General features: G+C 47.9%; 58 protein-coding genes and 7 tRNA genes (1 of these 65 running past the window's edge). 44 read left to right on the top strand and 21 right to left on the bottom strand.

Annotation, left to right across the window (positions count from 1 at the left end; translation table 11 throughout):
• Positions 1-424, bottom strand: partial view of a DNA polymerase III subunit beta gene (gene dnaN / locus LRP50_RS20980; protein WP_274166386.1) — the start only. The gene continues 677 nt to the left of window position 1, outside the view; 424 of the gene's 1,101 nt are visible here — the first part of the coding sequence; its start codon is at positions 422-424; its stop codon lies beyond the left edge, outside the window.
• A 1-nt stretch (position 425) separates the two neighbouring features.
• Entirely contained in the window at positions 426-1,814 is a 1,389-nt protein-coding gene (dnaA, locus tag LRP50_RS20975; protein ID WP_274166385.1) for a chromosomal replication initiator protein DnaA, read from the bottom strand.
• Between the two features lie 556 nt (positions 1,815-2,370).
• Between dnaA and rpmH the strand changes: the two genes are divergently transcribed.
• The 32 genes from rpmH to LRP50_RS20815 all read left to right on the top strand — a co-directional run bounded on the left by rpmH (position 2,371) and on the right by LRP50_RS20815 (position 26,294).
• Positions 2,371-2,505 carry a 50S ribosomal protein L34 gene (gene rpmH, locus LRP50_RS20970; RefSeq protein ID WP_002540783.1) on the top strand — a complete coding sequence of 45 codons (135 nt, stop codon included), beginning with the start codon at positions 2,371-2,373 and terminating at the stop codon, positions 2,503-2,505.
• 16 nt (positions 2,506-2,521) lie between these two features.
• Positions 2,522-2,881 (top strand): ribonuclease P protein component, encoded by a 360-nt coding sequence (gene rnpA, locus LRP50_RS20965; RefSeq protein WP_028024442.1) that lies wholly within the window; start codon positions 2,522-2,524, stop codon positions 2,879-2,881.
• Positions 2,845-3,105, top strand: a complete 261-nt coding sequence (gene yidD, locus LRP50_RS20960; protein WP_274166384.1) for a membrane protein insertion efficiency factor YidD — start codon at positions 2,845-2,847, stop codon at positions 3,103-3,105. Before rnpA ends, yidD begins: the two co-directional genes overlap by 37 nt.
• Positions 3,106-3,107: 2 nt before the next feature.
• Positions 3,108-4,727 carry a membrane protein insertase YidC gene (yidC, locus tag LRP50_RS20955; protein ID WP_274166383.1) on the top strand — a complete coding sequence of 540 codons (1,620 nt, stop codon included), beginning with the start codon at positions 3,108-3,110 and terminating at the stop codon, positions 4,725-4,727.
• Between the two features lie 117 nt (positions 4,728-4,844).
• Positions 4,845-6,209, top strand: a complete 1,365-nt coding sequence (mnmE, locus tag LRP50_RS20950) for a tRNA uridine-5-carboxymethylaminomethyl(34) synthesis GTPase MnmE (protein WP_274166382.1) — start codon at positions 4,845-4,847, stop codon at positions 6,207-6,209.
• Positions 6,210-6,309: 100 nt separating this feature from the next.
• Positions 6,310-7,437, top strand: a complete 1,128-nt coding sequence (locus LRP50_RS20945) for a GGDEF domain-containing protein (protein ID WP_274166381.1) — start codon at positions 6,310-6,312, stop codon at positions 7,435-7,437.
• 67 nt (positions 7,438-7,504) lie between these two features.
• Positions 7,505-7,951 (top strand): FMN-binding protein MioC, encoded by a 447-nt coding sequence (mioC, locus tag LRP50_RS20940; protein ID WP_274166380.1) that lies wholly within the window; start codon positions 7,505-7,507, stop codon positions 7,949-7,951.
• Between the two features lie 416 nt (positions 7,952-8,367).
• A complete protein-coding gene (gene mnmG / locus LRP50_RS20935; protein WP_274166379.1) occupies positions 8,368-10,257 on the top strand; it encodes a tRNA uridine-5-carboxymethylaminomethyl(34) synthesis enzyme MnmG in 1,890 nt (629 codons plus the stop codon).
• A 6-nt stretch (positions 10,258-10,263) separates the two neighbouring features.
• The gene (gene rsmG / locus LRP50_RS20930) at positions 10,264-10,878 is read left to right on the top strand and encodes a 16S rRNA (guanine(527)-N(7))-methyltransferase RsmG (RefSeq protein WP_274166378.1); all 615 of its coding nucleotides are present in this window, start codon (positions 10,264-10,266) and stop codon (positions 10,876-10,878) included.
• Between the two features lie 22 nt (positions 10,879-10,900).
• The gene (locus LRP50_RS20925; protein WP_274166377.1) at positions 10,901-11,701 is read left to right on the top strand and encodes a ParA family protein; all 801 of its coding nucleotides are present in this window, start codon (positions 10,901-10,903) and stop codon (positions 11,699-11,701) included.
• A gap of 9 nt (positions 11,702-11,710) precedes the next feature.
• On the top strand, positions 11,711-12,604 hold the full coding sequence (locus tag LRP50_RS20920; RefSeq protein WP_274166376.1) for a ParB/RepB/Spo0J family partition protein: 894 nt from the start codon (positions 11,711-11,713) through the stop codon (positions 12,602-12,604).
• 180 nt (positions 12,605-12,784) lie between these two features.
• Entirely contained in the window at positions 12,785-13,174 is a 390-nt protein-coding gene (locus tag LRP50_RS20915) for a F0F1 ATP synthase subunit I (protein ID WP_017010589.1), read from the top strand.
• A gap of 8 nt (positions 13,175-13,182) precedes the next feature.
• Positions 13,183-13,986 (top strand): F0F1 ATP synthase subunit A, encoded by an 804-nt coding sequence (gene atpB / locus LRP50_RS20910; protein ID WP_028024433.1) that lies wholly within the window; start codon positions 13,183-13,185, stop codon positions 13,984-13,986.
• 69 nt (positions 13,987-14,055) lie between these two features.
• Positions 14,056-14,313: a F0F1 ATP synthase subunit C gene (gene atpE / locus LRP50_RS20905; protein WP_005372317.1), complete on the top strand. Its 258-nt coding sequence runs from the start codon at positions 14,056-14,058 to the stop codon at positions 14,311-14,313.
• A gap of 47 nt (positions 14,314-14,360) precedes the next feature.
• Positions 14,361-14,831, top strand: coding sequence for a F0F1 ATP synthase subunit B (atpF, locus tag LRP50_RS20900; RefSeq protein WP_028024432.1), 471 nt, complete (start codon positions 14,361-14,363; stop codon positions 14,829-14,831).
• Positions 14,832-14,846: 15 nt separating this feature from the next.
• Positions 14,847-15,380 (top strand): F0F1 ATP synthase subunit delta, encoded by a 534-nt coding sequence (gene atpH / locus LRP50_RS20895; protein ID WP_274166375.1) that lies wholly within the window; start codon positions 14,847-14,849, stop codon positions 15,378-15,380.
• A 16-nt stretch (positions 15,381-15,396) separates the two neighbouring features.
• Positions 15,397-16,938, top strand: a complete 1,542-nt coding sequence (gene atpA / locus LRP50_RS20890; protein WP_274166374.1) for a F0F1 ATP synthase subunit alpha — start codon at positions 15,397-15,399, stop codon at positions 16,936-16,938.
• 46 nt (positions 16,939-16,984) lie between these two features.
• Positions 16,985-17,851, top strand: coding sequence for a F0F1 ATP synthase subunit gamma (atpG, locus tag LRP50_RS20885; RefSeq protein WP_274166373.1), 867 nt, complete (start codon positions 16,985-16,987; stop codon positions 17,849-17,851).
• Positions 17,852-17,887: 36 nt separating this feature from the next.
• The gene (atpD, locus tag LRP50_RS20880; protein WP_274166372.1) at positions 17,888-19,291 is read left to right on the top strand and encodes a F0F1 ATP synthase subunit beta; all 1,404 of its coding nucleotides are present in this window, start codon (positions 17,888-17,890) and stop codon (positions 19,289-19,291) included.
• Between the two features lie 18 nt (positions 19,292-19,309).
• Complete coding sequence (locus LRP50_RS20875) at positions 19,310-19,732, top strand: F0F1 ATP synthase subunit epsilon (protein ID WP_028024427.1); 423 nt, start codon at positions 19,310-19,312, stop codon at positions 19,730-19,732.
• Between the two features lie 203 nt (positions 19,733-19,935).
• The gene (gene glmU, locus LRP50_RS20870) at positions 19,936-21,297 is read left to right on the top strand and encodes a bifunctional UDP-N-acetylglucosamine diphosphorylase/glucosamine-1-phosphate N-acetyltransferase GlmU (protein WP_274166371.1); all 1,362 of its coding nucleotides are present in this window, start codon (positions 19,936-19,938) and stop codon (positions 21,295-21,297) included.
• Between the two features lie 124 nt (positions 21,298-21,421).
• A tRNA-Gln gene (locus LRP50_RS20865) sits at positions 21,422-21,496 on the top strand.
• 3 nt (positions 21,497-21,499) lie between these two features.
• A tRNA-Arg gene (locus LRP50_RS20860) sits at positions 21,500-21,576 on the top strand.
• A 35-nt stretch (positions 21,577-21,611) separates the two neighbouring features.
• Positions 21,612-21,696, top strand: a tRNA-Leu gene (locus tag LRP50_RS20855).
• Between the two features lie 36 nt (positions 21,697-21,732).
• Positions 21,733-21,807, top strand: a tRNA-Gln gene (locus tag LRP50_RS20850).
• Between the two features lie 11 nt (positions 21,808-21,818).
• Positions 21,819-21,895, top strand: a tRNA-Met gene (locus tag LRP50_RS20845).
• Positions 21,896-21,978: 83 nt separating this feature from the next.
• Positions 21,979-22,065: transfer RNA gene (locus tag LRP50_RS20840), tRNA-Leu, on the top strand.
• A gap of 43 nt (positions 22,066-22,108) precedes the next feature.
• Positions 22,109-22,193, top strand: a tRNA-Leu gene (locus LRP50_RS20835).
• Between the two features lie 202 nt (positions 22,194-22,395).
• Positions 22,396-23,160 carry a DeoR/GlpR family DNA-binding transcription regulator gene (locus LRP50_RS20830; protein ID WP_274166370.1) on the top strand — a complete coding sequence of 255 codons (765 nt, stop codon included), beginning with the start codon at positions 22,396-22,398 and terminating at the stop codon, positions 23,158-23,160.
• A 14-nt stretch (positions 23,161-23,174) separates the two neighbouring features.
• Positions 23,175-25,010 carry a glutamine--fructose-6-phosphate transaminase (isomerizing) gene (glmS, locus tag LRP50_RS20825; protein ID WP_274166369.1) on the top strand — a complete coding sequence of 612 codons (1,836 nt, stop codon included), beginning with the start codon at positions 23,175-23,177 and terminating at the stop codon, positions 25,008-25,010.
• A 313-nt stretch (positions 25,011-25,323) separates the two neighbouring features.
• The gene (locus LRP50_RS20820) at positions 25,324-25,695 is read left to right on the top strand and encodes a helix-turn-helix transcriptional regulator (RefSeq protein WP_016960921.1); all 372 of its coding nucleotides are present in this window, start codon (positions 25,324-25,326) and stop codon (positions 25,693-25,695) included.
• 227 nt (positions 25,696-25,922) lie between these two features.
• Positions 25,923-26,294 carry a helix-turn-helix domain-containing protein gene (locus LRP50_RS20815; protein ID WP_274166368.1) on the top strand — a complete coding sequence of 124 codons (372 nt, stop codon included), beginning with the start codon at positions 25,923-25,925 and terminating at the stop codon, positions 26,292-26,294.
• Positions 26,295-26,348: 54 nt separating this feature from the next.
• Here LRP50_RS20815 and ilvA read toward each other — a convergent pair whose 3' ends face one another.
• Genes ilvA through ilvG form a run of 5 tightly spaced genes read right to left on the bottom strand, consistent with a single transcriptional unit; the run spans position 26,349 to position 32,625 of the window.
• Positions 26,349-27,908, bottom strand: a complete 1,560-nt coding sequence (gene ilvA / locus LRP50_RS20810; protein WP_274166367.1) for a threonine ammonia-lyase, biosynthetic — start codon at positions 27,906-27,908, stop codon at positions 26,349-26,351.
• A 2-nt stretch (positions 27,909-27,910) separates the two neighbouring features.
• The gene (gene ilvD / locus LRP50_RS20805) at positions 27,911-29,752 is read right to left on the bottom strand and encodes a dihydroxy-acid dehydratase (RefSeq protein WP_274166366.1); all 1,842 of its coding nucleotides are present in this window, start codon (positions 29,750-29,752) and stop codon (positions 27,911-27,913) included.
• 21 nt (positions 29,753-29,773) lie between these two features.
• Positions 29,774-30,709 carry a branched-chain amino acid transaminase gene (locus LRP50_RS20800; RefSeq protein WP_274166365.1) on the bottom strand — a complete coding sequence of 312 codons (936 nt, stop codon included), beginning with the start codon at positions 30,707-30,709 and terminating at the stop codon, positions 29,774-29,776.
• A gap of 30 nt (positions 30,710-30,739) precedes the next feature.
• Complete coding sequence (gene ilvM, locus LRP50_RS20795; protein WP_274166364.1) at positions 30,740-30,982, bottom strand: acetolactate synthase 2 small subunit; 243 nt, start codon at positions 30,980-30,982, stop codon at positions 30,740-30,742.
• Complete coding sequence (ilvG, locus tag LRP50_RS20790; protein ID WP_274166363.1) at positions 30,979-32,625, bottom strand: acetolactate synthase 2 catalytic subunit; 1,647 nt, start codon at positions 32,623-32,625, stop codon at positions 30,979-30,981. The genes ilvM and ilvG overlap by 4 nt, the downstream gene beginning before the upstream one ends.
• 457 nt (positions 32,626-33,082) lie before the next feature.
• On the opposite strand from ilvG, the gene LRP50_RS20785 reads away from it, so the two are divergent.
• The gene (locus LRP50_RS20785) at positions 33,083-34,609 is read left to right on the top strand and encodes a YifB family Mg chelatase-like AAA ATPase (protein ID WP_274166362.1); all 1,527 of its coding nucleotides are present in this window, start codon (positions 33,083-33,085) and stop codon (positions 34,607-34,609) included.
• Between the two features lie 133 nt (positions 34,610-34,742).
• Positions 34,743-35,657: an acyltransferase gene (locus LRP50_RS20780; RefSeq protein ID WP_274166361.1), complete on the top strand. Its 915-nt coding sequence runs from the start codon at positions 34,743-34,745 to the stop codon at positions 35,655-35,657.
• A 56-nt stretch (positions 35,658-35,713) separates the two neighbouring features.
• On the opposite strand, the gene LRP50_RS20775 is transcribed toward LRP50_RS20780, so the two are convergent.
• From LRP50_RS20775 to LRP50_RS20750, 6 genes are all read right to left on the bottom strand, one after another.
• Positions 35,714-36,316, bottom strand: coding sequence for a thiol:disulfide interchange protein DsbA/DsbL (locus LRP50_RS20775; protein WP_274166360.1), 603 nt, complete (start codon positions 36,314-36,316; stop codon positions 35,714-35,716).
• Between the two features lie 36 nt (positions 36,317-36,352).
• A complete protein-coding gene (locus LRP50_RS20770; protein ID WP_274166359.1) occupies positions 36,353-37,339 on the bottom strand; it encodes a serine/threonine protein kinase in 987 nt (328 codons plus the stop codon).
• Positions 37,340-37,466: 127 nt separating this feature from the next.
• The gene (gene ccoG / locus LRP50_RS20765; RefSeq protein WP_274166358.1) at positions 37,467-38,894 is read right to left on the bottom strand and encodes a cytochrome c oxidase accessory protein CcoG; all 1,428 of its coding nucleotides are present in this window, start codon (positions 38,892-38,894) and stop codon (positions 37,467-37,469) included.
• Between the two features lie 250 nt (positions 38,895-39,144).
• Positions 39,145-39,411 (bottom strand): YihD family protein, encoded by a 267-nt coding sequence (locus LRP50_RS20760; protein ID WP_274166357.1) that lies wholly within the window; start codon positions 39,409-39,411, stop codon positions 39,145-39,147.
• A 105-nt stretch (positions 39,412-39,516) separates the two neighbouring features.
• Positions 39,517-39,690, bottom strand: coding sequence for a hypothetical protein (locus tag LRP50_RS20755; RefSeq protein WP_274166356.1), 174 nt, complete (start codon positions 39,688-39,690; stop codon positions 39,517-39,519).
• 204 nt (positions 39,691-39,894) lie between these two features.
• Positions 39,895-40,920, bottom strand: coding sequence for a GGDEF domain-containing protein (locus LRP50_RS20750; RefSeq protein WP_274166355.1), 1,026 nt, complete (start codon positions 40,918-40,920; stop codon positions 39,895-39,897).
• 169 nt (positions 40,921-41,089) lie between these two features.
• Here LRP50_RS20750 and LRP50_RS20745 point away from each other — a divergent pair, with 169 nt between their 5' ends.
• Positions 41,090-41,884 (top strand): sporulation protein, encoded by a 795-nt coding sequence (locus LRP50_RS20745; RefSeq protein WP_274166354.1) that lies wholly within the window; start codon positions 41,090-41,092, stop codon positions 41,882-41,884.
• A 97-nt stretch (positions 41,885-41,981) separates the two neighbouring features.
• Positions 41,982-42,632, top strand: coding sequence for a PAQR family membrane homeostasis protein TrhA (gene trhA / locus LRP50_RS20740; RefSeq protein WP_274166353.1), 651 nt, complete (start codon positions 41,982-41,984; stop codon positions 42,630-42,632).
• A 90-nt stretch (positions 42,633-42,722) separates the two neighbouring features.
• Here trhA and LRP50_RS20735 read toward each other — a convergent pair whose 3' ends face one another.
• The 5 genes from LRP50_RS20735 to def all read right to left on the bottom strand — a co-directional run bounded on the left by LRP50_RS20735 (position 42,723) and on the right by def (position 48,491).
• Positions 42,723-44,168 carry a TrkH family potassium uptake protein gene (locus LRP50_RS20735; RefSeq protein WP_274166352.1) on the bottom strand — a complete coding sequence of 482 codons (1,446 nt, stop codon included), beginning with the start codon at positions 44,166-44,168 and terminating at the stop codon, positions 42,723-42,725.
• Between the two features lie 15 nt (positions 44,169-44,183).
• Entirely contained in the window at positions 44,184-45,560 is a 1,377-nt protein-coding gene (gene trkA, locus LRP50_RS20730; protein WP_274166351.1) for a Trk system potassium transporter TrkA, read from the bottom strand.
• 77 nt (positions 45,561-45,637) lie between these two features.
• Positions 45,638-46,915: a 16S rRNA (cytosine(967)-C(5))-methyltransferase RsmB gene (gene rsmB / locus LRP50_RS20725; protein ID WP_274166350.1), complete on the bottom strand. Its 1,278-nt coding sequence runs from the start codon at positions 46,913-46,915 to the stop codon at positions 45,638-45,640.
• Between the two features lie 99 nt (positions 46,916-47,014).
• Positions 47,015-47,971 (bottom strand): methionyl-tRNA formyltransferase, encoded by a 957-nt coding sequence (gene fmt, locus LRP50_RS20720; protein WP_274166349.1) that lies wholly within the window; start codon positions 47,969-47,971, stop codon positions 47,015-47,017.
• 7 nt (positions 47,972-47,978) lie between these two features.
• Positions 47,979-48,491 (bottom strand): peptide deformylase, encoded by a 513-nt coding sequence (def, locus tag LRP50_RS20715; protein ID WP_274166348.1) that lies wholly within the window; start codon positions 48,489-48,491, stop codon positions 47,979-47,981.
• A 119-nt stretch (positions 48,492-48,610) separates the two neighbouring features.
• On the opposite strand from def, the gene LRP50_RS20710 reads away from it, so the two are divergent.
• Genes LRP50_RS20710 through LRP50_RS20695 form a run of 4 tightly spaced genes read left to right on the top strand, consistent with a single transcriptional unit; the run spans position 48,611 to position 51,820 of the window.
• On the top strand, positions 48,611-49,642 hold the full coding sequence (locus tag LRP50_RS20710; RefSeq protein ID WP_274166347.1) for a LysM peptidoglycan-binding domain-containing protein: 1,032 nt from the start codon (positions 48,611-48,613) through the stop codon (positions 49,640-49,642).
• 2 nt (positions 49,643-49,644) lie between these two features.
• A complete protein-coding gene (gene dprA / locus LRP50_RS20705) occupies positions 49,645-50,742 on the top strand; it encodes a DNA-processing protein DprA (protein ID WP_274166403.1) in 1,098 nt (365 codons plus the stop codon).
• A gap of 2 nt (positions 50,743-50,744) precedes the next feature.
• Positions 50,745-51,221 carry a DUF494 family protein gene (locus LRP50_RS20700; protein ID WP_274166346.1) on the top strand — a complete coding sequence of 159 codons (477 nt, stop codon included), beginning with the start codon at positions 50,745-50,747 and terminating at the stop codon, positions 51,219-51,221.
• A gap of 35 nt (positions 51,222-51,256) precedes the next feature.
• Complete coding sequence (locus LRP50_RS20695; RefSeq protein WP_274166345.1) at positions 51,257-51,820, top strand: DNA topoisomerase family protein; 564 nt, start codon at positions 51,257-51,259, stop codon at positions 51,818-51,820.
• A gap of 71 nt (positions 51,821-51,891) precedes the next feature.
• Here LRP50_RS20695 and LRP50_RS20690 read toward each other — a convergent pair whose 3' ends face one another.
• A complete protein-coding gene (locus LRP50_RS20690) occupies positions 51,892-53,037 on the bottom strand; it encodes a 5-(carboxyamino)imidazole ribonucleotide synthase (protein WP_274166344.1) in 1,146 nt (381 codons plus the stop codon).
• A gap of 2 nt (positions 53,038-53,039) precedes the next feature.
• On the bottom strand, positions 53,040-53,525 hold the full coding sequence (gene purE / locus LRP50_RS20685) for a 5-(carboxyamino)imidazole ribonucleotide mutase (RefSeq protein WP_274166343.1): 486 nt from the start codon (positions 53,523-53,525) through the stop codon (positions 53,040-53,042).
• A 242-nt stretch (positions 53,526-53,767) separates the two neighbouring features.
• On the opposite strand from purE, the gene tsaC reads away from it, so the two are divergent.
• Genes tsaC through LRP50_RS20665 form a run of 4 tightly spaced genes read left to right on the top strand, consistent with a single transcriptional unit; the run spans position 53,768 to position 56,375 of the window.
• Positions 53,768-54,325, top strand: a complete 558-nt coding sequence (gene tsaC, locus LRP50_RS20680; protein WP_274166402.1) for an L-threonylcarbamoyladenylate synthase type 1 TsaC — start codon at positions 53,768-53,770, stop codon at positions 54,323-54,325.
• Positions 54,326-54,355: 30 nt separating this feature from the next.
• The gene (gene hemF / locus LRP50_RS20675; RefSeq protein WP_274166342.1) at positions 54,356-55,273 is read left to right on the top strand and encodes an oxygen-dependent coproporphyrinogen oxidase; all 918 of its coding nucleotides are present in this window, start codon (positions 54,356-54,358) and stop codon (positions 55,271-55,273) included.
• A gap of 14 nt (positions 55,274-55,287) precedes the next feature.
• A complete protein-coding gene (gene aroE, locus LRP50_RS20670) occupies positions 55,288-56,109 on the top strand; it encodes a shikimate dehydrogenase (protein ID WP_274166341.1) in 822 nt (273 codons plus the stop codon).
• Between the two features lie 2 nt (positions 56,110-56,111).
• On the top strand, positions 56,112-56,375 hold the full coding sequence (locus LRP50_RS20665) for a DUF1488 family protein (protein WP_274166340.1): 264 nt from the start codon (positions 56,112-56,114) through the stop codon (positions 56,373-56,375).
• Here the strand turns inward: LRP50_RS20665 and LRP50_RS20660 are convergent.
• Entirely contained in the window at positions 56,372-56,911 is a 540-nt protein-coding gene (locus tag LRP50_RS20660) for a gamma carbonic anhydrase family protein (RefSeq protein WP_274166339.1), read from the bottom strand. The genes LRP50_RS20665 and LRP50_RS20660 overlap by 4 nt on opposite strands.
• Positions 56,912-57,146: the final 235 nt, after the last annotated feature.

The raw sequence follows: 57,146 nt of genomic DNA, 5'->3' as shown, positions 1-57,146 counted from the left end.
TGCTCTCAATCAAAGCGCGCAAATTACCTTGAGCCAAGGTGAATTCGACAGTGCTCTGCCAATCTTCAATGTTTGGGAAATCATCAGCAGGCAAAGTCGATAACGTAAATCGACTACGCCCGGATCGAATCACCGCACGATCGCCTTCTGCAGCGAAGTTGATCGGCGCGCTATCAGGCAAACCACGACAAATATCGAGGAATTTGCGTGATGGTACAGTGACAGCGCCATCTTCCGACTCGCCATCTAATGCTATCGATGCAATCAACTCAACTTCAAGATCGGTACAAGTCATCGAAAGCTGACCAGACTGAACCTTCAAAAGAATATTACCGAGAATCGGTAACGTTGGTCGTCCCCCTAGCGCACCAGATACCTGTTGCAGGGGCTTTAAAAATAGGTCACGTGTAAGAGTAAATTTCATATTAAGACGACAGAGTCCGGATCAAGTTGGAATAATCTTCTTTTATATCGTGGCTTTCTTCGCGCAGCTGTTCAATCTTTCGGCACGCATGAAGTACCGTAGTATGATCTCGACCACCAAATGCGTCGCCAATTTCTGGAAGACTGTGGTTAGTGAGCTCTTTTGACAGGGCCATCGCCACTTGGCGAGGACGCGCTACTGAGCGACTGCGTCGTTTCGACAACAAGTCAGCCATCTTAATTTTATAGTACTCAGCGACAGTCTTCTGAATATTATCGATCGTCACGAGTTTTTCTTGCAATGCGAGCAAGTCACGCAGGGCTTCACGAACGAAATCAATGGTAATCGCTCGGCCAGTGAAGTTAGCATTTGCTATCACTCGGTTAAGCGCACCTTCTAGCTCTCGTACATTCGAACGCAGACGTTTTGCGATGAAAAATGCCACTTCATCAGGCAGGCGAATATTATGTCCTTCCGCCTTTTTCATCAAAATCGCGACGCGAGTTTCAAGCTCTGGTGGCTCAATGGCAACCGTTAGGCCCCAGCCAAAGCGAGATTTCAACCTATCTTCTACACCACTGATCTCTTTTGGATAGCGATCAGAGGTCAAAATGATTTGCTGGTTACCTTCCAACAACGCATTAAAGGTATGAAAAAACTCTTCTTGAGAACGCTCTTTATTTGCGAAGAATTGGATATCATCGATCAGCAATGCATCAACACTTCTATAGTAGCGTTTAAATTCTTCAATCTGGTTATTCTGAAGCGCTTTTACCATGTCTTGAACGAAACGTTCAGAGTGCATATACACCACACGCGCATCGACTTTACGATCGCTAATGGCATTACCCACGGCATGAAGCAAGTGAGTTTTACCTAAACCCGTTCCGCCATAAAGAAATAGCGGGTTGTAAGCAGCGCCTGGGTTATCTGCAACCTGTCGGGCAGCGGCAAGCGCCAATTGGTTCGATTTACCCTCAACAAAGTTAGTGAACTTATGTTTAGGGTTAACATTCGATCGGTGATTAACATCAGATTGAACCGGTGATGGTGCTGGCTCCCAAGTGCGGCCCACATTAGGTCTTGCCACAGGCGCTGCCGGTACCGGCGCAACTGGCTGACTTGGCGGTGCGACAGCAGCAACAGGTTTACTGCCGACCTCAAAGCGCAACATCGGCAAATCATTACCACAAAATTCGTTCAATAACTGATTAATACTATTCAGGTATTTATCGCGAACCCAATCCAAAACGAAACGGTTAGGCGCGAACAAAGTCAAAGTATTGTCATTTAACTCCGCCTGAAGCGGTCGAACCCACATGCTGAATTCTGTTGCAGGAAGATCTTCCTGAAGGCGCTGAAGGCACTGCAACCAAAGCGAAGATGACACGTCTGACTCCACACTTGATAAAGAAAAGGGAAGCAATTTTATACTTCTACGACAAGGATCGCTAGCGTGAAGATCTCTTTTGCAGTGAATAAGATCGAAGTTATACACACAGATCGCACATTTAACTGGCCGATCAACACAGTATTCCCCCTACTTACTCACAGAATCATGCGAAAAAAATGCAAATCAACGAAGATCCGATCCTTATCTATTGGCCGTTCTTCCTTTAGTTCTTCCTTTAGTAGACTGGCTTGATCGCCCCTCATTTTGATCTCAAAAAATAAGTTATGCATGTGTTATACCCTAGCTACCCTTATGTCCCACACAACTAACACACAGAATAAAGTGGATAAGATCGGTAAAGGATCCTTGCGATTGCCATTTGACCACGTATAATTGCGCGCCCTGAGGGTGGTATAAAACCATTCGTGGTTTTAACATTGACTATAAGTCAGTCAGTGATTACAATCCGCCCTCTTTGTTGAGAGGCGTCGGACTTTGTCCCACGTCGGGTTAACAAACCTAAAAACTGATCAGTAATTTTAAGGTAGAAACCATGAAACGCACTTTTCAACCTTCAGTTCTAAAGCGTAAGCGCACTCACGGTTTCCGTGCGCGCATGGCAACTAAGAACGGTCGTAAGGTTATCGCCGCTCGCCGTGCGAAAGGCCGTAGCAAGCTTTCAAAATAATCCCTAGTGATTATTTGTGAATAAGCTAGCTTTTTCTCGGGAGTTACGTCTGTTAACTCCCGAACATTTCAACTCTGTCTTCCAGCAACCTCATCGCGCTGGCTCACCACACTTAACTATACTTGCCCGCAAAAACACTCTTGACTGTCCACGTTTAGGTCAGGCTGTGCCAAAAAAACAAATCAAACTTGCCGTCGACCGTAATCGCTTTAAGCGACTCGTTCGTGAAAGTTTTCGTCTGCGTCAGCACTCGCTGCCAGCGAAGGATTTTGTTGTGATCGCAAAGAAAAGTGCAAATGAGCTCAGTAACGAAGAACTGAGAGTGCTGCTCGATAAGTTATGGCAACGTTTATCTCAACCACCGCGAAAAAAATAGTCATTGGGCTATTTCGCGGGTACCAACTCCTCATTAGCCCTCTGCTAGGGCCTCGCTGTCGATTCACACCGACATGCTCCCAATATGCCATAGAAGCGGTCACCCATCACGGTGTTGCAAAAGGGTGTTGGTTCGCGAGCAAACGTTTATTAAAATGCCATCCTCTTAATCATGGTGGGTACGATCCTGTGCCCCCGCGTCATCCTAATAATCGAGACAATTAGCAATGGATTCTCAACGTAATATTCTGTTGATTGCCCTTACGTTTGTTTCTTTCATGTTGTACCTCAACTGGAATGAAGCAACCAACCCTCAACCACAGGGTCAAGGCGTAACACAGCAAGCACAACACAGTGGTGATGTACCTGCCGGATCAGATGCGTCTCAGCCTCTGACGCAGGATTCCGTCTCTAATAAGCTGATCACTATCCACAGTGACGTGCTGACTCTGACCGTTGATACACAAGGCGGTGACGTTGTTCATGCCGAATTGAACAAGTACGACGCGGAATTCGACTCGGACAACAAGTTCGTTCTACTGAAAAATCAGCCAAATCATGTTTTCGTTGCACAAAGTGGTTTGATTGGCCCTGATGGCGTCGACACGGTTGATGGTCGTGCAGAGTTTTCGGTAAACGGCACTGAGTTTTCTCTGGCTGACGGTCAAGAAGAACTTCGTGTACCGATGACGCTAGTGAAAGATGGCATCACTTACACTAAGACATTCATCTTAAAACGTGGTGACTACGCGGTTGATGTTGACTACACCGTCGACAACGAAAGCGAAAAAGCTGCCACGGTTCAAATGTATGCACAGCTAAAACAAAACCTGATGGATGACGGTGGCAGCCTAACGATGCCGACATACACAGGTGGCGCTTATTCTGCTGATGACACCAAATACAAAAAATACAGCTTCGATGATATGCAGGATAAGAACCTTAACCTGACTATCGCAAAAGATGGCTGGGCAGCCATGATGCAGCACTACTTCGTTGCAGCGTGGATCCCACACGCTGAAGGCGAAGCGAATCTGTACACGCGTACTAGCAATGGCCAAGGCTTCATTGGTGTTCGTTACCCGACCATGACTGTTGCGGCTGGCACCTCTGCCACTATGGATGCAACTTTGTGGGTAGGTCCGAAACTTCAAGACCAAATGGAAGCCACTGCACCTAACCTAAATCTGACCGTTGACTACGGTTGGTTATGGTTTATTGCAAGCCCACTGCACTGGCTACTCGCTACCATCCATGGCTTCGTTGGTAACTGGGGTGTAGCAATTATCATCCTAACCTTCATCGTTCGTGGTGTGATGTACCCGCTAACTAAAGCGCAGTACACCTCGATGGCGAAAATGCGCATGCTACAGCCAAAACTGGCTGAAATGCGTGAGCGCATTGGTGATGACCGCCAGCGCATGAGCCAAGAAATGATGGAGCTGTATAAGAAAGAGAAAGTGAACCCGCTGGGTGGCTGTCTTCCTCTTATCCTTCAAATGCCAATTTTCATTGCACTTTACTGGGCATTGATGGAATCGGTTGAGCTGCGCCATGCGCCGTTCATGCTTTGGATTCAAGATTTGTCAGCGCCAGATCCATACTATGTGCTGCCACTTCTGATGGGTGCGTCTATGTTCCTTATCCAGAAGATGAGCCCAAGCACAGTGACCGATCCAATGCAGCAGAAGATCATGAACTTCATGCCAGTGATGTTTACCGTGTTCTTCCTATGGTTCCCAGCCGGTCTGGTACTGTACTGGTTGGTATCGAACATCGTGACACTGATTCAACAGACGCTGATTTACCGCGCATTGGAGAAAAAAGGTCTCCATACCCGCAAGTAATCGCTCTAACAGTGACTAAGGCGGCCAATGGCCGCCTTTCTTCTTTATGCATGCGACACTGCCAATTCGTATAATTGGTATACACTAAGCAACATTTTCCGCAGCAGGTTTAGCTTCATGACTCATTCAGACACTATTGTTGCGCAGGCAACCCCACCAGGACGCGGCGGCGTAGGTATCATTCGCGTATCTGGCCCAAAAGCCAAAGAAGTGGCCATCGCCGTCACTGGACGCGAACTTCCTGTTCGTCGAGCAGAATACCTTCCATTTAAAGATATCGAAGGTAACGCGCTGGATCAGGGAATTGCTCTATATTTTCAATCGCCAAATTCTTTTACTGGCGAGGATGTGCTGGAACTTCAAGGCCACGGTGGCCCTGTCATCATGGACATGCTGATCAAGCGTATCGTCGAGATTGAAGGCATTCGCACTGCACGCCCAGGAGAATTCTCCGAACGTGCCTTTTTGAATGACAAACTCGACCTTGCGCAAGCTGAAGCCATTGCGGATTTGATTGATGCCAGTTCTGAACAGGCAGCAAAGAGTGCGCTTCAAAGCTTACAAGGCGCTTTCTCCACCAAAGTAAATTCATTGGTGGAAGCACTAATCCACCTGCGCATCTACGTTGAAGCAGCCATTGACTTCCCTGATGAAGAAATCGATTTTCTTTCTGACGGAAAGGTCGCCAACGATCTGAATGGCATTATTGATACACTCAGCGGCGTTCGCAAAGAAGCCAATCAAGGCGCTATCATTCGTGAAGGGATGAAAGTCGTCATTGCAGGTCGCCCAAATGCGGGCAAATCTAGTCTGTTGAATGCACTTTCAGGCAAAGAAAGCGCGATTGTCACCGACATTGCCGGTACGACCCGTGACGTGCTTCGTGAACATATCCACATCGACGGCATGCCGTTACATATCATCGATACTGCTGGCCTTCGCGACGCCTCTGATGAAGTGGAACGCATTGGTATTGAGCGCGCGTGGGATGAAATAGCCCAAGCTGACCGCGTGCTGTTCATGGTAGATGGCACGACCACCGATGCCACATCACCAGAAGAAATTTGGCCTGAATTTATTGACCGACTGCCTCCAAATATGGGAATGACGGTGATACGCAATAAAGCTGACGTCACCGAAGAGTCGCTGGGCATTTGCCACGCGAGTCAGCCTACGTTAATTCGACTCAGCGCTAAATCAGGTGCTGGAGTAGATGCGCTTCGAGAGCATCTAAAAGCGTGTATGGGCTTCTCAGGCGCAACAGAAGGTGGCTTTATGGCCCGTCGTCGTCACTTAGAAGCACTTGATGCCGCGTCACGACATCTTGATATCGGAAGAGACCAACTCGAAGGTTATATGGCGGGAGAAATCCTCGCGGAAGAGTTACGTATCGCGCAACAATATCTCAGTGAGATTACCGGCGAATTTAGTTCAGATGATCTACTCGGGCGAATATTTAGCTCGTTCTGTATCGGTAAATAATCCCTCTAAAAGCTGCCACTCGGCAGCTTTTTTTATGCCATCACGCTTCATTTTTCATTTGCTACACTTATGGCTATCCAACCTTTATTCAAGCCATTAGATGATTAATAGCCTAAATCCTATTCTCAATCTGGGGATAGCACGTTGCGATAAACTTCAAGTCCATCACTTGCGCATGGTTAACCTCTTGGCGGGTTTATGTGCGGGCGGTACTTTGTTGTTTTCAGCCTTGTTTGCTTTTGCATTCGGCAACGAAACGTCGGCATTACTTAATGGTCTTTACGCATTTCTCTACTTTATTACTTTTATGCTCACGCGCGAGGGAATGCTAAGGCTCGCCAAGTATTGGGTGTTCATTGTCTTTTTCCTTCAACAATTTACGCTGCCTCTTTTTGTGCTTTCTGACAATTTTGAAACTGAGCTTTTGTTGCTGGTGGTACCTACCGCTGTTGTTTTGGTGTTCGATCCGAGCGATCGGCTTCCACGCTACGGTTTATCATTAATCGCTATTATTTTGCTGTTTTTGGCAAAAACAGTACCTTCAACCGACCCTATCCTATCCATGACTGATGCAGATGCTCGTGCTGCCTATCTGTGTGTGATATTGGTACTTGTCATGGCTTCAGTGGCATTAACAGACTTCTATCTTATTGATTTACACAAGATAGATGAGTCATCTCGCAAGTTGGTTCATGAGGATCTCCTCACTGAAACCGCCAATAGCCAAAATATTTACAAACAAGCAGACGACATATTTTTTCGAGAACAACGAAAAAAAAACGCCCTTTCGGTTATCGCTCTAAACATAGATGGCTTTCGACAAATCAATGAGATGCATGGGCGAACGACCGGGGATCAGGTATTGATCCATATCGCGACACTATTAAGAGAAAATCTGTCAAAAACGGCGATATTGGGAAGAATGCATGCAGATACTTTTATCGTGCTGCTCGGAAATACCTCTTCCAGTGAAGCGCTTCACACTGCAGAACAACTCAAAACAGCAATAAGCCGCAGTGTCGTTCTACTCGATAATACGGCAGTAAAGCGCACAGCAAGCTTTGGTGTGACCACGTCAAATGAAAGCTGTTTAGCGGGCTATCAATTGATCGACACGGCACTGGTCGCTGTCAACAATGCCAAGAAACGCGGCAAAAACAAAATACATACACTCTCCCCGCAAGGTAACCATACCCTCTATAGAGACGAATTCTGTCAACCAAGCTGACTTGACTTGCCCAACCGCTCACTTCAATACTAACAGCCCGTATCTACACTGGTTTCGAGAATTGTATATGAGTGAAATAACCCTGATCACAGGAAGCACGCTCGGTGGCACTGAATATGTAGGCGATCATTTAGCCGATTTGCTTGAACAACAGGGCATCACCGTCAAGGTCATCAATGAAGCTGAACTTTCCGATGTTACTGGATGTAAGCGCTTGTTACTAATCACCTCCACGCATGGCGCTGGTGACTACCCAGACAATCTGCAAAGTCTAATGGATGCCTTAACCCTCCAAAAGCCCGATCTTTCAGGGTTAAAATATGCGGTTATTGGGATTGGTGATTCTAGTTATGACACTTTTTGTGGTGCAGGACGCAATGCAGATTCGCTACTTAAAGAGCTCGGTGCAGAGCAAATTATCGCACGACTTGAAATCGACATCCTGTCCAATCCACTGCCAGAAGAACCGGCAGAAACATGGTTATCCCAGAACAAAAACCAAATCTGTGAATAAAATGGCTAAATAAAGAGTAAATTTTATTCCGTTTTGTGATATTCGCATTGTGGATAACTATAGATCTAAACGGTGATCAACCTATAGTTATCCCAATAACAACTTTATCGCTCTGACCACCCTGTGAATAACTAGCCATTTTGATCCCAGCTAGTACAGCACTTGATCCAAGCTCACGCACAACTAACGATCCTCCTTAACTGAATGATCATGTTGATCATTTATCAGTTATCCACAGAGATCGGCTTCCTTAATAATGATCAATACAAAGATCTATATAAAGATCTTTATATATATTTAAGAGCTTCCCACTCGATCAAAGATCACACTTTTGGTTCTCACTTTTCTTGAAAAGCGGTAGAATGATCCTCTTTTTCGAAATACTCCAATCAACCATTCCTTTTTGAGGTCACACCATGTTTTACCAGGATAACTTTGATGTCATCGTTGTTGGTGGTGGTCATGCAGGTACGGAAGCCGCATTGGCTGCTGCACGTATGGGTCAACAAACCCTTCTGCTGACACATAACATCGATACATTGGGGCAAATGTCATGCAACCCAGCTATTGGCGGGATCGGAAAAGGACATCTGGTGAAAGAAGTCGATGCACTTGGTGGCCTAATGGCACGTGCAATTGACAAAGGTGGGATCCAATTTAGAACGCTCAATGCATCCAAAGGCCCTGCCGTACGTGCAACACGTGCTCAGGCGGATCGAGCTTTGTACAAAGCCGCAGTGCGTGAAACATTGGAAAACCAACCCAATCTGATGTTATTTCAACAAGCTGTGATTGATTTGATCGTGGATCAAGATCAAGTCACAGGTGTTGTGACAGAAATGGGCCTTAAATTTCGTGCAAAATCAGTGGTATTGACCGTAGGAACCTTCCTTGGCGGAAAAATCCATATTGGTTTAGAGAATTATTCAGGTGGGCGAGCTGGTGATCCACCGTCCATCGCATTGGCGGATCGTCTTCGTGAACTGCCGTTTCGAGTTGATCGCTTAAAAACGGGTACTCCGCCTCGCATTGATGCCCGCACTGTCGATTTTAGTGTGATGGAAACGCAGCATGGCGATACACCTCGACCAGTATTTTCCTACATGGGAAATTCCGCTGATCACCCGCGTCAGGTGCCATGCTATATCACCTACACCAATGAAAAAACGCATGATGTGATTCGCAATAACTTGGATCGCAGCCCTATGTACTCTGGTGTCATTGAGGGGATTGGTCCGCGTTATTGCCCATCGATTGAAGACAAAGTAATGCGCTTTGCGGACAAAGATAAACACCAAATCTTTGTAGAACCAGAAGGCTTAACCACACACGAGCTATACCCTAATGGGATCTCCACCAGCCTGCCTTTTGATGTGCAAATGGGGATCATTCATTCGATCAAGGGTTTTGAAAATGCGCGCGTGATCCGTCCTGGTTATGCGATCGAATATGATTTCTTCGATCCACGTGATCTCAAACAAACGTTCGAAACCAAATTTATCAAAGGCTTATTCTTTGCCGGCCAAATCAATGGCACAACAGGCTACGAAGAAGCTGCAGCACAAGGCTTACTTGCTGGCGCTAATGCCGCGTTGTTTGCTCAGGATAAGGAAGGTTGGTGTCCACGCCGTGATCAGGCTTACATGGGTGTTTTGATTGATGATTTGTCGACCATGGGAACCAAAGAACCTTACCGCATGTTCACTTCTCGTGCGGAATATCGTTTGCTACTGCGTGAAGACAATGCCGATTTACGCTTGACCGAAACCGGCCGTCAACTCGGTTTGGTGGATGATGAGCGTTGGGCACGTTTCAATCAGAAATTGGAAAACATGGAACAAGAAGCTCAACGTCTTCGTGGCACTTGGATCCATCCAACTTCTGAGCATGCGCAAGCGCTTAACCAGATCCTTAAAGCGCCGTTAGCGCGTGAAGCGAATGGTGAAGAGCTCTTACGTCGTCCTGAAGTTACGTACGACCAACTGGTGTTAAATCCAGTATTTGGCCCAGCACATGACGACCAACAAGCGCGTGAACAAGTAGAAACTCAAATTAAGTACGAAGGCTATATCAATCGTCAAAAAGACGAGATTGAAAAGTCTGTTCGTCATGAGAATACCTCTCTCCCTATTGATTTGAATTATCGACAAATCAAAGGGTTGTCTAACGAAGTGGTCGCTAAATTGCAGGACGCTCGTCCTGAAACTGTCGGCAAAGCGTCACGTATTTCAGGTATTACACCGGCGGCAATTTCTATCTTGCTGGTCCACCTGAAAAAACAAGGCATGCTCAAAAAGGGAGCCTGATTTTCTGTGAAACAACAACTTTCTAAACTGATTGAACAAGCAGGGATGGATATCCCTGCACACCAACAAGACCAGTTGATTGGTTATGTTGAGATGCTCCATAAGTGGAATAAAGCTTATAATCTGACCTCTGTGCGTGATCCTAAAGAGATGATCATTAAGCATATTATGGACAGCATTGTGGTTAGCCAGCACCTAGAAGGATCTACCTTCATTGATGTTGGAACTGGCCCTGGTTTGCCTGGTGTTCCTTTGGCTATCATCAACCCAGACAAATCGTTTACCTTGCTAGATAGTTTGGGCAAACGTATTCGTTTCATTCGTCAGGTTGTTCATGAGCTAAAAATTGATAACGTGACGGCGGTACAAAGCCGTGTCGAAGACTTTCAGCCAGAGGTGGGATTTGACGGTGTATTGAGCCGTGCATTTGCCTCTATGAGTGATATGGTGAACTGGTGTCATCACCTACCCGCAGAGCACGGACACTTCCTTGCACTCAAAGGGCAAGTTGATCAGGTCGAGATTGATGAACTTCCATCAGATTGTTCTGTGACCGGTATCAAACCTTTGACTGTTCCCGGATTGGAAGGACAACGTCATCTAGTAATCTTGGCTAGATAGGATCACTCGACGAGGTCTACTTGTGGGAAAAGTCATAGCAATAGCAAACCAAAAAGGGGGCGTTGGTAAAACAACGACCTGTATTAATTTGGCTGCGTCGTTAGCGGCGACACAGCGTAAGGTGCTTGTTATAGACCTTGATCCACAAGGTAATGCCACCATGGCCAGTGGTGTGGATAAATATGATGTCCACGCTACGGCATATGAGTTGTTGGTGGAAGAAACGCCGTTTAATGATGTCGTTGTCACGGAAACAACAGGTGGGTACCACCTTATCGCTGCGAATGGCGATGTGACTGCTGCTGAAATTAAACTCATGGAAGTGTTTGCCCGTGAAGTCAGGTTACGAAATGCACTCGCTGACGTTCGTGAAAACTATGATTTCATCTTCATTGATTGTCCCCCTTCTCTTAACCTTCTTACAATCAACGCCATGACGGCCGCAAACTCAGTGTTGGTTCCTATGCAGTGCGAGTATTTCGCATTGGAAGGGCTTACCGCATTGATGGACACCATCAGTAAGCTTGCCGGTGTTGTTAACGCAGACTTGCATGTAGAAGGATTACTTCGAACCATGTACGATCCTCGTAATCGACTTGCCACCGAAGTATCAGATCAGATTAAGAAACATTTTGGTGATAAGGTGTATCGCACTGTTATCCCTCGCAACGTTCGTCTTGCTGAAGCACCAAGCCATGGCAAGCCTGCTATGTACTACGACAAGTACTCCAGTGGAGCGAAGTCGTACTTAGCGTTGGCAGGAGAAATGTTACGCCGTGAAGAGCAAGCCAAGCAAGCTGCTGATATTGCCAATGCGTCTTAAGGAAATTTAATGAACGCGACGAAACGTGGATTGGGCAAAGGGCTCGATGCTCTTCTTGCGACCAGTGCAAAAGCACAGGCGCGTGTTGATCTCAATATTGATACCCGTGAAGCTGTTAATAACAGTGAGTTACAGCACTTGTCTCTCAGTGCGTTGCGTCCTGGGATTTATCAGCCACGTCAAGATATGGCGCCGGAAGCCCTTGACGAGCTTGCTGAGTCCATCAAAGCGCAAGGCATTATTCAGCCGCTGGTCGTGCGACAACTCGATAACCAGCAATATGAGATTATTGCGGGAGAGCGTCGTTTTCGTGCCGCTAAACTTGCAGGGCTTACTCATGTCCCTTGTTTGGTTCGTGAGCTTAACGACAAAGCAGCCAGTGCCATTGCATTGATTGAGAATATCCAGCGTGAAGATCTCAACGCGATGGAAGAAGCTGAAGCACTTAATCGGTTAATCCAAGATTTTACGTTAACGCATCAACAATTGGCTGAAGCGCTCGGTAAATCCCGTACAACGATCAGTAACCTACTGCGATTGAACGGATTGGAAGTCGGTGTAAAAAAATTGTTGCTGGGACGCCAACTCGAAATGGGGCATGCTCGTGCATTGCTGTCACTGGAAGGTGAAGCTCAAATCGAAGCGGCGTTAGTGTCTGTAAATAAAAAGCTCACAGTGCGACAAACCGAAGCGCTGGTGAAGAAATTACTGACCCCTGAGATAGAAAAGGCATCTGAGCCGTTATCTGATGATTTTGTCGCTTTGCAAGATAGGCTGTCAGATAGGCTTGGAACTAAGGTTTCTTTGTCTCAAGGAAAAAGTGGTAGCGGTAAACTCGTTATCAACTTTGATCAAAACGAAAAACTTATGCAAATCCTTGCAATTCTCGAAGAGAAATTGTGACGTAACGCGTTGGGTTTTTGTTACATATTTTTGCTTACTGTGATCAGGTTACCCTGTTGTAAAATTTAGCCTCTCTTTTTGCTGTCATGAGATTGCATTCAAAAGGGTGACCCGTATAATTTTCGCAGTTTTCCCAGCACGACGAAGGTGCTAAGAGGAAAGGAATCGAGGAACGAATACATGGTATCGACGCTCACGCGACCAGGTCGCAAGCTTGCGAAAAGGTTGCTGCTGTTACAGGTGTGCGTCGTGTTAGCAACGGCAATCTTGATGGTGACCACCATCAATGTCGACTGGGGAATTTCCGCACTCATAGGCGGTGGCATCTTTGTGGTAGCCAACGCAGCCTTTGCATTGTGTGCATTCCTATTTAGTGGAGCAAGAGCGGCCAAGCTGGTTGTAGCATCATTCTACAGCGGTGAAGTGCTCAAAATTCTACTGACCGTCGTTTTATTTTCCGTTGTTTACCTGTATGCCGAGGTGGAACTTGTTCCCCTCAAACTGACCTATTTGCTGGTACTTGGAATTAATATCCTTGCGCCAGTTTTATTCATTAACAACAACAAATAGGATGAGTTATGGCTGCGTCAGGTGAAGCGCTTACACCGTCAAGTTATATCTCTCACCACTTAACTAACTTGTCTACGGACAAATTGGGTTTGGTGGAAGAAGGTAGTTTTTGGGCGGTGCACATTGATAGCCTGTTTTTCTCTGTTTTGATCGGTGCAGGCTTTTTATGGCTGTTCCGTTCAGTAGCAAAGAAAGCAACAACCGGAGTACCAGGCAAGCTTCAGTGTTTTGTGGAAATGTTGGTAGAGTTCGTTGATGAAAACGTTCGCGAAACCTTCCATGGAAAGAATCCACTGATTGCACCTCTGGCTCTCACCATTTTCGTTTGGATATTCTTGATGAATACGATGGACTTAGTGCCTATCGATTTTATTCCTTATCCAGCGGAACAGCTCGGTATTCCTTACATGAAGGTAGTACCTACGGCTGATGTAAACATCACCTTGGCAATGGCGCTAGGCGTTTTCTTCTTGATGATTTATTACAGCATCAAGATCAAAGGCTTGGGCGGCTTCGCGAAAGAACTGGCACTTCACCCGTTCAATCACCCAATTATGATTCCATTCAACCTGCTTCTTGAAGTGGTATCGCTGCTAGCGAAACCAATTTCACTGGGTATGCGTTTGTTCGGTAACATGTTTGCAGGTGAGGTGGTATTTATCCTTATTGCGGCACTCCTGCCGTGGTGGGCGCAATGGTTGGGTTCATTACCGTGGGCAATCTTCCACATTTTGGTTATTACCATCCAAGCGTTCGTCTTTATGATGTTGACTATCGTGTACCTGTCTCAGGCGCATGAAGAATCACATTAATACGTTTTAGTAAGCAACTTTGTTCGACCTTCCGGCATATAAGCCGACAACAAGAAACTGGAGATAGTGATGGAAACTTTATTGAGCTTTTCTGCAATTGCCGTTGGCATCATTGTAGGTCTTGCTTCCCTAGGTACTGCGATTGGTTTCGCACTGCTTGGTGGTAAATTCCTTGAGGGTGCTGCGCGTCAACCAGAAATGGCACCAATGCTGCAAGTTAAGATGTTCATCATCGCTGGTCTGCTTGATGCTGTACCTATGATCGGTATCGTAATTGCTTTGCTGTTCACTTTCGCAAACCCATTTGTAGGTCAACTGGCTGGCTAATTTAGCTGAACGGATCCTGTATAGCTAACTAGTGAGGAGTCGCTGTTGTGAATATAAACGCAACTCTGTTTGGTCAGGCAATCGCGTTTTTTATGTTTGTTGTGTTCTGCATGAAATATGTATGGCCACCAATCATGCAAGCGATTGAAGAGCGTCAGAAGAAAATTGCTGACGGTCTAGCAGCAGCTGAACGTGCTGCAAAAGACCTGAACTTGGCCCAGGCGAATGCTTCCGATCAATTGAAAGAAGCAAAGCGCTCTGCAACTGAGATCATCGAACAGGCAAACAAGCGTAAAGCACAAATTATCGACCAAGCCCGCGAAGAAGCAACTGCTGAACGCGCAAATATCCTTAACCAAGGACAGGCTGAACTCGAAGCTGAACGTAACCGTGCCCGTGATGAACTGCGTAAACAAGTTGCAACTCTGGCCGTGATCGGTGCCGAGAAGATCCTGGAGCGCTCTATTGATGAGTCTGCTCATAGAGATATTCTCGATAAAATCACTGCAGAACTTTAAGAAGGAGGGGCCGCAATGTCTGAATTGACAACTATCGCACGCCCCTACGCTAAAGCAGCCTTCGATTTAGCAGTAGAGAAAGGCGAATTAGACCAATGGTCTGAGATGCTGACATTTGCTGCAGAAGTTGCCCGCAATGAAACCATCGTTGATTACATCGGTGGTATGCATTCAGCTGAGAAGCTGACAGAGATATTTGTCTCAGTGTGTGGTGAACAGCTCAATGAACTTGGCCAAAACCTGATTAAGGTGATGGCTGAGAATGGTCGCCTCAAAGCGTTACCAGATGTATGTACCCAGTTTTTGGCACTTCGCCAAGAATATGAGAAGCAGATAGATGTTGATGTCTTTTCTGCTGTCGCGCTTGATCAAGCGCAACTGGATACTATCGCCGGTAAACTTGAAGCCCGCCTTGAGCGCAAAGTGAAGCTGAACTGTAGTGTAGACGAGACCCTGGTTGCCGGGGTTGTGATTCGAGCTGGAGACTTGGTCATCGATAACTCAGTAAGCGGTCGTATCCGCCGTCTGAGCGATGCATTGCAGTCTTGATTTGGGGAATTGGAGCATGCAACTTAATTCCACGGAAATTAGCGATCTGATCAAACAACGTATTGAAAAATTCAACGTTGTAAGTGAAGCACGCAACGAAGGTACCATCGTGTCAGTCAGTGACGGTATCATTCGCATCCATGGCCTTGCTGATGCTATGCAAGGGGAAATGATTGAACTACCTGGCAACCGCTTTGCACTCGCGCTTAACCTTGAGCGTGATTCTGTAGGTGCGGTTGTTATGGGTCCTTATGCCGACCTTCAGGAAGGTATGAAAGTGACCGGTACTGGCCGCATTCTTGAAGTGCCAGTAGGTCCTGAACTATTAGGTCGTGTCGTGAATACTCTCGGCGAGCCTATTGATGGTAAAGGTCCAATCGACGCGAAATTGACTTCTCCTGTAGAAGTGATTGCACCGGGTGTAATCGCTCGTCAATCAGTCGACCAACCGGTACAAACTGGTTATAAAGCAGTCGATGCTATGATCCCAATCGGCCGTGGCCAGCGTGAGCTGATCATCGGTGACCGCCAGACAGGTAAAACTGCGATGGCTATCGATGCGATCATTAACCAGAAGAACTCTGGTATCTACTCTATCTACGTGGCTATCGGCCAGAAAGCGTCAACCATTGCTAACGTGGTTCGCAAACTGGAAGAGCATGATGCACTGAAAAACACCATCGTTGTTGTGGCATCAGCGTCTGAAGCTGCTGCACTTCAATACCTTGCTCCTTATGCAGGTTGTGCGATGGGTGAGTACTTCCGTGACCGTGGTGAAGATGCACTAATCGTATATGATGATTTGTCTAAGCAAGCTGTTGCTTACCGTCAGATTTCTCTATTGTTGCGTCGTCCACCAGGCCGTGAAGCATTCCCAGGTGATGTTTTCTATCTTCACTCGCGTTTGCTAGAACGTGCAGCACGTGTAAATGCTGTCTACGTTGAAAAGTTCACCAATGGTGAAGTGACAGGTAAAACCGGTTCTTTGACTGCGTTACCTATCATCGAAACCCAAGCGGGTGACGTATCTGCGTTCGTACCTACCAACGTTATCTCGATCACTGATGGTCAGATCTTCCTGCAATCTGAACTGTTCAACTCTGGTATTCGTCCAGCGGTTGACCCAGGTATTTCAGTATCGCGTGTAGGTGGTTCTGCTCAGACCAAGATCATTAAGAAATTGTCTGGTGGTATCCGTACGGCATTGGCTCAGTACCGTGAACTGGCGGCATTCGCACAGTTCTCTTCTGACCTTGATGAAGCTACTAAGAAGCAGCTAGATCATGGCCAGAAAGTGACCGAGCTAATGAAGCAGAAGCAGTACGCACCAATGTCTGTTTTTGAACAAGGCGTGGTGATTTTTGCAGCAGAAAAAGGCTATTTGACAGACGTTACTCTGGAAAAGCTGGCTGATTTCGAAGCTGCTCTGCTTGCATATGCTAAGGCACAGTATGCCGAGCTGGTTGCTCTGATCGAAGAGAAGGGCGATTACAACAGCGATATTGAAGCGCAACTAACTAAGTTGGTTGAAGACTTCAAGGCAACTCAAACCTGGTAATGCGTAGAAGGCCGCCTTTGCGGCCTTCTTACAACGGAGAGTAACGATGGCCGGCGCAAAAGAAATTCGTAACAAGATCGGAAGTGTGAAAAGCACACAGAAGATCACCAAAGCGATGGAAATGGTTGCCGCTTCTAAAATGCGTCGTTCGCAAGACGCCATGGAAGCCTCCCGTCCATACGCGACTACTATGCGCAAAGTGATCGGTCATGTCGCCCTTGGTAAATTAGAGTATCGCCATCCATATCTGGAAGAGCGAGAAGCCAAGCGCGTCGGTTACATCATCGTATCTTCAGATCGTGGTCTGTGTGGTGGCCTGAACATTAACTTGTTCAAACGTGCTATCAATGGGATGCAGGAGTGGACGCAAAACGGTGCAGAAGTTGATACTGCCCTGATTGGTTCTAAAGCTTCGGCATTCTTTAGCAGCTACGGTGCGCAAGTATCAGCACAAGCTTCAGGCCTGGGTGATAACCCTGCTCTTGAAGATTTGATTGGTACTGTTGGCGTCATGCTGAAGAAATATGATGAAGGCCAACTGGATCGCTTGTATCTGGTGTACAACAAGTTTGTAAACACCATGACGCAGGAACCAGTGATCGATCAATTGCTGCCTTTGCCTAAGTCAGAAGACGAAGAAATGAAACGCAGCCACTCTTGGGATTATATCTATGAGCCCGAGCCAAAACCGCTGCTAGATACCTTGTTGGTTCGCTATGTCGAATCGCAAGTTTATCAAGGTGTGGTTGAGAACTTAGCGTGCGAACAAGCGGCGCGAATGGTTGCGATGAAGGCTGCAACAGATAATGCAGGTGACATCATTGATGATCTGCAACTGGTGTATAACAAAGCCCGTCAGACTGCAATTACACAAGAGCTCTCGGAGATTGTCTCCGGTGCAGCTGCGGTGTAAGGCAAGGGCCAACGAAATATTTTTAGAGGAATAACGATGGCTACAGGTAAGATCGTTCAGATCATCGGTGCGGTAGTCGACGTAGAGTTTCCACAGGAGTCGGTACCTCAGGTATATGACGCCCTGGACGTGAAACGTGAAGGCGAGCGTCTGGTGCTGGAAGTTCAGCAGCAGCTGGGTGGTGGTATCGTCCGTACCATCGCAATGGGTTCGTCAGATGGTCTGCGTCGTGGACTGGAAGTAGAGAACACAGGCAAGCCAATTGAAGTACCAGTAGGTACTGCAACCCTAGGTCGTATCATGAACGTTCTAGGTGACTCAATCGACGAGCGTGGCGAGATTGGTGAAGAAGAGCGTTACTCTATTCACCGTGAAGCGCCAAGCTACGAAGAGCAATCAAACGCGACTGAACTGCTGGAAACTGGCGTTAAAGTTATCGATTTGATGTGTCCGTTCGCCAAAGGCGGTAAAATCGGTCTGTTCGGTGGTGCGGGTGTAGGTAAGACCGTTAACATGATGGAGCTTATCAACAATATCGCACTGCAACACTCTGGTTTATCAGTATTTGCAGGCGTAGGTGAGCGTACTCGTGAGGGTAACGATTTCTACTTTGAAATGCAGGAAGCGGGTGTTGTAAACATCGAAAATCCAGCAGAATCAAAAGTAGCCATGGTTTACGGTCAGATGAACGAGCCACCAGGTAACCGTTTACGCGTAGCGTTGACTGGCCTGACGATGGCAGAGAAGTTCCGTGACGAAGGCCGTGACGTACTTCTGTTCGTTGATAACATCTATCGTTACACCTTGGCAGGTACTGAAGTATCAGCACTGCTAGGTCGTATGCCTTCTGCGGTAGGCTACCAGCCTACGTTGGCAGAAGAAATGGGTGTACTTCAAGAGCGTATCACGTCAACGAAGAGTGGTTCTATCACATCTGTACAGGCCGTTTACGTTCCTGCGGATGACTTGACTGACCCATCTCCAGCGACCACGTTTGCGCACTTGGATGCAACCGTTGTTCTTTCACGTAACATCGCCTCTATGGGTATGTATCCAGCGATCGACCCATTGGATTCAACATCTCGTATGTTGGACCCACTCGTTGTTGGTCAAGAGCACTATGATGTTGCCCGTGGCGTGCAGTCAATTCTGCAGCGCTATAAAGAGCTGAAAGACATCATCGCTATCTTGGGTATGGATGAGTTGTCAGAAGATGACAAACTCGCTGTATCTCGTGCACGTAAGATTGAACGTTTCTTGACTCAGCCTTACCACGTAGCGGAAGTCTTTACTGGCCAACCAGGTGTTTATGTTTCGCTAAAAGACACCATCTCTGGCTTTAAAGGCATGATGAGTGGCGAGTATGACGATATCCCAGAGCAGGCATTCCTGTACTGTGGCGCTATCGAAGAAGTCCTCGAAAAAGCGAAGAACCTGTAACGGTTGTTAGGAGGCGATATGGCAGCGATGACCTTCCATCTGGATGTGGTAAGCGCGGAAAAGCAAATGTTTTCTGGTCGAGCTGAAGCTATTCAGGTGACTGGTAGCGAAGGTGAGTTGGGTATCTACCCAAGCCACACCCCGCTGCTGACCGCCATTACGCCAGGCATGATCCGTATCACTAAGCAACATGGCCATGAAGAGGTGATTTACCTTTCAGGTGGTATGTTGGAAGTGCAGCCAAACACAGTGACTGTGTTGGCCGACACCGCGATTCGCGGTGACGATTTGGATCAAGCAAAGGCAGAAGAAGCGAAGCGCCGTGCGGAGGATCGTATCCTCAATAAGCACGGTGATATGGACTTTGCTCAGGCGGCCAGTGATCTGGCCAAAGCGATTGCCCAGCTTCGAGTGATCGAGCTGACCAAAAAGGCACGCTAATAGTCAGATGACATAGCAAGCTGAAAAGGCGACCAGACGGTCGCCTTTTTTATTTGCAAAAGGCAATATTGAATCAATTTTTTGCGACAAAATAACGGGAAATTTGGCATCTTCCATCAATTTACATGCCGTTTCCCGTCACTAATCGCTACAATACGTGCCATTATTTTAAAGTAATGCTTTCTATTAAGGACTATTTCCCCATGAATTTCAGTGCTGTGATTCTTGCGGCGGGTAAAGGAACCCGCATGTACTCAAATTTGCCTAAAGTGTTGCACACACTGGCAGGCAAGCCGATGGTCAAACATGTTATCGATACATGTTGTTCACTCGGTGCTCAAGATTTGCATCTGGTTTATGGTCATGGTGGTGATGCAATGAAAGCAGCTTTGTCAGAGGAGCCAGTCAATTGGGTACTTCAGGCTGAGCAACTGGGTACTGGGCATGCAGTGAACCAAGCCGCATCAGAATTTAAAGATGATGAGCAAATTCTCATTCTTTATGGGGATGTCCCGCTAATTTCAGAGCAAACGATAGAAAACTTGCTGGATGCGCAACCTAATGGTGGCATTGCGCTTCTTACCGTAGTGCTTGATGACCCGTCAGGCTACGGACGTATCGTTCGCCGCAATGGTCCTGTGGTTGCGATTGTTGAAGACAAAGACGCTTCTCAAGAACAGAAGCTAATCAAGGAAATTAACACTGGCGTGATGGTCGCAACAGGCCGTGATTTACGTCGTTGGTTATCTGAGCTCAAAAATGAAAATGTGCAAGGTGAATATTACCTCACTGACGTGATTGCCATTGCACATGGTGAAGGGCGTGCAGTAGAAGCTGTTCACCCTGAAAGTGCCATTGAAGTTGAAGGTGTAAATAACCGTATTCAATTGGCGCGTCTTGAGCGTGCTTTCCAAGCGGCGCAAGCTGAAAAGTTATTAGAAAGTGGTGTGATGCTGCGTGACCCTGCGCGGTTCGATCTTCGTGGTCAGCTTCAGTGCGGCATTGATGTCGAAATTGATGTAAACGTGGTGATTGAAGGTACAGTGACCTTGGGCGATAACGTGGTCATTGGCGCGGGTTGTGTACTGAAAGATTGTGAAATCGATGATAACACCGTGGTTCGACCGTACAGCGTGATTGAAGGAGCCTCTGTTGGCGAAGCCTGTACGGTAGGTCCGTTTGCTCGCTTACGTCCTGGTGCAGAACTGGTGGGCGATTCTCACGTAGGTAACTTTGTTGAAGTGAAGAATACGCGTATTGGTAAAGGCTCAAAAGCAAATCACCTCACATATTTGGGTGATGCAGAGCTTGGCGATCGGGTGAATATTGGCGCAGGCACGATTACTTGTAACTATGATGGTGCTAACAAGTTCAAAACCATCATTGAAGATGACGTGTTTGTTGGCTCTGATAGTCAATTGGTTGCGCCTGTGACCATTAAAAAAGGTGCAACGATTGGCGCTGGTACGACATTGACCACAAGTGTTAATGAAGGTCAGTTGGTGATCACTCGGGCTAAATCGCGAATGATTGATGGTTGGAAGCGTCCAACAAAGCAAAAATAAGCTGACGAATCGCATAAAAACACCGCATTTGCGGTGTTTTTTTATTTGGTTGCTCAAAACATCAGCAAACGAAAAATAGGGGGTTGACGACTTTCCTATTCCGCAATACTATACGCGCCTCAGTTGGGATATCGCCAAGCGGTAAGGCAGCGGCTTTTGATGCCGCCATTCCCTGGTTCGAATCCAGGTATCCCAGCCAAATGCGCGCGTAGCTCAGCTGGATAGAGTACCTGGCTACGAACCAGGCGGTCGGAGGTTCGAATCCTCCCGCGCGCACCATCTTTCCTCTTTTGAGGAAGATGAAAGAAAAAAATGCGGAAGTGGCGAAATTGGTAGACGCACCAGATTTAGGTTCTGGCGCCGCAAGGTGTGAGAGTTCAAGTCTCTCCTTCCGCACCATATTAAAGACATCATGCTTAATTGCGTGATAGTCATTGGGATATCGCCAAGCGGTAAGGCAGCGGCTTTTGATGCCGCCATTCCCTGGTTCGAATCCAGGTATCCCAGCCATATTTTGGCATGGCTACGTAGCTCAGTTGGTTAGAGCACATCACTCATAATGATGGGGTCACAGGTTCGAATCCCGTCGTAGCCACCATTAATTCGAAAGCTTTAGCTTTCAAACAGACTGACGCACTACCAAGTGTCTAGAGTGACAAACTCAAAGTCTGAGCAAAACATGCGGTGGTGGCGGAATTGGTAGACGCGCTAGCTTCAGGTGCTAGTGTCCTAACGGATGTGAGGGTTCAAGTCCCTCCCTCCGCACCAGATTTACTGTCCTTTTAGAGAAAGGATAGACAAAAAGAAATACGCGGAAGTGGCGAAATTGGTAGACGCACCAGATTTAGGTTCTGGCGCCGCAAGGTGTGAGAGTTCAAGTCTCTCCTTCCGCACCATATTAAAGAGCAGACTCATAGTCTGCTCTTTTTTTTTGCCTATTATTTTTGCGTTTAAATTCCTGCCTTCATGATGTAATCCCTCGGTATAATTATATTTTTTGTGGAACCGATCATCATTGTGGTGATTTGTCTCGCATTTCTCTCTTGAAAATTTTTCTATTACGCATATTATCTTTCGAAACGAAAGTTTGGTGGTTACATGTCGAAACGTAATACTCAACAGCGTCGCCATATGATTGTCGCCAAGTTGAGTGAGCAGGGAAAAGTGAGTGTTGATGAACTCTCATCACTGTTTGAAACTTCTGAAGTCACGATACGCAAAGATCTTGCTGAGCTTGAGAAAAATGGAATTTTACTTCGTCGCTATGGTGGTGCAGTTCCTATTCCTCATGAAATGGTTTCGGAAAGTTCTATAAAAGTTTCGGATCAAAAGCTCGCTATCGCAAAAATGGCGGCAAGTCGGATCCGCGACCATAATCGAATAGTGGTGGATAGTGGTTCAACAACCGCAGCATTGATCCCGTTGTTAAATCAAAAACGTGGATTGGTGGTGATGACTAACTCCTTGAATGTGGCGCAAGCTATCAAGGAGTTGGAAAACGAACCAACACTGTTGATGACGGGAGGGACTTGGGACCCCCATTCAGAGGCATTTCAAGGACAAGTCGCTGAGCAAGCATTGCGTGCCTATGATTTTGACCAGCTGTTTATTGGTGCTGATGGTATTGATGTGAGTCGTGGTACAACGACATTCAATGAAATTGTTGGACTGAGCAGAGTCATGTCAGAAGTGTCTAGAGAAGTGGTGGTGTTGATCGAATCCGATAAGATCGGACGAAAAATTCCTAACCTTGAGCTTCCTTGGGGCGTTATCACAACGGTTATTACCGACAGCAGCATCGACTCCACCACCAAACTCGCCATTGAGAAAATGGGCACAGAGGTGATCTGCGCCCCTAATTGAATACGGGGAAAGCTATGTGTGGAATTGTTGGCGCAGTGGCGCAAAGGGACGTGGCGGAAATTCTGATAGAAGGATTACGTCGATTAGAATATCGCGGATATGACTCCGCAGGTTTAGCGGTGATCGATGCTGATCATCAACTGAACCGTCTCCGCCGATTAGGCAAAGTGAAAATGCTGTCTGATGCGCTAGATGCCAACCCTATTGCTGGTGGAACCGGTATCGCACACACCCGCTGGGCGACACATGGCCAACCGAGTGAAGAAAATGCCCACCCACATATGTCGGGTGAAAATATTGCTGTTGTACATAATGGCATTATTGAAAATCATGAATCTCTCAGAGAAATGCTCCAAGGCCGCGGTTATATCTTCAGTTCGCAAACGGATACCGAAGTGATTGCTCACTTAGTGCATTGGGAGCTTGAACAAGGTGGCTCTTTGCTAGAGGCATTTCAACGCACTGTCGCTCAATTGGAAGGCGCCTATGGCACCGTAGTGATGGACAAGCGCGACTCTGAAAGATTGATTGCTGCACGCTCTGGAAGCCCATTGGTGATTGGTTTGGGAATAGGTGAGAACTTCCTTGCTTCAGACCAGTTAGCGCTGCTTAACGTGACACGTCGTTTCCTCTTTCTTGAAGAAGGTGACGTTGCCGAAATTACGCGCCGTCACGTCGATATCTTTGATGTTGAAGGCAACGCCGTTGAGCGTAGCATCAATGAGTCGTCTGCAGAGCACGATGCTGCAGATAAAGGCATTTATCGCCACTACATGCAGAAAGAGACCTTTGAGCAACCCTCGGCCGTTATCAGTACCCTTGAAGGCCGTATTGATGCTAACTCGGTATTGGTTGATAGCTTAGGTCATGGTGCGAAAGACATTCTTCAAAAAGCCGAACATATTCAAATTATTGCCTGTGGTACGTCTTACAACGCAGGCATGGTGGCGCGCTATTGGATTGAGTCCATTGCAGGTGTGAGCTGCGATGTTGAAATTGCCTCTGAATTTCGTTATCGCAACTTTGTCACGCGTCCAAATAGTGTGCTTATCACACTCTCACAATCTGGAGAAACAGCAGATACGCTCGCGGCATTACGTTTGGCAAAAGAACGCGGCTTTATGGCGGCAATGACGGTATGCAACGTGGCGGGCTCATCCTTGGTTCGTGAATCTGACATCGCTATCATGACGCGAGCGGGTACTGAAATCGGTGTGGCATCAACCAAAGCATTCACCACACAGCTTACCGCTCTTCTGATGATAGTCACGGCGCTGGGTAAGCAGAAAGGCACAGTGAGTGCTGACAAAGAAGCTGAGATTGTTAAAGCCTTGCAGCGTTTGCCTTCGCATATTGAAAAAGCGCTGATGTTTGATAAGCAAATTGAAGCGCTTGCAGAAGATTTTGCAGATAAACATCACGCACTGTTTCTTGGTCGAGGTGAGTTTTACCCTATTGCGGTGGAAGCGTCTTTAAAGCTAAAAGAGATTTCTTATATTCACGCAGAAGCGTATGCCGCTGGCGAGCTGAAACACGGCCCTCTGGCGTTGATTGATGCGGACATGCCAGTCATTGTCATTGCACCAAACAATGAGTTGTTAGAAAAGCTTAAATCCAACATCGAAGAAGTCCGTGCGCGCGGTGGTCAATTGTATGTGTTTGCGGATGAATCTGCTGGGTTTCAAGAAAGTGATGGCATGACAATTATTCCTATGCCGCCAGTTGACGAAGTGTGCGCACCCATCTTTTATACGGTGCCAATGCAGCTACTTTCATATCATGTTGCCCTTATTAAAGGGACGGATGTTGATCAGCCACGTAACTTGGCAAAAGCGGTCACTGTCGAGTAATCCGCTGAATATATACCTCAGAGCTGTACAAAAAAAGGAGCCTTGGCTCCTTTTTTTGTCACATTATGCATTGAGTTTTACATTCGTTGCTATTTGCAACTTGGAAACCTGTCACGACATTTGCATTTTGCAAATCATTTCGCATCTATAACAAGACACCTCGCCTAGAAAGATAAGCAACAACATTCGACATCATCATAACTCTATGAATTATATTGCTATTTATTTTGTCTAAATAGTTGGCGCACATTGTGCATATTGTCGATAAAGCAGCACAACAACAACCAAAGCTGTAAGTCGTAGGGAGTGAAGTATGATCGACTCGAAATCACAAGTAGCAAAACGCATTAAAGAAGCCCGTGAGTGGAAAGGGATCACTCAGGTGAAAATGGCAAAACTACTGGATGTAGCGCGCCAAACGTATTTAGACATTGAAACAGGCAAAACAGAACCTCGTGTTCGTATGTTGTCTGAAATTGCCGAAATTACCGAACGCCCATTGGTTTGGTTTGTGTATGGTGACGCGGACGTTGAACTGCATGATGTGCAGTACAAGCAAGACGTTAACCGCCTCCTAGAGCACTTTTCTAAATTGCCTCACGAAGCGCGTACAGCGATTCTTAATCAGAGCGTTAACATGGCATCGTTCTTGGTCAATTATTCCAAATCGGCCCAAAGAGGTTAAGCACTCACTTACTTGGTAGGCTTCGCCCAGCCTTGCCTGCCAAAATAGGTTTTGCATTAAAGCCTTGTCATTTGGCTTAGGCAACGACAGCCTAGATTCACAATTCAACAATGCTTTACATGTGAACATGACTGCGCTGTGCATAATGCAGGATCTAGCAGTAGAGAGTGTGACAGTGAAACGGTGTAAACCTGACACTGTGACGAAGAGTTGTGGGGCAAGATACGATGTTGATTGTCAAATCTCACGTTGCACAGCGCATCAGAGAAGCGCGAGAGTATCGAGAGATCACGCAAGTGGAAATGGCGCAACATCTTGATGTTGCGCGGCAGACTTATTTAGATATTGAGTCAGGCAAGACGGAACCTAAAGTCTCTTCACTTGTTACTATAGCCGACGTAACTGGTCGTCCGTTAAATTGGTTTTTATACGGTGAAAGTACGCGAAGTGATATCGCGTTTACACACAGAGATGATTTGAATAACTTACTATTTTTATTCAATCAACTCCCGCTTTCGGCGCGTAATCTCGTGATGGATCAGGCTTTGTTATTGGCAGAGTACATGGTGATCATGAAGTCATCGGATAACGATGCTTAAAAATAAAAAGCCCAGCTTTCGCTGGGCTTTTTGCTAACAACGCGTTTATTTAGGCTATTGCTTGGCAAGAAAGAATCGATATGACGGGTTTTCCGATTCATCTTTCCACGAATAACCAAGCTCACGTAGATGCGTGGTAAATGACAGCAGATCGGCTTCTTCAAGCTCAAAACCACACAATACGCGCCCATAGTCGGCACCGTGGTTGCGGTAGTTAAAGATGCTGATGTTCCAATGTGTGCCCAGTGTGTTGAGAAAACGCAGCAGTGCACCTGGGTATTCTGGAAACTCGAAGCTATACAAACGCTCTTTCATGACTTTGGTTGGTCGCCCGCCAATCATGTAGCGAACGTGAACCTTCGCCATTTCGTCGTCTGAGAGGTCTTCGACCGCATACCCACCTTTCCGCAGATCAGCGATGATACTATCAAGCTCTTCCTGGCCATTGAGCAAACGCACGCCAACAAAGATATTTGCTTCGGCATCATCACTGTGGCGATAGTTAAACTCGGTAACTGCTCGACCCCCAAGCACTTTGCAGAAGTCCAGAAACGCACCCGTACGTTCAGGAATAGTCACTGCTAACAAACCTTCACGCTTTTCACCCAGCTCCGCGCGTTCAGACACGTAACGAAGACTGTGGAAATTTGTGTTAGCGCCTGACAGGATAGCTGCAAGGTTCTTGTCTTTAAGTTGATGCTGCTCGACATAACGTTTCAGGCCAGCCAGTGACAGTGCACCTGCAGGCTCTGAGATAGCGCGTGTGTCTTCGAAAATATCTTTTACCGCTGCGCATATCTCATCGCTAGAGACAGTAATGATGTCATCAAGGTGTTCTTGGCAAACACGGAACGATTCATCACCAATGCGTTTTACGGCAACACCGTCAGCGAACGTACCCACATTCTCTAGCGTGACGGGCTCGCCCGCTTCTAATGCCGCTTTGAGGCATGCGGAGTCTTCCGCTTCCACGGCAATGAGTTTTACGTGTGGCATGAGCTGTTTGATGATGACAGCGACACCTGCGGCGATACCACCGCCGCCTACGGGCAGGAAGATGTAATCAAGGTGACCATTTTGCTGCAGCATTTCCATGCCAATGGTACCTTGCCCCGCAATGATAGACGGGTGATCAAAAGGTGGCACAAAGGTGTAGCCGTATTCTTCTGAAAGTTCTACGGCCTTGGCTTTGGCTTCATCAAAGTTATTGCCATGCAACACCACATTGCCACCAAAGCTGCGCACTGCGGCGACTTTGATGTCTGGGGTAGTTCTTGGCATCACGATCGTGGCTTTCACGCCCAGTTTGCTGCTAGACATCGCAACGCCCTGAGCGTGATTTCCTGCAGAAGCGGCAATTACGCCTGCTTTTTTCTGCGTGTCAGTCAGTTGAGACATCATGTTGTAAGCACCACGCAACTTAAACGAATGCACCGGTTGGCGGTCTTCACGCTTCAGTTGAATGGTATTACCCAATCGCTGGGAAATTCGTGGCATGTCCTGCAAAGGACTAACAATCGCCACTTCATACACAGGTGCGCGTAAAATATCGCGCAGGTAATCGGCATTACTGAGCGGTGCAACGTCTTGAGTTTTTTGGTGGGCCTGCGTCATGATTACCCCTCCAGTTTGCTTTTATCGCGAACAGCACCTTTATCGGCACTGGTTGCAAGGCTTGCATAGGCTTTAAGGGCCAATGAGACAACGCGTTCACGTGAAACGGGTTTCCAACCACGCGCATCCGTTTCTGCGCGACGGGTAGCCAGTTCGGCGTCATCCACTTCCAGCACAATTGAACGGTTAGGGATATCAATGGCAATGATGTCGCCTTGCTTCACCAAACCGATCGTACCGCCACTCGCTGCTTCTGGAGAAACGTGACCGATAGACAAACCACTGGTACCGCCAGAGAAGCGACCATCGGTGATTAACGCACACGCTTTACCTAAGCCCATGGATTTCAGATAGGTGGTTGGGTAGAGCATTTCTTGCATACCCGGGCCGCCTTTCGGACCTTCGTAACGAATAACAACCACTTCACCTGCTTTTACTGCGCCAGACAGAATGCCGTTAACCGCATCTTCTTGCGCTTCGAAGACATGAGCAGGGCCTCGGAAAACCAGGTTCTCTTCGTCTACACCCGCAGTTTTAACGATACAGCCATCTGCGGCGAGGTTGCCACTCAGCACGGCAAGGCCGCCTTCTTGGCTGAACGCATTTTCACGAGTACGGATACAACCGTTAACTCGGTCATCATCGACGGTATCCCAGCGACAATCTTGTGAGAAGGCTTTGGTGGTGCGAATGCCCGCAGGGCCAGCACGGAAGAAGGTTTTCACATCTTCGTCTTCGGTCACCATGATGTCGTATTGCGCAATGGTGTCAGCCATGGTTTGACCCAAGACGGTCGGTACGTCGGTATTGAGCAGATTGGCACGTGCCAATTCGCCCAAGATGGCGATAACGCCGCCCGCACGGTGAACGTCTTCCATGTGGTATTGCTGGGTAGACGGAGCCACTTTACAAAGATGAGGAACACGACGAGACATGCGGTCGATATCATCCATGTCGAAATCAATCTCACCTTCTTGCGCAGCAGCGATAAGGTGAAGCACGGTGTTACTTGAACCACCCATCGCGATGTCGAGCGCGGTGGCGTTCTCAAAGGCGGCACGACTTGCGATATTACGTGGCAATACCGATGCATCGTCTTGTTCGTAGTAGCGCTTGGTTAAATCAACAATGCGCTGACCCGCTTTTAGGAACAACTGTTCGCGATCAGCGTGGGTTGCCAGCATTGAACCGTTACCGGGTTGGCTAAGGCCCAGCGCTTCAGTCAAGCAGTTCATGGAGTTAGCGGTGAACATGCCTGAGCATGAACCACACGTTGGGCAGGCTGATCGTTCGATCTGCTCGCTTTGCTCGTCTGAGACTTTTGGATCGGCGCCTTGGATCATGGCATCCACCAGATCTAATTTTAAGATCTGATCAGAAAGCTTGGTTTTACCCGCTTCCATTGGGCCGCCAGAAACAAAGATCACGGGGATGTTGATGCGCATGGCAGCCATCAACATTCCGGGGGTGATTTTGTCACAGTTCGAAATACAGACCATGGCATCCGCACAGTGTGCATTGACCATGTATTCCACGGAATCAGCAATCAGTTCACGTGATGGCAGGCTATAAAGCATGCCGCCGTGACCCATTGCGATACCATCATCGACGGCGATAGTATTGAATTCTTTGGCGATACCGCCAGCTTCTTCAATCTCACGTGCAACGAGTTGGCCCATGTCTTTTAGGTGAACGTGTCCCGGTACGAACTGGGTAAAAGAGTTCACGACGGCAATGATGGGTTTTCCGAAATCTTCATCTTTCACGCCAGTGGCACGCCAAAGGGCGCGTGCGCCGGCCATGTTGCGACCGTGTGTGGTGGTGGCTGAACGATACTTAGGCATTTCCTTGTCCTCTTTTACTGCTTATTTGGCTTCCGGAGAGACCGGATCGAGCCATCCCCACTTGTCTTCTGTTTGGCCGTTGAACAGGCCAAAGAATGCGGATTGCACTTTTTCTGTAATTGGGCCACGCGCGCCTTCACCCACGGTGATTTGGTCAACGCTGCGAACCGGTACTATTTCAGCGGCTGTGCCTGTCATGAACACTTCATCGGCAAGGTACAGCGCTTCACGTGCGATATTTTCTTCGCGCACTTCATAACCCATGTCACGAGCAAGGATCATGATGGAATCACGCGTGATGCCAGGCAAAATTGCGCTGGTGGCAGGTGGCGTAGAAATAACGCCATTTCGTACCACAAACAAGTTTTCGCCAGCACCTTCTGAGAGGTAACCATCAACACTCAATGCAATACCTTCAGCATAGCCGTGGCGACGTGCTTCACCACCAACGAGCAAGCTAGATAGGTAGTTACCCCCTGCTTTTGCGGCGGTTGGAATGGTGTTTGGTGCTGCGCGGTTCCAGCTTGAAATCATCGCATCCACACCGTTTGCTAGCGCTTCTTCGCCGAGGTAAGACCCCCAGCCGAAAGCGGCAATGATCAGATCCATTTCAGTTTCTGGCGGTGGGCAAACACCTAAACCCACATTGCCGACAAAGCCCAATGGACGAATGTAGGCGGAGTTGAGTTTGTTGGCGCGAAGGGTTTCACGACAGGCTTCCATCAGCTCATCGACGCTGTATGGGATCGGGAAACGGTAGATTTTTGCACTGTCTTTCAGACGCTGCATGTGCTCACGATGGCGGAAAACGATAGGGCCGTTCGGGGTGTCATAGCAACGAATGCCTTCGAACACCGAGGTACCATAATGCATCGCGTGAGTCAGAACGTGAACCGTGGCATCTTGCCAAGGAATGAGTTCACCGTTAGACCAAATATAATCCGCTGTGTTTGCCATGTATTCATCCTTTTTAGTAACGCACTACAGTTATTCTTGCGGGAGCAGACGTACGTGTGAGACATCCCATAATTTGTCTAATTGGCTATGAAGGTTGGTAACAGGGCGAGTGCTTTCCACCTTCAGGGTAATTTCAACCACATCATTACTGTCTGTATGATGCATGTCTAAGCGGGTAAGGCGAAAGCCACGGTGACGCACGATGCGAAGCAATCGCTCCAACAATTCAGGCTTATCGTCCGCTTCAATAATGAGGGTATGTGATTGGCTCATGTTCTCTCCAACATATCCTGGTTGGCGGCGCCGGGTGGAACCAGCGGCCATACGTTCTCTTCCTCTGAGATAGCAACATGCAGCAGGTAGGCTGTGTCACTGGCCATCATCTCTTGCAGAGCAGGGATGACCTCTTCTTTACAGGTGATGGTCTTCCCAGGAATGTTGAACGCGCTTGCGAGCGTGACAAAATCCGGGTTGTCAGACAAATTGGTTTCGCTAAAGCGTTTGTCGAAAAACAGCTCCTGCCACTGACGAACCATCCCTAAGCGCTGATTATCCAACAGCACCATTTTGACGGGTATATTACGTCGTTTTAAGGTTCCTAGCTCTTGAACGTTCATCATAAATGAACCATCTCCCGAAACTAATACAACCTGATCTTTTGGCCTTGCCATTTTTGCGCCCATGGCGGCGGGTAAGCCAAAGCCCATGGTGCCGAGCCCTGCTGATGTCAGTAAGTTTTCAGGGCGACGTGGTTGTACGTGCTGAGCAACCCACATTTGGTGTTGCCCTACATCGGTCGCGACCACGGTTGAATCTGGCATCATGTCAGAAAGTTGCTTTAACAGCAGCGGCGCATAGATGGCGTCGCCCGGATGATCATATCGCCAACCGAAATCTTTCATCATGGTGTCGATGCTCTCTTGCCACTCGGAGATATCAGCGGGCTCACCAAGCTGTGGTAAGACGACATTCAGATCGCCGCGAAGAGGGACGTTTGCACGGCGAAGCTTATTAAACTCTGCGGCATCAATATCGATGTGCACCACGGTCGCATTCGGTGCGAAGGTATCGAGCTTTCCGGTCACGCGGTCATCAAAGCGAGCACCAATTGCAATCAAGAGATCGGATTGTTGAACCGCGAGGTTAGCGGCTTTTGTGCCATGCATACCTAACATACCTAAGTAGTACGGGTAATCGCGATGTACCGACCCTAACCCTTTTAATGTGCAGGTTGCAGGGATTTGGCTGTGATTCAGAAATTGGCGCAGCGTGTCTGTTGCGTGTGCCAATTGAACACCCCCGCCGACATACACGATAGGCTGCTTGCTTGCGGCAATCAGCGCGTTGGCTTCTTGCAGTGATGTGACTGACACGTTTGGTGCGGAAGGCAAAGGAATGTTCGGCGCGGTTGTCTCGTCGATCTGTCCGAGTTGAACATCTTTAGCGATATCCACCAGCACAGGGCCGGGACGGCCTTCTTTAGCAACCACAAAGGCTTCTGCCAGGGTTTTGGCTAAATCACGTTGATCAGTTACCAGAAAACTGTGTTTGGTACACGCAAGGGAAAGGCCGAGTACGTCGACTTCTTGAAAGGCATCGGTACCGATAAGGGGGCTGGCGACTTGACCTGTGATAGCGACAATAGGCACGGAGTCCATCATGGCATCAGCGAGGCCGGTGATCAGGTTGGTCGCACCAGGGCCGGAGGTGGCAAGGCAGACGCCCACACCGCCAGTTGAACGTGCATAACCGATAGCAGCCATCGCAGCACCTTGTTCATGGCGACAAAGTACGTGATCAAGGCCACCGTCATAAAGGGCATCGTAAACGGGCATGATAGCGCCGCCTGGGTAACCGAAGATGGTTTCTACGCCTTGCTCGCGCAATGCGCTTACTACTAACTGTGCACCTGTCATTTGAGCTTCCCCTCTGTTGAATTGAGAGAGAAGCGCTGTTGCCCTGCTTCCTGTGGTGTTTCCATACCGCGTTTTCCTTATGCGTTTACAACCGGACTTCCAATGTTAAAAAGCCCCCGAACCTTTCGATGCGGGGGCTGGTTGCGATGTTTTTGTTACTTTCTAAACGTCGCTGCCCCTCGCGGTAGTACCACCACGATAATTGAAATAATAATGACGAGGGCGCGAGTTGATAAATTCATTTTTTCTCTTACGTTAACCACCGAATGTTAGGTGATGAGCGTTTATGTCAATGTTTGTTTGCATACTTGTTGTCTGCCCCTAGTGGTATCACAGACGTTCGTCGCATGACAAGTAAAAACTGACCAGTTTTTACTTTTTTAGCATCGTAATGCAGTAATACTATCTCTTTATGCACTTAACTAGTTGATAGTTAAATAGATAGCTACGGGGCGTTATGAATCTTGCCATTATTCAAAGCCGGGCTTGTGTCGGTGTCGGCGCACCACAAGTGACCGTTGAAGTTCATATCAGTAATGGTCTTCCTGCCTTCAACTTGGTTGGATTGGCTGAGACGACGGTAAAAGAAGCGCGAGATCGCGTGCGTAGTGCCATCGTGAATTCCGGCTTCGAATTTCCTGCCCGGCGTATCACTGTCAACCTTGCGCCTGCTGACTTGCCCAAAGATGGCGGGCGATTTGACTTACCTATCGCGCTTGGCGTGTTGGCGGCTTCTGGTCAAATTCCAATGACGACACTCAATCAACACGAGTTTGTTGGAGAACTTGCGCTCTCAGGACAGCTTCGTGCCGTGAAAGGCACATTGCCCGCTGCGGTTGTTTGTCGCGAGGCAGGGCGACGTTTAGTGGTGCCGGATGATAACGGAGGCCAAGTTGCGCTGGTGGGGCGAGATACGCATTTATCCGCGCCTGATCTCAATGCTGTGTGTCGACATCTCAGTGGTCAAGGTCACTTATCGTTAAAAGAGCCAGACAACATGGAGACCGTCACGCACGAAAACCATCGTTGTCTGCAAGACATTATTGGTCAGCAACAAGGCAAACGCGCGCTAGAGATCTCAGCCGCTGGATCCCATAATTTGCTATTTTTGGGCCCACCAGGGACGGGTAAAACCATGTTGGCGTCGAGAATGGCGGATTTGCTTCCGCCCATGAGTGATACCGAGGCACTTGAAACCGCAGCCATTACTTCTCTGACAGAGCGTCCGCTTCATGAGGGGAATTGGCGTCAGCGACCGTTTCGTTCGCCTCACCATTCTAGCTCCATGGCTGCGTTGGTGGGCGGAGGTACTGTGCCGAAACCGGGCGAAATCTCTTTGGCGCACAATGGCATTCTTTTTCTTGATGAGATGCCCGAGTTCGAACGCAAAGTCTTAGATTCGTTGAGAGAGCCATTAGAGTCAGGCGAAGTCATGATCTCTCGAGCCAACAGTAAAACCCTTTTCCCTTCTCGCTTTCAGTTAGTCGGGGCGCTAAACCCAAGTCCAACGGGTCACTATGAAGGACAGTTGGCACGATCTAACCCGCAGGCCACATTGCGTTACTTGAATCGTTTGTCTGGCCCATTTTTAGATCGCTTTGATTTATCCATTGAGATACCTGCTTTGCCTCGAGGCACCTTGGCGGAAGGGGGGGATCGCGGCGAACCGACCAGCGTGGTTAAAGCGCGGATAGAACGCGCACGTGCCGTGATGCTCGCGCGTGCAGGTAAGGTCAATTGTTTGCTGTCGAGTCGTGAAATTGAAACCTATTGTCCGCTATCAAAAGCGGATGCGGATTTTCTTGAGACCGCGCTACATCGCTTAGGGCTGTCAATTCGGGCGTATCATCGCATCATCAAAGTGGCGCGTACCATTGCCGATCTTTCCGGCGAGCAAGACATTCAACGTGGACACCTTGCAGAAGCTTTAGGCTATCGAGCCATGGACCGATTACTCAAACAGTTGACCTCATTGGCAAGTTAGGAAAGCGAGCGGGTGATTGGTGGTGAAACCTTTGACCTTGAGTCACTGCGTGTAACTGAATGGTGTTTTCTATTTCAGCGTCGTATCATACGGCTTCGATGAATTCTGCATTTTCCGCTTAGGGATAATTGATTTGGTTTTGCTCCTGAACCTGCTTTTTGTCAGCCTCAATACGGCAGTGAGCGCTTTGTTTCTCTGTCTATTGGCGCTCATCAAACTGATACTGCCTTTTACTGCGGCGCAAAGAGCAATTACGCGGATCAGTAACGGGGTCATGTGGGTCTGGGCAACGCTTAATCACAAAATGTTGAATCTGACCTCCTCGGTAGAATGGGACGTGCAAGGCGGGGAATCTCTCAGTAAAGAAGGCTGGTACTTGCTGATTTGCAATCACCTAAGCTGGACGGACATTGTGGTTGTTTTCTCCGTGTTTCGTAACCGTATTCCAATGGCGAAGTTTTTCCTTAAGCAGGAGCTTTTGTATGTCCCGTTTTTAGGGGTAGCCTGTTGGGCGGTGGATATGCCTTTTATGAAACGTTACTCACGTCAGTATTTACTTAAGCATCCACACAAGCGCGGGCGTGATTTAGCCACAACGCGAAAATCGTGTGAGCGCTTTCGTCAAACCCCCACAACTGTCGTCAATTTTGTGGAAGGAACGCGTTTTACGCCTGAAAAACACCGCCAAACTTGTTCGCCGTTTACTCATCTCCTTGCGCCAAAAACGGGTGGTATTGCCTACACCTTGGGTGCAATGGGCGATCAATTTGATGCCATTATTAATGTCACCGTCGCCTATCCGGAAAACCGAGTGTTGCCTTTTAAAGCGCTGCTATCTGGGAAGATGAAAAAGATTGTCGTTCGGATTGATTCCTTGCCAGTTGATGCTCAGGTCACGGGGGATTACTTTAATGACAAAGCCTTTAAGCGTGATTTTCAGCAGTGGCTTTATCAACATTGGCAAGAGAAAGACAGTGAGCTAAGTGCTATCTATGGTGAAGGCGTTCACCAATACATAGACTCATCGCGAGAATCGAATGCAGCGTAATTGCTGGGCGAGAAACAAAAAAAGGGCCAATAGGCCCTTTTTTATATCTGAATTTCTTATTGCGTAAGCAGGAAGTTCACCAGCGCAAAGTAATCATCAGTGGATTTGATGGTTTTCGGAGTCACGTGGTATCTACCGTTAACGATAACCGCAGGCACACCACGAAGGCCTGATGCTTGGAATGCTTTATCAAAGCGGTTTGCCATTGCGTTTGCAGCAAAGCTGTTGAAGGTGCCGTCATATTGCGCGGCGTCTACGCCTTCATCAATGAACATCTGACGTAGCTCTTCATCATCACGTGGTGGTTTTTGCAGAAGGTGAATACGGTTGAAAATTACCGGCATCATTTTGTCTTCCACGCCGAGCATAACCGCAGTTGCTTGCGCTTTGCTTAGCGATTTACCCATATTGCCACCCATAAAAGAAACATGGTTCTTGTTAAAGGCGACATTCTCTGGGATCTGCTTTTTCAGTTCTGCCATCAAGCCTTGGCTTTTGTTGCAATGCGGACAGTAGAAAGAAAAGAATTCGGTCACGGTTGGCGACTCGGTTTTTGGCAAATCCAATACTTGATAATCTTCACCCGCATTAAAGCGTGCTGCATGTGCCGAAAATGCCAGCATAGTGACTGCTGCAAAGGCTAACAATTTTTTCAACATAACGTTCTTTCTCCCTGGGTATTGTTATTATTCGGCCTACCATTGAGGCGTTAGTGACAGCACGGGTTCCTCTAGTGCCGCTAATTGTTCTTTAAAGGCGAGGACCTGATTTTCCCAGTATTTTGCCTCAGCAAACCAAGGAAATGCACGAGGAAATGCAGGATCTTGCCAACGTTTTGCCAGCCACGCCATGTAGTGCACCATTCTGAGACCACGCAAAGGTTCAATAAGTTGCAACTGTTGATGCGGAAAATCGTGGAATTCCGAGTAGGCTTCCGCAATGGTATCGAGTTGTGCGAGTCGATCACCTCGATCGCCATTGAGTAACATCCAGATGTCCTGAATGGCGGGTCCGTTTCGCGCATCGTCGAGATCGACGAACATTGGCCCATCTCGCCACAGAATATTGCTTGGGTGGCAGTCGCCATGAAGACGAATACTCGGCCACTGATTGTTCCATTGCGATGTCAGTACGCCAATCAATCGATCGAGATCAGAAAAAAAGCTGTTTTCGAGATGCATTGGAATGAACGTACTGTTTTCGAGCTCGCGGCGAGGCTGCAGGACATATTCTTCAAGACCCAATGTTGGGCGATGAATAAATGGATTGCTTGTACCCACTTGATGAATACGCCCCAGAAAGCGCCCCACCATTTCAAGCTGATCCCAGTTGTCCACTTCAAACGAACGTCCACCAACACTGGGGAAAACCGCAAAACGATAGCCGTCGTAAGTGAACAGGGTGGTTCCGTTGAGCTGCATAGGAGCTGCCACAGGAATGTCGGCGTCTTCTAAATCAAGGGCGAATTGATGCTCTTCGAGGATTTGCTCATCGCTCCAGCGTTGTGGGCGATAAAACTTGGTCACCAGACGGCGACGTTCTTCATCTTGAAACTGATAGACGCGGTTCTCATAGCTGTTTAGCGCCAGTAAACCAGACTCAGGACGAATGCCGACCGACTCGAGTGCATTGAGCAGCGTGTCGGGGGTCAGTTGTTGGTAGTTAAATTGCGCGTCGCTCATAGGATCACTTCGTGTGGGTGATGATACGCGATGGTATCAGAGAACATGGCGTGGGTGATGATTACGGTGAAAAATGTGCGGCAATGAAAAAGGGCGCAATGATGCGCCCTTTGAACAACGTTAATAATTACAGTTTGCTGATAAAACGACTTTCTGTTTGCACGGATTTCTGATCATCACCCGACTGTCGTTCAAGCACAAACATGATGTTAGTCACCGGTGTTGTCAGTTCATACGGGTCAATCGCTAGGCTCACGGGTAAGGTAAATATTTCGCCCGCTTTTAAAGAGACCTGTTGTTTCCCATACCATTCGATGCCATCAATCCCTGATACAGAGAGGTTGTAAGTTTCTGGCTGCTGGGTTTTATTGAGAATTTTCAAGGTGTATGTATTCTCAATTAAGCCATCGCTATTGGTTTTAAACAGCTGTGCTCGGTCTCTTATCACATCGAGGCGCATTGGCTGCACGGCGGACAATAGGTAGAAGAATAGGACACACATCGCTACCATAACTGCACCATAGCCTAAGAGTTTAGGGCGCATGATATCGACTTTATGTCCTTCAAGTTTGTGCTCAGTGGTATAGCTGATCAGGCCCTTGGCGTAGTTCATGCGCTCCATGGTTGCATCACACGCATCGACACAGGCACCGCAGTTGATGCACTCATACTGCAAACCATCGCGAATATCGATGCCCGTTGGGCACACTTGCACACAAAGATTGCAGTCAATGCAGTCCCCTAATCCCAACTCTTTCGGGTCTTTCTTACGAGGCCTTGGACCGCGCGCTTCGCCTCGTTCTTTGTCATAACCCACAATGAAAGTGTCTTTATCGAACATCGCGGACTGAAAACGGGCGTACGGACACATGTGAATACACATGATAGAGCGCATCCAGCCAGCATTGCCGTAAGTACACACACTGAAGAATAAGACCCAGAAAACAATCCAGAAGCTACTTGAGAAGGTGAAAAATTCAATGAACAGGGTTTTGACGGGAACAAAGTAGCCGACAAAAGTTAGGCCTGTCAGCAGTGCCACAGCAAACCAACAAAGGTGCTTCACGGTTTTTCTGGCGAACAAGCCTGATGTCATTGGCTTTTGGTCTTGAGAGCGTCGTTTATTGGCGGGGCCTTCTAGCTTTTCTTCAAACCAAATATAGATGAAGGTCCACACCGTTTGAGGACAAAGGTATCCACACCAGACGCGGCCTAAAAAGGTGGTGATAAAGAAAAGGCCAAACGCAGCGATCATTAATACCGAAGCGAGCAGTGTTAGATCTTGTGGCCACAAGGTTGTGCCGAAAAAATTGAATTGTTGTTTGCCAATATCAATCAAGATGGCTTGTCTGTCGCCATACTGAATCCACGGCGTGAGAACGAAAAGCAGCATGAAAAACCAGCCCATTTTTTGGCGGAGTTTCTGGTATATCCCTTTGGCTTCTCGCACGTAAATACGATTGCTGGGGTTAAAGCGGTCGCCGCTGCCTTTGTGGGTTTTTGGGTTAAACTCTTTGGGAGTAACGTCTTTGACGTCTATTTTATCCTTGCTCATGACACTTGCATTCCTTGGGTCAAACCGGTTCTCCCGGTTAATTTGCTTGGGTACGTTGCCCACGCATCTTTTGATTAGAATTTACATCAATATTAGACCGTAGATTATACCGTAGTGGATGCAAAGAATTCTGTGCGTATGGTGGAAAATTGGTCGACGTAAGTGCTGATGACGTGTAACAGATGATTGTATTGTAATAAAAAAGCGAAGCTGTCTAGCTTCGCTTTCTGTCTGGAATTCTGTGGCGAGATTAGCTGATAATGCCACGTGCTCGCAATATTGCCGTTTTGAAGTCATTCTCACAATCTTTCGCGAGACCTGGGATCATTTCATCCTTGCTGCTGTTACGCATTTTCAGGTGATAGATCAGCACATCATCAGTGAGTGCATCCAGTTGACCTTCATAACCCGCTTCTTTGGCGAGTTTGCCGATCATTTGCATCAGATTCAGCTCGGGTTCTTTCTGCCATTCTGGGTGAAGCAGTTCTATCAGTTCGTTAACGCGATGACATTTCATTGATGACTCCAATTTGGGCTAACACAGTGTTAAAAAATAGCCTTGGTTTTTATATGGCTTATTCGCCATACAGTACCAGAATCACTATGTGCAAGCTATGTCGTCTTATGCCGCTTCGCCAGTAGGCTCTTCGTTGTTTAACACTGGGGTTGGGCGGATCAATGTCAGATCAGGCGTCGATGTTTTTGATGATGCTTTAAACGTTGGAGCAAACGAAGTAGAGCGCATACGTGCTGGGGTACGAGTAACACGAACGGTGCGAACAGTAACAGGGCGCATTTAAGTTTCTCAGTTTTCGCGCATCCATGACGAGGTTGATAGCAGAGTGATTCAGGGGTTCCGATGGCTGATAGCCTTGCTGTAATTCCACTCTGAAATGAAATTTCGCGCGGAGCATATCAAAAACAGATTGTTTAAAAAAGCACCAAGTTAAAAAAAATTAAAAAGCCGTATTCACGGCTTTTTCTTGAACAGTTTACGGGGTTAAGGAATCGGCATGACCCGATTTCTTCCGAGGTTTTTTGCTTCGTACAACTGGGCATCAGCACGAGCAATCATGCTGCGAATGCTATCCCCTTTGTCAAATTGAGCAACGCCGATAGACACAGTGATGTTGTCGAGTTTTTTGCTGGTTTTTTTGTCTTTAATGACCAATTTATCGATGCTCGCCCGAATGGTTTCTGCCACACGGCAAGCGCCCTTCAATTGACGGTTTGGCACAAGCAAAGCGAACTCTTCACCACCATAGCGAAAGGCTTGAATGCCTTCACGGCAGTAATCCGACAATCGCTTTGCGGTGAGCTTGAGTACCTGATCACCCATTAAGTGACCATAGGTATCATTGAAATTCTTAAAGTGGTCGAGATCGCAAAGTAGCAATGAAAAGCCTTTTGGTGGCGGGCTGTTGGCGAGTGCGCCTAACTCTGAGTCAAAGGCTCGTCTATTGAATATGCCTGTCAATGCATCATGCAACGCTTCTTCGTTAGCTTGTGCCAATGTCTCTTTAAGCCGTGCGATTTCTCTTTGTGCATCAGCCAATTGGTTTTTAAAGAAACTTGTCGATTGGCGAATTTGGTTTGACCCTTTAACGGCACTTCGAACAACGGCGATAGTTTCATCCATTGACAATGTTTCTTCGCCGACGCGCGAGAGTTGGGAGAAGGTCTTATCTAACGTGTTTTGAAATGTATCAGTGTCTTTGAGCGTATCTTCCATGGTGTTGCCCATTTCCAATGCTAAAGCCTGTAAGCTTTGCTGGAAATCATCCGCTTCCTTGACTTTTTTATCCGCAAAGTGAGATTGATATAGCTGCTCACACTGTGTTTCGCTGAGCGTACCTGTCGCTTGTATTGATTCATTAATGTGCCACGAGAGGTCGGTGTCTGAGTCCGCCACATAGGTATACCATAGGGCATAATTGGTCGGTGTCGCTGGCACTTGGTGTTTCATTAGTAAGGGAACAACTTTCTTTAAATATCCTGTAGATAGCGCAAAATTATCTTTTGACATAGCTGGCTTTTTCTCCGTTGTATCAAGTGAGATAAATACCTTCACTGACTACCAGTTTTATAATCTTAGTTGAATTTAAGAAGAAGATGTGACGGTAGCGTTGATGTTGAATGTCTCAATGGGTTAATGCGCATGAATACTGGGAAGTAAAAAAGCAGGAGTAATAACAATGGGATGGTTTAAAAAAGCGCTAGCGAAAGTCGGCGTTGGCAGTGCCGAGGTTGCACTCATCATGCCTAAAGAAACATTCATGCAAGGTGAAACCACGACCATCGAAGTGACAATAACGGGCGGGAGTACGCCACAACCGATTGATACGATTTCGTTTGAGCTTTGTTGTGATTACATGGGATGGGAGCAAATTCGCACAACGGGTGAACAAGGACGTAAACGTCAGAGACGACGAATGACATATTCCCTCGCCAAGTGGCAGCTGCCTGACACCTTCACGTTGCAGCCTGGAGAAGTACGCCAATTTGATACGCAATGTCAGATCCCTCGTCATACACCGCTCACGATGGGGGATGGCAAAGTGTGGGTGGTCGCAAACCTAGATATTCCAATGGGTAAAGATGCCTCATCGAAGACTTTTTTTTCGATTGGCCCGAGTGCGTGTTTCAATGCTGTGCTGGAAGGTTTTGAAGCCGTGGGCTGCCGAATAGAGAAAGTCAGCAATCAAGATGTTGAACGGTCGTCATTGCCTTTTGAGCAACGTATTGAGCTGGCGCCGGTTTCGGGTCGCCTGGTGGAGCTGTTACAGCGCATAGAGTTAGTTTCGAGTTGTGATGATAAAGGATTGCACCTCGCGTTAACCCTATATCGACAAGGTGAAGGGCTTGGAGATGCGCTAGGGCGTTTGGTTGGCGCCAATAAAGTGGAGCGCTCGCTCACTATTTCGCCGGACGCAACGGCAGAGCTAGCTCGTCGAGAAATCGACATATTGTTGGATAAAATTGAAGAATAATTTAAGCGTACACGTGTAAGCTTAAATGTGTCATACTCGTTTTCAGTATCACTGACGCCGCGTTTGCGACGTATTTGCGAGAAGGACGATTGAATTCATGACGACCAGTGCTCCCGCTTCGCCTTCATATTCTGTGAAGGAAGAAATTGCTAGTAGCATCAGCCATGGGCTGGGTGTGGTGTTTGGTATTGTGGCATTGATTTTATTGCTAGCAAAAGCGATAGGAGAGCATGCAGATACGCTGACCTTTGTGAGCTACAGCGTTTATGGTGCCAGCATCATCACTTTGTATTTGGCTTCGACCCTGTATCACGCCATTCCTTCAGAAAAAGCGAAACGTGCGTTAAAGACATTCGATCATTGTGCGATTTATTTATTGATCGCAGGGACTTACACACCGTTCATGCTGATCGGCTTGCACACACCACTGGCGATTGGCGTCATGGCATTGATTTGGGGTATTGCCTTTGTTGGCATCATTCTAAAGATAGCCTTTGTTTATCGTTTTAAATCACTCTCCCTCGCGACATATCTGGCAATGGGATGGTTGTCTGTCGTGGTGATTTATCAGCTTGCCTACGCAATCCCAACGGCAGGTTTAGTGTTACTCGCACTGGGTGGATTGGTCTATTCGCTTGGCGTTATCTTCTATGTTAAGCGCACTATCCCTTATAACCACGCGATTTGGCATTTGTTTGTATTGGGCGGCACGGTTTTGCATTTTCTGGCGATTTATTTCTACGTTTAGCGCTGTATATATCCAACGGCGCTTGGCTTATAAAAAAGCCAGCAGGGAGGCTATCCACTGCTGGCTTTTTTAATGCCGTGAGGGGGAGGTTTAGTCACGCCAGAATACGGGGAATAACAACACCAAGACGGTGAGTATTTCCAACCTTCCCATCAACATGCCGATAGACAGCGCCCACTTAGCGGTATCTGAGAGGCTGGCGAAATTACCTGTTGGGCCAATCACCGTTCCCATTCCTGGGCCAACATTGGCCACCGCTGTCATCGCTCCACTTAGGCTGGTGATCCCATCTAACCCCGTTGCCGCCAAGATCATTGCTAACACAATAATGGTGAGCAGGTAGGTGATGGCGAAGGCAACCACGGAGCGCACGATGTCTTCATTCACAGGGCGACCGTTGTAGCGCTGAATAAACACGCCCGATGGATGAACCAGTTGCTGAATGTGTTTTTTCAACAGAGCTAATGCGACTTGGAATCGAAATATTTTTGCCCCGCCAGAGGTTGAGCCTGAGCAGCCACCCACTAACAACATAAACGCAAAAATGACTGACGCAAAAGGCCCCCATGCGGTGAAATCATCAAGGCCAAAGCCAGTGGTAGTGACAACAGAGACGATGTTGAACATGGACACGCGAATCGCATCAGCGGTGGTGTAGTCCTTGGTAAGCACTAACCAGATGGCAACCATCAAAGAGGTGATGATAACCAGAGTGGTAAACCCTCGTATTTGCGCATCTTTGAAGAGTAACGAAGGGCTGCGGCGTCTGAGTGATTGGATCATCAGCAAAAATGGCAAGCCACCCGCAAACATAAATACCGTACCCACCCATTGCGCCGAATGAGAAAAACGATTCATTGACGAGTCGGAAGTGGAATACCCGCCAGTTGAAAGGGTGGTCATGGCGTGGTTCACCGCTTCAAAGGGCGTCATACCCGTGAGCCAGTAGCTGATAAAGCACAAGCCAGACAAGAAGACATATACCATCATGATGCTGATGGCGACGTTCTTGGTACGTGGGCTCGATTTTGCTGACCAATCAGAAGACTCGGTTTGGAAAAGCTTCATCCCGCCGACATTGAGAAAGGGCAAGATGGCCACGCCCATCACGATAAAGCCGACCCCACCTAACCATTGCAAAATGGATCGCCAGAGTAAAATCGCAGGGGCCATCTGGTCTAGCCCGCTAAGGACTGTGGAGCCTGTTGTGGTGATGCCGGACATGGTTTCAAAGTAGGCATCGGTGAAGCTGATGTGGTTGATAAACACAAAAGGCAATGCGGCAAAGGCACTGGCGATAAGCCAAACCAATGTGGTAATGAGGAACATATCGCGGGCGTTGAGTCGAAAATTGTCTGTTTTACCTAAGGACAGACACAGAAATGCTGCGACGTGAGTAATGATGACCGACAGGCCAAAATCGAGAAACCCTGCCGTACCTGTGAAAAATGCGGTCAGGGTGGGGACGTACATGAAAAGGGCGATCTTTGACAAGAGCAGCCCGATAACGAAAAGTACGGGTCTAAAATTTACCATTTTCCGTGATGCTAATTAGAGGAAGAATGGACTCGGCTGGAACAGCCTTTCCACATCCGGAATATATTTTTTATCCACCAAGAACATCACGACATGGTCATCTTGTTGGATAACCGTTTTGTCGTGAGCGATAAGTACTTCGTCTTCCCTAACGATGGCACCAATGGTGGTACCTGGGGGGAGTTTGATTTCCCCAATAGCGCGACCAACCACTTTTGAGGTGTTGGAATCGCCATGTGCAATGGCCTCTATGGCTTCTGCAGCGCCACGGCGAAGTGACGATACGTTAACGATATCTGCTTTACGTACATGTGTAAGCAGTGCCGAGATAGTGGCTTGTTGCGGTGAAATTGCCACGTCAATCGCGCCACCTTGAACCAAGTCGACGTAAGCGCCACGCTGGATAAGCACCATGACTTTCTTGGCACCTAGGCGTTTTGCCAGCATGGCTGACATGATGTTGGCTTCGTCTTCGTTGGTGACTGCGATGAAAACATCAATCTGATCGATATGCTCTTCACTGAGCAATTCCTGATCTGACGCATCACCACAGAACACGATGGTGTTTTCGAGAATCTCCGATAGTTGTTCTGCGCGACGTGGGTTTCGTTCTATCAATTTCACGCTGTAGGCGCGTTCTAGACTGCGAGCGAGACCGGCACCGATGTTACCGCCACCTACAATCATGATGCGCTTATAAGGCTTCTCGAGGCGCTGCAATTCACTCATGACAGAGCGAATGTGGTTGCTTGCTGCCACGAAGAACACTTCATCATCGGCTTCGATAATCGTGGTGCCTTGCGGGCGGATTGGACGGTCGCGACGGAAAATGGCCGCCACACGCGTATCCACATGGGGCATATGCTCGCGCAGCGCAGACAGGGCATTACCTACCAGCGGGCCACCGTAGTAAGCCTTGACTGCTACCAGACCCACTTTATTGTCTGCAAAGTTAACGACCTGCAATGCCCCTGGGTATTCAATCAAGCGGTGGATATAACGCGTCACCAATTCTTCAGGTGCGATCAGGTGATCGACCGGACAGGCATCGGTTTGGAACAATTGTTCTTTGGCGGCGAGATATTCAGGGCTTCGTATCCGCGCAACGCGGTTTGGGGTGTTGTAGAGCGTGAAGGCAACTTGGCAAGCAATCATGTTGGTTTCGTCGGAGTTAGTGACGGCAACCAGCATGTCCGCATCTTGTGCGCCTGCTTCGAGGAGTGTTGAGGGGTGACTGGCGTAACCTTGCACTACCCGTAAATCGTATTTGTCTTGCAGCTCTCTGAGGCGCTCAGGGTTTTTATCGACGATGGTGATGTCATTGTTTTCGCCAACCAGATTCTCGGCCAGCGTACCGCCGACTTGACCAGCCCCCAAGATGATAATTTTCATAACGTCTGCCTGAACCTCAGTTCATTGTTATTGGTTTTATTAACGGGCAGCACAGTGGCTGCCCGTTTTTGGTGCCATTACGCTTTTTTAAGCTCTGCGTAATAGAATCCATCCATGTTTTCTTCACCTGGTAGAATTTGGCGACCAGGGCGATCGGTGGTGCCTGTTTTTAGCGTTGCGTCAGAGGTTCGAGCAAGGAATGCTTTCACTTGTTCGCTGTTTTCCTGTGGCGTGATTGAGCAGGTCGCGTAAACCATAGTGCCACCTGACTTTAGCTGCGCCCACATGGCATCAAGGATCTCTGATTGTAGTGAGACAAGCTGGTCAATATCGTCAGCGCGTCGCAGCCATTTTATATCAGGGTGGCGGCGAATAACGCCGGTTGCCGAGCAAGGGGCGTCCAGCAGGATACGATCAAACTGCTCACCCTGCCACCAATCAGCAGGATAACGTGCATCACCGCAAATGACTTGTGCATTCAGTTGTAAACGCTGAAGGTTTTCTTTCACGCGGAGTAAGCGCGTTGCATCCACATCCATAGCGACCACGTTGGCATCGGCTTTGTGTTCAAGGATATGACAGGTCTTTCCACCTGGCGCGGCGCAACAATCAAGGATCAGTTCGCCGGACTGCGGCTGAAGATAATTGATGGAAAGCTGCGCGGCGGCGTCTTGAACGGATACCCATCCGTCGGCAAAACCTGGTAATGCCGTTACATCACACGGTGAAGCAAGCTTAAGCGCGTCTTCTGCGTCAGAATGAATGTCGGTTTCGATGCCATTCTCCGTCAGCAGTGCACGGTAGCTGTCGCGGGTATGATGGCTGCGATTAACACGCAACCACATTGGTGCTTTCTCGTGGTTGGCTTCAACCACTTGTTCCCATTGTTCAGGGTAGGCATTTTGCAGCAGCTTGAGCAGCCAGCTTGGATGACCGTATTTTCCTGCGTCATGGGCGACAGCAGCAGCGTCGAGTGTTTCTTGTTGACGTTGGTAGCTACGCAATACGGCATTAACAAGCCCGCGAAGTTGCGGTTTTTTCAGAACTTTGGTCGCATCAACCGTTTCAGCCACGGCAGCGTGGGCTGGAATGCGCATAAAGCTGATTTGGTACAGCCCCACCAAAATGAGGTGATGGAATACGCGTTGCTTTCCTTTTAACGGCTTGTCCATCAGGCTTTGGGTGATGGATTCAAGGCGAGGGAGCCAGCGTAATACGCCATAGCAGATTTCTTGCAGCAGAGCGCCATCTCGTGGAGCAACTTTTTGCTGAGCAGGAGGGAGTGCCGCAGACAGAGACTGTCCTTGGTCTACCACCTGATAGATAACCTGTGCAGCCACAGCTCTTACATTCATGAAGGTACCTTCGTCAGGGTGTGATGCATGTTGTTGATATCATGCATCACGAAAAGTGTTACTAACGACTAAAAAAGGCCAGCAAGCTGGCCTCTGACATTAAAGGGTATTGCCAGGTTCAAACCAGTCTCGGCGAGAGTTCAGCATATCTGCTGCGCTCATGGCTTTTTTGCCTGGTGGCTGTAGCGAGGTTAAGCGTAATACGCCATCGCCAGTTGCCACGCGAATGCCTGTTTTATCCGCAGACAGAATGGTGCCTGGTGCTTTGTCAGTTTGCTCAGTGTCGACGTCGGCACCCCACACTTTGATATTGTGTTCGGTGTCATTCGCCGTCAGCGTGAAATAACTCATCGGCCAAGGGTTAAACGCGCGAACGCAGCGCTCAAGCTCAACGGCACTCAGGGTCCAATCTACCAATGCTTCTTCTTTGCTCAGCTTCTTCGCGTAGTTGGCTTGCTCATCATCTTGCTTTTCAGCGATGGTGCGACCTGCAGCGATATCATCTAGGCAATTCACTAATGCATCTGGGCCCAATTCAGCCAATCGCTCATAAAGCGTGGCACTGGTTTCGTTCGCATCAATGCTCAGGGTTGCGATTTTCAGCATATCGCCAGTATCTAGGCCTTCATCCATCTGCATGATGGTGACACCCGTTTCTTCATCACCCGCCCAAATGGCACGTTGGATTGGTGCAGCACCGCGCCAGCGAGGAAGAATAGAACCGTGAACGTTAATACAGCCTAAGCGTGGGGTTTCTAACACCGCTTTAGGTAGCAGTAGACCATAAGCCACAACGACCATGATATCTGCATCAATAGCGGCTAATTCTTGCTGCGCGTCTTCTGACTTCAAGCTAGCTGGCTGATAGACAGGAATATCATGCTCAAGTGCTAGCATTTTCACTGGGCTTGCGGTCAATTTCTTGCCGCGCCCTGCTGGGCGGTCTGGCTGTGAATAAACAGCAACCACGTCATGGTGCGAAGACAACAACGCCGCCATGTGACGGGCGGCGAAGTCCGGCGTACCGGCAAATACAATACGTAGTGATTGGCTCAAGGAAACCTCAGCTGACTTTTTCGTTAGCGCGTTTGATTTTTTCGAGCTTTTGTTTGATGCGCTGTTGCTTGAGCGGCGACAGGTAATCAACAAACAGTTTGCCTTCAAGGTGGTCTAATTCGTGTTGAACACAAATCGCCAGCAGATCGTCAGCGTCGAATTGGAATTCTTTGCCATCGCGGTCTAAGGCTTTCACCGTGACCTCTGATGCGCGAGCAACAAGAGCACGTGCACCTGGGACAGACAAACAGCCCTCTTCGATACCGTCTTCACCACGTTTGTCCGTGATCTCTGGGTTGATCAGGACCATTGGTTCATCACGAGAATCAGAGATATCGATCACGACAATACGTTGATGAACATCAACTTGCGTCGCTGCTAGGCCAATGCCTTCTTCGTCGTACATGGTTTCTAACATGTCATCGACAATTTTTAGAATCTCTGGTGTGACGCTTTCAACCGGTTTCGCCACCGTGCGTAGGCGATCGTCCGGGAAGGTCAAAACCTGTAATACACTCATAAACGTCTCTTAAATTTATTGAACTGCGCCGTATCCGGCTTTGGTAATTGGGCTAATTCTAGACATTTTGCGTTTCAAATGACAGCATCCAAACGAAAGTATGCTTTTGGAGACAAGGGATGTTTAAAAAGCTAATCACATTCTGTATTGCCGGTTTGTTGTCAGCAACTGCGATGGCGGCAAGTATTGAGGTTGCGAAAGATGCGCCTTCATCTTATACCGTTCGCAAAGGAGATACCTTGTGGGATATTGCAGGTATTTATCTGTCTAACCCATGGCAATGGCCTAAGTTGTGGAAACAAAACCCAGATATTGAAAACCCTCACCTGATTTATCCTGGGGATGTTCTGCGTTTGAATTGGGCATCAGGCAAGCCCACGTTGTCGCTGAGTTCGGGCTCTCGGCTTGTCGATCAGCTTCCCGTGAGTGCCACGTCACAGTCGGTCTTTAAGCAGTATTTGACGTTTGATACTTTAATTAGCGAGGCGGAACTTAGCTTGGCTCCCCGTGTTTTAGGCAGTCAGGAGGGCTGGAGCTACATTTCTAAGCGCACGCCGTTCTATATTGATGCGTCGGTTGAAACCGAAAATTGGTTTGTGTATCGCACCGTGACAAAGTTCGAGCGTCTCGATAACGAACAAATCATCAGAGTATTTAGCCTGAAGAAAGTTGCCGAAGCCAAGTTAGTTCGAGCGCTGGATGAGATGTCCGAGTTTAAATTGGTCAAGCAGTCTCAGGAAGTGAAGCCGAACGACATTCTGTTGCCTGCATTGGGTGAAAAAACCGGGAATGTGTTTCATCCACAAGCGGCTCCAGCTGCGTTAGAGGGCAACTTGGTTGGGCACCTTTATGGCAGTAAGTATGTGGGCTTGAAACAAATTGTTGTTGTAGATAGAGGAGCAGAAGACGGTGTCAATGCTGGTCATGCACTGTCTGTACAGCAGCCAGGCGCAACGTTAAAAGGTACAAAGGGAAAAATGCGTTATGACAGCGACATTGATAATGCTGTGATGGCAGAGACCACATTGCCTGATCAGCGTGTGGGCGTATTATTAGTGATAAAAAGCTATCCCTACTTTAGTTTGGCAATGGTCGTCGATGCCGCGCAGCCTCTTTCAGCGCCGATGCCAGTGATCTCTGTAGAAGGCTAATGGTGGATGCTTCGCTTGAGTCTTGGTTGCGGCTTGCTGCTGTACCAAGGCTTGGCGGCACTGCCGTCAGTAAGATAATCAGTAAATACCCGCCAGAAAAACTCATTGCACTTGATGACATGACGTTATCGACACTAGGGCTCAAGCCAGCACAAATACAGGCGCTTAGGTTCCCTGATAGGTCGGTTATCGACAAGTGTATGACGTGGTGTGAAGCCGAAGATAATCACATCATTAGCCTTACCGATAGTCGATATCCTTACCTTCTCAAGCAGATCCCTGGTTCACCGCCGCTCCTTTTTGTGCAAGGGAAACCAGAAGTCTTGTCATTACCGCAAATCGCAATTGTTGGTAGCCGAGATGCCAGCGCTGAGGGTTTGGCGATGGCGCATGACTTTGCTCTTTCGCTGGTCAAGCATGACGTGGTTGTCACCAGTGGTTTGGCATTGGGGATAGATGGTCGAGCCCATCGCGGCGCACTCGATGGCGGCGGTCGTACTATTGCGGTATTAGGCTCTGGGCTTGAAAGAGTGTACCCTGCTCGCCATCGTGATTTGGCTGAAGATGTCATATCGACAGGTGCGCTGGTGTCAGAGCTTTGGCCGTGGTCACCACCAAAACCTGCATTTTTTCCGAGAAGAAATCGAATTATCAGCGGTCTATCTACTGGCGTGCTGGTTGTCGAAGCTGCCATGAAAAGCGGCTCATTGATCACCGCGCGTCTAGCGTTAGAGCAGGGGCGTGACGTATTTGCTTTGCCAGGCTCCATTCATAACCCTTATGCTAAAGGCAGCAATGGCCTTATTAAGCAAGGTGCGTTTTTGGTCGAGTCTGTTGAGGAAATATTAGAGCAGGTGGGAACGCTGGCGGGTTGTGCAATAAACCACCAGTTAGACATAACGCCAGCTCAAGTTTCGCAAGAAGAATTGCCATTTCCTGAAGTGTTGGCTAACGTAGGAAATGAAGCAAGGTGTGTCGATGTGCTAGCAGAGATCTGCGATCAGCCCGTTCACGAAATCATGATGAAGTTGTTAGAACTAGAGTTACTGGGGCTTGTTTCGGCGGTACCCGGTGGCTATGTCAGAGCGAGGAGGGGATAGCCATGATGGACATCTTAATGTACCTGTTTGAAACTTACATCCATAGTGATGTGGAGTTGCTGGTAGATCAGGACGAATTGGCTGATGAACTCTCCAGAGCAGGGTTTCATCAGGAAGATATATATAAAGCGTTAAATTGGCTTGAGAAGCTGGCGCTACTTCAAGATGCCGACAAATCTCCTTACTTAACAGGGAGTGCGTTGACGTCCATGCGTATCTTTACGCCAAATGAAATGGATCGTCTGGATACAGAGAGCCGAGGCTTCCTTATTTTCCTCGAACAAATCAGTGTGCTTAGCCCGGAAACACGTGAAATGGTTATTGATCGTGTCATGGAGCTGGAAACGCTAGAGTTTGTACTGGAAGATCTCAAGTGGGTGATCTTGATGGTATTGTTTAATGTGCCTGGAAACGAGCGCGCGTACGACCAGATGGAAGACCTGCTCTACAGCACAGCAGAAGACGAGTACCTTCACTAAGGTGCTCACCCATAAGTTGTTGAGGCTAATCAGTTTTGGCTGGAAAAATTGACGAATCGCTATTTAGTGCGCACGAACATGCACTAGAACAAGAAGAACGCTGTCCTCAATGTGGCAGCGTTCTTGTTATTAAACACAGCAAACGTGGCCCATTTAAGGCGTGTACGGGTTACCCAGCCTGTGATTTTGTTGAATCGCTGCATCACAATGATGGTCATGTGGTGAAAGAGTTGGGATTACCTTGCCCTGAATGCGGCAGTGAATTGGTGCTTCGCCAAGGGCGGTTTGGTATGTTCATTGGTTGTTCTGCATATCCAGAGTGTCAACATATTGAAAAACGCGACCAAGAGCCTGTCAGTGAAGGTGTTGAAGTCTCTTGCCCTGAATGTGGCAAAGGCCAACTCCACGAGAAAAAATCGCGTTTTGGTAAAGCGTTTTACGCTTGCGATGCGTACCCTAAGTGTAAGTTTGCTGTGAACCTTAAGCCATTAAAAGGAAGCTGCGAAGCGTGTGGTTTTGCGTTGTTATTAGAGAAGCAAACCGCTGCAGGTATGGTGAAGGTGTGTGCGAGTAAGAAGTGTCAGCATAAACAAGGTTGATGGTTGGCTCTCAGATAAAATGCTCAGACAAAAAAAGCCGCATTTGCGGCTTTTTTTGTATCGAAACGGGATTACAGTGGTTGATTGAGTTTATCAGCCGCTTCCAACAACGCTGGGAACTCATCACCAGACAAATGCGTAGAGAGTGTTGTTAAATGCTCTCCAAGTTCGCTTTGCGAACTGGCACAGACGTTGATGTGACCAATTTTTCGGCCAGGTCTTGGGGCTTTGTCATACCAATGCACGTGAGCTAAAGGCATGATGCTGTTTGGCACTGTCACTTCACCAATAATATTAATCATTGCTGTCGGACGAACGCGTTTTGCGCTGCCTAATGGCAACCCGCACACGGCGCGAAGGTGGTTTTCAAATTGGCAAACATCGGCGCCTTGTTGTGTCCAATGGCCTGAATTGTGAACGCGAGGTGCGATTTCATTCACCATTAGCGTGCCATTTACATCAAAGAACTCAATCGCCAATACACCAATGTAATCAAGCGCGGATGCGACTGCATCAAACATCGATTCAGCTTGTGCTTGTAAGGTAGCGTTCTCGTTGGCTGAAACGGACACACTCAGAATGCCATCAGTGTGAATGTTTTCTGTGAGGGGATAGATAGCAAGGCTGCCATCTTGTCCACGAGCGCCAATCAAGGATACTTCGCGATCAAAGCGAACAAACTCTTCTGCGATAACGCATTGACGGTCAGCTTGATGGGACGCGGCAAGGAAGACTTCGATGTCTTGCCATATTTCATCTGTTTGCTCGGATGATTTAAGCCGCCACTGACCTTTACCGTCATACCCGTCCAGCGCACTTTTCAAAATCATCGGCAAACCAATGCGTTCAATGGCGTTATCAAAATCAGCGCGATTTTCGATGACTTGGTATCGCGCGTTGTTAACGCCAGCTTTGTCCAGCAGGGATTTCTCTTTACGGCGATCGCCACCCGTTAAAATGGCTTCTTCTCCCGGGTAGAATTTTCCGCTGTCTTGGCAAAGACGAAGCACGTCGGGGGCAATATGTTCAAATTCCGCGGTAATGACGTCAGCGTTCGCGATGCCATTCTCTAACCCATGACCAAGCACTTCCAGTGTCACAGGATGAACGACGTTGCCTGAGCGGACATCATAAGCGCTAATGGTGAGATTCAATGGTGCGCCCGCAAGCGCCATCATTCGCGCTAACTGGCCTGCGCCAAGTACCAATACATTCATGATTACTCTACCGATGGGTCTGGGTGTGCCAACACTGTGTCGGTTTGGTTCTGACGGAAGGTGTCGATTTTAGCTAGCAGGTCGTCATCACTCGTTGCAAGAATTTGTGCAGCGAGTAAGCCTGCATTTGCAGCGCCTGCATCGCCAATGGCAAGTGTGCCAACAGCAACGCCTTTTGGCATTTGTACAATAGACAATAAAGAATCCATGCCTTTGAGGGCTTTTGATTGCACAGGAACCCCCAAAACAGGAAGGCTAGTGAACGCTGCCGTCATTCCAGGAAGGTGTGCTGCGCCACCCGCACCAGCGATGATGACTTTGATACCTTGAGAAGCAGCATTGCTGGCGTATTCTGCAAGCAATTGAGGGGTTCTGTGTGCGGAAACCACTTTTGTTTCATACGCGATGCCGAAATGCTCAAGCATGTCTGCTGCGTTTTTCATGGTTGGCCAATCTGATTTTGAACCCATGATGATGCCGACTTTCATAACTGCTCCTGTAACTGCCATGTACTCGCGAACGTCATTACGACGAGAAATTCGGCGTCATTATATCGGTTATAAATCACAAGGAAAACGTTTGCGTCGATGCATTTCATCGTAAAGAGGGTGTTTTTACCCGCAATACGAATTTCGAGAGTGTGTTTCGAAGTGTGACAAAAACGTTGAGTCTGCCATGCCTAATTGGTCATAGTATGCAAAAGCGTAAGAAGAAAATGCGGAGAAGAACATTGGCCAACGTGGAGCAATGTGTAAAAGCCTTATCTCAAGGCGATGTAATTGCCTATCCGACGGAAGGTGTGTTTGGTGTTGGGTGTGATCCCGATAGCGCTCAAGCAATTCAAACCTTATTGGATGTGAAAGAGCGTGATCGCGCCAAAGGTCTGATCTTAATTGCATCGGATCTTTTCCAGCTTGATGGGTATATCGATATGAGCCAATTAAGCGAAGAAACGAAAGTGGATGTTTTGGCGAGTTGGCCTGGGCCTGTTACTTGGGTGATGCCAGCGGGCGAGAAAATCACGGGTTGGGTTACGGGAGATTTTGATACCGTTGCGGTGCGTGTCTCTGACCATCCTGATGTGAAAGCGCTGTGTGCTGCCTATGGTAAGCCGATTACATCGACCAGTGCGAATTTGAGCGGTGAAGAGCCGTGTCGCTCAGTGGAAGAAGTCGAAGCACAACTTGGCGACCGTGTTGCTTGTATTTTAGAGGGAAAAACGGGTGGTCTTGAGAGGCCGACCGAGATCCGCGATGCACGTTCTGGTAAGGTGCTTCGACAAGGTTAAGTAAAAACATCGGATTAAGAAGGAACGCCAGTGCAAGACCACACCCAACCAGTCGATAAAGATGCCGTAAAACGCTTCCTCCTTTCGTTGCAAGACCGTATTTGTGATGCGTTATCGCATGAAGATGGCGGCGCTGCGTTTGTGGAAGATGCATGGGAGAGAGATGCTGGTGGCGGTGGTCGTAGTCGCGTCCTTCGTGACGGTACTGTTTTTGAGCAAGCGGGCGTGAATTTCTCTCATGTGTTCGGTGATAAAATGCCAGGCTCCGCGACAGCGCATCGACCAGAGCTTGCTGGGCGTAGCTTTGAAGCCATGGGCGTGTCTTTGGTGGTTCACCCTAAAAACCCACACATTCCGACGTCCCATGCCAATGTTCGTTTCTTCATTGCTGAGAAAGAAGGCGAAGCCCCTGTGTGGTGGTTTGGTGGAGGGTTTGATCTCACCCCTTTTTATCCTGTCGAAGAAGATTGCCTTCATTGGCACAATACCGCAAAAGCAATTTGTGCGCCGTTTGGTGATTCCGTTTATGCCGAGCACAAAGCGTGGTGTGATCGCTATTTCTTCCTTCCGCACAGAAATGAAACCCGTGGCGTTGGTGGTCTTTTCTTTGATGATCTCAATGCGTGGGGTTTTGATGCGTCTTTTGACTATATAAAAGCGGTGGGTGACGGTTTTATCGATGCTTATCTTCCAATTGTTCAAAAACGGAAGGACAAAGTGTTCTCAGAGCATGAGCGCCAGTTCCAGCTTTATCGTCGCGGTCGTTATGTCGAATTTAACCTAGTGTATGATCGCGGTACTCTGTTTGGCCTTCAAAGTGGCGGGCGAACAGAGTCAATTTTAATGTCCATGCCTCCGCTTGTAAGGTGGGAGTATGGGTTTGAGCCTGAATCGGGTTCACCTGAAGCAATACTATATAAAGACTATTTAACGCCAAGGGATTGGTAAGGCTTAGTAGGTAGATGGATAAATACGTCGTTGTCGGTAATCCGATTTCACACAGCAAGTCCCCTTTTATACACACCTTGTTTGCACGTCAGACAGGGCAAACAATGTCATATGAAACCTTGCAAGCCCCTATTGGCGGCTTCAATGAAGCCATGGATGCGTTTTTTGCTGACGGTGGTCGTGGCTGCAATGTCACTGTTCCATTCAAAGAAGATGCATATGCGATGGCGACGATGCTTACCGAGCGCGCTCGTTTAGCCGGCGCGGTTAATACGCTTAAAAAGCTGGACGATGGCGGCATTCTTGGTGATAACACCGATGGAGAAGGCCTCGTTCAGGATCTTCTAAACCATCATGTGCAGTTAGAGGGCGCTAACATCCTCTTGCTCGGCGCGGGAGGTGCTGCGCGCGGTGTGGTGCTTCCTTTACTTAAGCACACCCCCAATACGTTAGTGATTGCCAATCGAACGGTTAGCAAAGCTGAAACGCTGGCTTCTTTGTTTTCTGAATACGGAAATGTATCTGCTTCATCCTTTGATGCTTTGGGTAACGTTGAGTTTGATATTGTCATTAATTCGACGTCTGCCAGCTTATCGGGTGATCATCCGAACATTCCGGCTACGGTTATTCACTCAGATAGCACTGTGTATGACATGGTGTATGGCTCTGGCCTCACTAGCAGTAATCAATGGGCGAAAGAGCAGGGTGCTATCCGTGTGATTGATGGCTTGGGTATGTTGGTAGGGCAAGCTGCGGAAAGTTTTACTATCTGGCGTGGCATCCGGCCGGGAACAGGTCAGGTGCTAAGGGAGCTTCGCCGTAACTTGGCTGAATAACTATGAATCAAACTATTATATTTCCTGATCATCAAGACATAGATAAAGACAAACATGCCGTTTGTTTTCATGCTCAGCAGTCAGGGGCGCTAATTGTTTGCTATGTATCGATAGATGATATTCGAAAGCGTCAACATGAAGCATTAGTAGTAGAAGAAGCGATACTGGCTGCTTTTGACCAGCACCGCTTTGACTTCGAAGATCTTGCAGAAGAAGCCATTGAGGAAGAAAACTTCAATGACCAAGGTGAAATCTGGGTTCGTTAACCTTCGGCAAGGTAGTCGTTCTTAGTCGCAACATAGTTATCCGATGATTTCTGTAAAAATGCACGCTCGGCTTCTTTCAGCGGTCGAGCTTGCTTTACAGGGCTTCCCACATAGAGATATCCCGACTCTAGTCGTTTTCCCGGTGGAACGAGACTGCCTGCTCCAATCATTACTTCGTCTTCAATGATGGCACCGTCTAAAACGATGGCACCCATTCCAACCAATACACGATCGCCAATAACGCAGCCATGCAGCATGACCTTATGACCCACGGTAACGTCTTTACCGATAATTAGAGGATAGCCTTCAGGGTTGTCCTTGTTTTTATGGGTGACATGCAAGACTGAACCATCTTGCACATTAGATCGGTCACCAATAATGATGTGGTTAACGTCACCGCGAGCAGCGACTAAAGGCCAAATACTCACATCATCACCTAAGGTAATGTCTCCAACCATCACAGATGATGGGTCTAGATATACACGCTCTCCAACATTAGGAAAGACACCCTTATAACTTCGAAGTACTGATTGCATTTGTTATGCCCTTAAGGATTATTTGAATTCAAGCCTATATGGATGAGAAAAATAGTGCAATTCATCACCAATGTTTCATGTAAGTAGCTCGGTTTGGTTAATTGCTGAACGAACGCGCTGTTTTTCGCAAAAAACCATGCAAAAAGCCTTGCCAAGATCTCAAGCCTCCCTATAATGCGACCTCACTGACACGGCGACCTGCTCCACACGGAACAAGCAGCCCACTCAGTACGGC

It is taken from the genome of Enterovibrio gelatinilyticus (assembly GCF_028683095.1).
Classification (GTDB): domain Bacteria; phylum Pseudomonadota; class Gammaproteobacteria; order Enterobacterales; family Vibrionaceae; genus Enterovibrio; species Enterovibrio gelatinilyticus.
This window is presented reverse-complemented; position numbering and strand designations above follow the sequence as displayed.

What these genes read in the sequence shown, in the direction of transcription:
- LRP50_RS20815 (WP_274166368.1), top strand. Translation starts at nt 25,923, where the DNA reads ATGTTGATTGTCAAATCTCACGTTGCACAGCGCATCAGAGAAGCGCGA.
- LRP50_RS20700 (WP_274166346.1), top strand. Translation starts at nt 50,745, where the DNA reads ATGATGGACATCTTAATGTACCTGTTTGAAACTTACATCCATAGTGAT.
- atpE (WP_005372317.1), top strand. Translation starts at nt 14,056, where the DNA reads ATGGAAACTTTATTGAGCTTTTCTGCAATTGCCGTTGGCATCATTGTA.
- trkA (WP_274166351.1), bottom strand. Translation starts at nt 45,560, where the DNA reads ATGAAAATTATCATCTTGGGGGCTGGTCAAGTCGGCGGTACGCTGGCC.
- atpD (WP_274166372.1), top strand. Translation starts at nt 17,888, where the DNA reads ATGGCTACAGGTAAGATCGTTCAGATCATCGGTGCGGTAGTCGACGTA.
- LRP50_RS20710 (WP_274166347.1), top strand. Translation starts at nt 48,611, where the DNA reads ATGTTTAAAAAGCTAATCACATTCTGTATTGCCGGTTTGTTGTCAGCA.
- LRP50_RS20760 (WP_274166357.1), bottom strand. Translation starts at nt 39,411, where the DNA reads ATGAAATGTCATCGCGTTAACGAACTGATAGAACTGCTTCACCCAGAA.
- LRP50_RS20920 (WP_274166376.1), top strand. Translation starts at nt 11,711, where the DNA reads ATGAACGCGACGAAACGTGGATTGGGCAAAGGGCTCGATGCTCTTCTT.
- LRP50_RS20735 (WP_274166352.1), bottom strand. Translation starts at nt 44,168, where the DNA reads ATGGTAAATTTTAGACCCGTACTTTTCGTTATCGGGCTGCTCTTGTCA.
- LRP50_RS20665 (WP_274166340.1), top strand. Translation starts at nt 56,112, where the DNA reads ATGAATCAAACTATTATATTTCCTGATCATCAAGACATAGATAAAGAC.
- rsmB (WP_274166350.1), bottom strand. Translation starts at nt 46,915, where the DNA reads ATGAATGTAAGAGCTGTGGCTGCACAGGTTATCTATCAGGTGGTAGAC.
- LRP50_RS20945 (WP_274166381.1), top strand. Translation starts at nt 6,310, where the DNA reads ATGATTAATAGCCTAAATCCTATTCTCAATCTGGGGATAGCACGTTGC.
- atpH (WP_274166375.1), top strand. Translation starts at nt 14,847, where the DNA reads ATGTCTGAATTGACAACTATCGCACGCCCCTACGCTAAAGCAGCCTTC.
- LRP50_RS20915 (WP_017010589.1), top strand. Translation starts at nt 12,785, where the DNA reads ATGGTATCGACGCTCACGCGACCAGGTCGCAAGCTTGCGAAAAGGTTG.
- atpA (WP_274166374.1), top strand. Translation starts at nt 15,397, where the DNA reads ATGCAACTTAATTCCACGGAAATTAGCGATCTGATCAAACAACGTATT.
- ilvD (WP_274166366.1), bottom strand. Translation starts at nt 29,752, where the DNA reads ATGCCTAAGTATCGTTCAGCCACCACCACACACGGTCGCAACATGGCC.
- trhA (WP_274166353.1), top strand. Translation starts at nt 41,982, where the DNA reads ATGACGACCAGTGCTCCCGCTTCGCCTTCATATTCTGTGAAGGAAGAA.
- ilvA (WP_274166367.1), bottom strand. Translation starts at nt 27,908, where the DNA reads ATGACGCAGGCCCACCAAAAAACTCAAGACGTTGCACCGCTCAGTAAT.
- LRP50_RS20785 (WP_274166362.1), top strand. Translation starts at nt 33,083, where the DNA reads ATGAATCTTGCCATTATTCAAAGCCGGGCTTGTGTCGGTGTCGGCGCA.
- yidC (WP_274166383.1), top strand. Translation starts at nt 3,108, where the DNA reads ATGGATTCTCAACGTAATATTCTGTTGATTGCCCTTACGTTTGTTTCT.
- aroE (WP_274166341.1), top strand. Translation starts at nt 55,288, where the DNA reads ATGGATAAATACGTCGTTGTCGGTAATCCGATTTCACACAGCAAGTCC.
- glmS (WP_274166369.1), top strand. Translation starts at nt 23,175, where the DNA reads ATGTGTGGAATTGTTGGCGCAGTGGCGCAAAGGGACGTGGCGGAAATT.
- atpG (WP_274166373.1), top strand. Translation starts at nt 16,985, where the DNA reads ATGGCCGGCGCAAAAGAAATTCGTAACAAGATCGGAAGTGTGAAAAGC.
- glmU (WP_274166371.1), top strand. Translation starts at nt 19,936, where the DNA reads ATGAATTTCAGTGCTGTGATTCTTGCGGCGGGTAAAGGAACCCGCATG.
- ilvM (WP_274166364.1), bottom strand. Translation starts at nt 30,982, where the DNA reads ATGAGCCAATCACATACCCTCATTATTGAAGCGGACGATAAGCCTGAA.
- mnmE (WP_274166382.1), top strand. Translation starts at nt 4,845, where the DNA reads ATGACTCATTCAGACACTATTGTTGCGCAGGCAACCCCACCAGGACGC.
- def (WP_274166348.1), bottom strand. Translation starts at nt 48,491, where the DNA reads ATGAGTGTATTACAGGTTTTGACCTTCCCGGACGATCGCCTACGCACG.
- atpB (WP_028024433.1), top strand. Translation starts at nt 13,183, where the DNA reads ATGGCTGCGTCAGGTGAAGCGCTTACACCGTCAAGTTATATCTCTCAC.
- LRP50_RS20775 (WP_274166360.1), bottom strand. Translation starts at nt 36,316, where the DNA reads ATGTTGAAAAAATTGTTAGCCTTTGCAGCAGTCACTATGCTGGCATTT.
- purE (WP_274166343.1), bottom strand. Translation starts at nt 53,525, where the DNA reads ATGAAAGTCGGCATCATCATGGGTTCAAAATCAGATTGGCCAACCATG.
- LRP50_RS20755 (WP_274166356.1), bottom strand. Translation starts at nt 39,690, where the DNA reads ATGCGCCCTGTTACTGTTCGCACCGTTCGTGTTACTCGTACCCCAGCA.
- LRP50_RS20820 (WP_016960921.1), top strand. Translation starts at nt 25,324, where the DNA reads ATGATCGACTCGAAATCACAAGTAGCAAAACGCATTAAAGAAGCCCGT.
- yidD (WP_274166384.1), top strand. Translation starts at nt 2,845, where the DNA reads ATGGCAACGTTTATCTCAACCACCGCGAAAAAAATAGTCATTGGGCTA.
- LRP50_RS20660 (WP_274166339.1), bottom strand. Translation starts at nt 56,911, where the DNA reads ATGCAATCAGTACTTCGAAGTTATAAGGGTGTCTTTCCTAATGTTGGA.
- LRP50_RS20875 (WP_028024427.1), top strand. Translation starts at nt 19,310, where the DNA reads ATGGCAGCGATGACCTTCCATCTGGATGTGGTAAGCGCGGAAAAGCAA.
- ccoG (WP_274166358.1), bottom strand. Translation starts at nt 38,894, where the DNA reads ATGAGCAAGGATAAAATAGACGTCAAAGACGTTACTCCCAAAGAGTTT.
- LRP50_RS20745 (WP_274166354.1), top strand. Translation starts at nt 41,090, where the DNA reads ATGGGATGGTTTAAAAAAGCGCTAGCGAAAGTCGGCGTTGGCAGTGCC.
- LRP50_RS20830 (WP_274166370.1), top strand. Translation starts at nt 22,396, where the DNA reads ATGTCGAAACGTAATACTCAACAGCGTCGCCATATGATTGTCGCCAAG.
- LRP50_RS20800 (WP_274166365.1), bottom strand. Translation starts at nt 30,709, where the DNA reads ATGGCAAACACAGCGGATTATATTTGGTCTAACGGTGAACTCATTCCT.
- ilvG (WP_274166363.1), bottom strand. Translation starts at nt 32,625, where the DNA reads ATGACAGGTGCACAGTTAGTAGTAAGCGCATTGCGCGAGCAAGGCGTA.
- mnmG (WP_274166379.1), top strand. Translation starts at nt 8,368, where the DNA reads ATGTTTTACCAGGATAACTTTGATGTCATCGTTGTTGGTGGTGGTCAT.
- rpmH (WP_002540783.1), top strand. Translation starts at nt 2,371, where the DNA reads ATGAAACGCACTTTTCAACCTTCAGTTCTAAAGCGTAAGCGCACTCAC.
- LRP50_RS20750 (WP_274166355.1), bottom strand. Translation starts at nt 40,920, where the DNA reads ATGTCAAAAGATAATTTTGCGCTATCTACAGGATATTTAAAGAAAGTT.
- LRP50_RS20690 (WP_274166344.1), bottom strand. Translation starts at nt 53,037, where the DNA reads ATGAATGTATTGGTACTTGGCGCAGGCCAGTTAGCGCGAATGATGGCG.
- LRP50_RS20770 (WP_274166359.1), bottom strand. Translation starts at nt 37,339, where the DNA reads ATGAGCGACGCGCAATTTAACTACCAACAACTGACCCCCGACACGCTG.
- mioC (WP_274166380.1), top strand. Translation starts at nt 7,505, where the DNA reads ATGAGTGAAATAACCCTGATCACAGGAAGCACGCTCGGTGGCACTGAA.